The sequence below is a fragment of the Streptomyces sp. NPDC045695 genome (assembly GCF_056432025.1).
Window position 1 is genome coordinate 499,465 of the sequence record NZ_JBWKJU010000003.1, and the last position, 49,451, is coordinate 548,915.

The window sequence follows — 49,451 nt, forward strand, 5'->3', positions numbered from 1 at the left end:
GGCCTTCGGCCTGCACGGCGCCGGGGAGATGGAGCAAGGGGCTGCTGGTCATGGGACCAAGCGTACGACTCGGCTACGCCGTGCCGTCACGGTGCTTCGCGGAGCACCCGGCGCACCGGCCGAAGATCGCGAAGTGCTTCATGTCGGTCTCGAAGCCGAAGGTGGCCCGCAGTTTCGCCGTGAACTCGGCGGCGATGTCCACGTCCGCCTCGATGACGTCCTCGCAGTCGCGGCACACCAGGTGGATGTGGTGGTGGCGGTCGGCGAGGTGGTACGTGGGGGCCCCGTGCCCGAGGTGGGCGTGCGAGACCAGCTTGAGCTCCTCCAGGAGCTCCAGGGTGCGGTAGACCGTGGAGATGTTGACCCCGGAGGCCGTCTTGCGCACCTGCGCGAGGATCTCGTCCGGGGTGGCGTGCTCCAGTGCGTCGACCGCCTCCAGCACAAGCTGGCGCTGCGGTGTCAGCCGGTAGCCGCGCTGCCGCAGGTCGGTCTTCCAGTCGGTGCCTTCGGTGCTCTCGGTGCTCACCACCCGGCCAGTCTAAGCGCGGGAAGGGGACCTCGGGCGGCTCGCCCGTGATCCCCTCCGTGCACAGCCTGTGGACGGCTCAGCCCATGGACGGCTCAGCGGAAGAAGGCGATGCCGTCGTCCGGCATGTCCGGGAGGTTGCGCGCCATCTCGGCGACCTCCTCGGGCGTGACGACCTTCTTGAGCTGCGCCGACATGTACGGACGGAGCTCGACGTCCGGGGTGGCCTTCTCGCCGACCCACATGAGGTCGCTCTTCACGTAGCCGTAGAGCCGCTTGCCGCCGCTGTACGGGCCGGAGGCCGCGGTACGGGCGACCGCGTCCGTGACCAGGTCGATCTGCGGCTTCTGGTCGGCGAGCTCGCCGTACCAGACCTCGACGACGCCCTGGTCGCGGACCATGACGATCTCGACCTTGCGGTCCTTGTCGATGCGCCAGTAACCCGACTCGGACTCCAGCGGCCGCACCTTCTTGCCCTCGGCGTCGAGGACCCAGGTGTGGGAGGTGTACTGCAGGAAGTCCCGGCCGTCGTGGCTGAAGACGACCTCCTGGCCGAAGTTGCACTTCTCCTCGCCCGGGAAGTCGAAGACGCCCGCACCCTCCCAGTTGCCGAGGAGGAAGGCGAGGGGGACGAGGCCCGGGTTCAGGTCGGACGGGATCTGGATCATGAATGGCTGCTCAGGCTCTGTGGGAGGGGTTCCGGGGCGGTCTGCTGGGCCGAGGCTCAGCGCTGACCCTGGTACAGCTTCTTGACGGCCAGGCCGGTGAAGGCCATCACGCCGACGCAGACCAGGACCAGCAGGGAGGTGAAGACTGCCTCAAGCACGGGGTGCTCCTCGGAATTCGTTCGGGGGTACGGGCCGGTCCCCAAGCCTACTGGCCCGGGGACCGGAGCACTGTGTGAGGTGGGCCGTACCACCCCCGGACCGGGCCGGAGCCCGTCCGGTGGTCAGCTCAGCAGCTGGCTCTGCAGGATCACCGTCTGGTGGAAGGGGACGGGCGCCACCTCGCCCTTGCGGGTCTGGAGGACCACGCCCAGGACGTCACCCGTCCGGAGGCAGCCGACCTTGGTCTGCTCCTCGCCGGTGACGGGCTTCATCTCCTGGTACACGCTGAGGTCGGTGCCGTCGAAGTTGGCGGCCCCGGCGAAGTCCAGCGTGGTGCTGTTCATCTGGGTGTTCTTGGCCTTGCTCCAGACGTCGTCGAGGTCCAGGGCCGAGACGCCGTTCAGCTGGGCGTTGGTGTCGCAGCCCTTGAAGGCGTCCACGAAGCCCGACGAGTGGAAGCGAAGCAGGTAGACGTGCGTACGCGTGCCGTCCGGCGTCGTCCAGCCCCGGCCGACGATCTGCCGCAGCCCGTCCCATTCGAGGGAGGTCTTGAGCTTCTCGCGGGCTTCGGGCGCGTACTCGTCCAGGAAGGAGTCGACCGGCACCGTCCCGTCCTTGTCGGCCTTGACCGCCTCGTCGGCCTTGGCGCCCTGGGGAGCGGGCAGGAGCAGGCCGGTGAGCTGCGCGTAGTGCGTGCCGTCCTTGTTGTCCGGGCCCTGGGGCAGAGGGGCGCCGGCGGGCAGCGCGGGCCGGGAGAGCTCCGGGAACGTCCAGCGGCCGTCGCCCTCGGTGGACAGGCCGGGGAGGTCGGTGCGCTCCGGCACCGTGATCCCGTACGCGACCCCGGCGCCGACCGCGGCGAAGACGGCGACGGCGGCGGTCCAGCGCAGGGCGGCGCGCAGTGCCCGCCGGTCCTTGGGCGGGGCCGCCGCCTCGACGACGGGCGCGGGGGCGGCTGCGGCCTCGGGCGCCGCTTCGGGCACGGGCTCCGCTTCGGGCACGGGTGCCGCTGCGGCCTCGGGCGCCGCTTCGGGCACGGGTGCCGCTGCGGCCTCGGGCGCCGCCTCGGGCACGGGTGCCGCTGCGGCCTCGGGCGCCGCCTCGGGCACGGGTGCCGCTGCGGCCTCGGCCTGCGGCGCGGGCGCGGTCACCGCCTCGGGCTCGGCCTCGGGGGCGGTGGTGTTCTGCTCGCTCACGCGGACTCCCCGGGGGACTTGAGGTGGTCGAGTTGCTGCTTGAACAGGCTCGCGGCGTCCTTCACCGCGAATCCCTTGCTCCCGTACATGCGGAAGGTCACGAGGACGTCCCCCTCGACGGCCACGCAGTCGAGGGCGTCGATCTTCTCCTTGCCGTCCTTCCCGCCCTTGAGCGAGTCGTCCAGCCCGCACTTGGCCTGCGGGTGGCCCTCCACCTGGGGGGCCTCGCCGCCGGCGGCGGTGAGCTCGATGAGCTTCTTGGCGAACTCGGCGAACGTGGCCAGCTGCTTCGGATCGGCCTGGATGAGCCGGATCTCGGCGACCGCTCCGCCGGAGCCCTCGCCGCGGGCGTAGCTGCGCCCGGCCATGCCCTTGAGCTTCAGGTCCGCCAGCGACTTGTCCCGTTCGGCACGCTCGCTGCTGGAGAGGCCCGTACGGGCGCCCGTGAAGCTCTGCAGCGCCTTGTCGCTCGGGAGGTAGTAGTGGTTGCCCTCGGGGTCGAGGTCGGGACCGGGCCAGTAGCCGACCGGCATCGGCATCAGCTTGCCCGTCAGCTCGTTGGGCGGCACGGACGGGACCGGGGCCGGCGTGCCGCCGGTCGTGTGGTCCTCGGCCACCCAGTACCGCGTCGGCGCACTCCGGTCGGCGTCCGCCAGCGCGGCCGCGCCGGCGACACCGCCGCCCACGAGGACGACGACGCCCACGGCCGCCGAGACCAGCGCGAGCGTCCTGCGGTTCCTCTTGCGCACGGGCTCGACCGCGGGCTCGGCCGCCACTGCGGGTGCGGGCGCCACTGCGGGTGCGGGCGCCACTGCGGGCTCGGCCGCCACTGCGGGGGCGGGCGCCGCCTCGGGCCCGGTTGCGTTCTGCTGCTCGCTCACAGCCGCTCCATCTGTCGCTGGGCCAGCTCGGTCAGGGCCTTCTCGTCGACTTCGCCGCGGTTGTTCGTGTACTCGATGCTCATGACGATGTCGCCGCGCCGCACCACGGCGCGACCCTGCCGCACCGGGTGGTAACCGGCCTCCTCATGCGCCTTGGAGTCGATCCACAGGTGCCCGAAGTCCGCCGGAGCGCCCGGGAGGTCCTTGCCCGTGTTGCCCGCGTGGTCCTTCTCGGGCATGTACTCGACGATCTCCGTGTAGAAGTCGTCGGCACCCCCGCGGTCGCGGAACTGGAGCAGGTTGATCTCGATGTAGTTCCGGTCGTTCTCGGACCACCGGGCGGTGGCGAGGCACTTGGCCTGCCTGATGAGCGAGCCGACCGCCTGGGAGGGCTTGAGGAAGTAGTCCGCCGAGAACGTGTCCGTGGACACGGGGCCCGAGAAGCTGTCCTGCGCACCGCCGGGGAGGTCCAGCAGCTTCTTGGCCAGGTCCTCGTCCGCCTTGTGCCAGCGGGCGGCGTTGATCGAGCGCCGGCTCGTCGCGTCGTTCACGGCAGCCGGCTTCGGCCCGGCCATCTTCTGCTGGGCCAGCGGCGGCAGCGCGGTCGGCTCGCGGTGGTACTGGACCGCGTAGCCGGTGACGGTCCCGGCGAGCACGCCGAGCACGGCCATGCCCGCGATCAGGAGCGTCGTACGTCCCCGGCGGCGGCGCGGCGCTTCGGCAGGTGAGGTCTCCTCCTCTTTCCGCTGTTCGGAGATGGTCTGTTCGTGTTCCAAAGGAGAGTCCCCCCGCAGGACTGGAGAGCGCAGATCGTGTACCCGCGCGTACCCATGACCCGCCTCGGGGGGCAGCAGTTGTATGAATGCTTATTACATTCTTATCTCGCGGGGTCATCGCTGGACCGGGGCGGGGCTTCAGTCCTCGCGCCGCCGCTTTCCGTCCAGTTCGTCCCACCACTCGTCGGACTTCGGATCGCCCGAGGGGTCGTCCCACCAGCGGTCGTCCGGCCCGCGCCGGTTGGCGACGATCGCGGCGACCGGCGGGATGACCATGGCGACCACGCACAGGGCCACCGCCGCCTCCACCGACAGCAGGCGCACGAAGGACCAGGCGGAGACGAAGAGGAAGAGGCATCCGCCCATGAGGAGGAAGTAGACGCGTCGACGCCGGGCGTACATACCTCCAGCGTAGAACCGCGGGCGGACGGCGCGAAGGGCCGCACCCCGATCCAGTGGCGTCCAACCCCCGGGGGTGCGGCCCTTCGGCCGATCAATCAGGCGATCACGCGGGCAGCGCCGCGTGCGGTGTCGCGTGCGGTGTCGCGTGCGGTGTTCAGACCGCGATCGCCACGTCCGTCACGCCGCCGGCCTCGGCGACCACGACGGCACGGTCCGCCTGGGCGCCCGGGACCAGCGCCCGCAGCGTCCAGGAGCCGGTGGCGGCGTAGAAGCGGAACTGGCCGGTCGCCGAGGTCGGGACCTCGGCCGTGAACTCGCCGGTCGAGTCCAGCAGCCGCACGTAACCGCTGACGGGCTCGCCGTCCTTGGTCACCTGGCCCTGGATCGCGGTCTCACCGGGCTTGAGCGTCGCGAGGTCGGGCCCGCCGATCTGTGCTCCACACATGTTCTCTGTCCTGTCCTAGAGAGGTCGTCCTACGGGGCGTCGCGTGCCCGGAGTTACTTGTTGGGGCCGAGCTCGATCGGCACGCCGACGAGCGAGCCGTACTCGGTCCACGAGCCGTCGTAGTTCTTGACGTTCTCCTGGCCCAGGAGCTCGTGCAGCACGAACCACGTGAGCGCGGAGCGCTCACCGATGCGGCAGTAGGCGATGGTGTCCTTCGCCAGGTCCACCTGCTCGGCCTGGTAGAGGGCGGTCAGCTCCTCGTCCGACTTGAAGGTGCCGTCGTCGTTGGCGTTCTTCGACCACGGGATGTTGCGGGCGCTCGGCACGTGGCCGGGGCGCTGCGACTGCTCCTGCGGGAGGTGCGCCGGGGCGAGCAGCTTGCCGGAGAACTCGTCGGGCGAACGCACGTCGACCAGGTTCAGGGAGCCGATCGCGGCCACGACGTCGTCGCGGAAGGCGCGGATGGAGGTGTCCTGCGGCTTGGCCTTGTACTGGGTGGCCGGGCGGTTGGGGACCTCGGTGCCGTCGACCAGGTCGCGGGAGTCGAGCTCCCACTTCTTGCGGCCGCCGTCGAGGAGCTTGACGTCCTGGTGGCCGTAGAGCTTGAAGTACCAGTAGGCGTAGGACGCGAACCAGTTGTTGTTGCCTCCGTAGAGGACGACGGTGTCGTCGTTGGAGATGCCCTTGGCGGAGAGGAGCTTCTCGAAGCCCTCCTGGTCCACGAAGTCGCGGCGGACCGGGTCCTGGAGGTCGCTCTTCCAGTCGATCCGGACGGCGTTGGTGATGTGGTTCTTGTCGTAGGCGGACGTGTCCTCGTCCACCTCGACGATGACGACGTTCGCGTCGTTCAGGTGGGCCTCGACCCAGTCGGCGTCTACGAGGACGTCGCTGCGGCTCATGGTGTCTCCTCCGGGGCAGTGTGCGGCGGGGCGGTGCTGGTGGTGCTGCGGTGCTGCGTGCCCGTGGGCGCGGCTCAAGATCCTGAACGGGGAGGCGTCAGGGAGTCAGGAGGCGGATGGGATCACGCGGGAAGGGCCGTGGGGCCGTCGTCCGGGCTGATGGAGCGGATGCGCTCGCAGGTCACATGGATCGACAGAGCATGGCGGCGACGCGACACAGGTCTACTGCCCGTCGCTTCGTGAGGTCCGCCTGCTGATGCTTCATAGCCATGGATCGTAGGGACGAATCAGCCGCCCTGTCACCGGTGTGTCATATTCCGAGACAGGATCGTCCGAATACTGGGATACGAGTGCCCCGGGCGGCCGCCGCGCCGCCCCCGGGACCCGTGCTGCGGCCCGCCCATCTGCGGATCGGACCGCGCCGTCTCACGATCCGGCCACCGCCACGTTCGAGCCGCCCAGAGTGAGGTGCACGCCGGTCTCGTCCGAGGTCAGGGAGGAGAGCTGGAGCCCGGCCGGCATGCCGCCGTCGAGACTGCGGTCGAAGTCGGTCTTCTTGCGGATCAGCTTCTCGACCCCGGGGATGCCCTCGCCCGGCACCTCGTCGGCACGCACCCGGACGAGCTTGCCGCCCTTTCCGTCCTGCGCGTCCACGAGGGTGATGGTGGACACCACGTGGCGCGTCAGGGTCTTGCCGAGGACGTCCACCGCCGCGGTGACCCGCACCTTGCCCGGCGCCCCGCCGTAGGACAGGGTCGCGCCGGTCTGCGAGGCCGCGGTGAGGTCCGCGTACGTGATGAGGCCGGTGCCCTCGGCCCGCCGTGCGGTGCCGCCGCCGTAGTCCCCGTTCAGCTTCACGTCGTGGAAGCTCGCGTCGAGCTCCGAGAGCCGCGTCTTGCGGCCGTCCGCCATGACGTCGACGCCGCGGAGCTTCAGGTCGACGCGTTCCAGGTCGTGGCTGAGCGCCTGCGTCAGGAAGGGGAACCCGCGGATCTCCACCTCGGAGCTGCCGCCCAGGCCCTGCCGGGCCTGGATCCGGTCGGCCAGCCGGCCCTCGACGTAGGTGACCGCCAGGCGGTCCAGGCCGACGAATACGGCCCCCAGCACCACTCCGATGATCACAACGATGCGCAGAGCACGCACGTGTCCTCCCCCAGCTAGTCGGTACGTGCGTTCTAGTTGACCATGCTCCTCGTCGGGCAGGGATCAGCCCACCACCCGGCCGATCAGGTACACGGCGGGAGCGGCGGCCGCGAGCGGCAGGGCGACACCGGCCGTCATGTGCACGAACTTTGACGGGTAGTCGTACGCCGCCACCCGCAGCCCGATCAGCGCGCACACCCCGGCCACCAGGCCGAGCAGGGCCCCGCCCACGCCGACGGACGTCAGCCCGCCGACCGCGATGCCCGCGCCGGCGGCCGCGGCCAGCGAGACGCCGACCGAGGGGACGGTGGGCAGCGGCAGCGCGCGGGCGAAGACGGCGACCGCGACGGCGGCCGCGCCGACCGTGACGGCGGCCAGGTCCGCCGCCAGGTAGCCCGCGCAGACGATCGCGAGGGCGGCCGAGGCCACCGAGGCCATCAGGCCGTACATCCGCTCGTCGGGGTCCGCGTGGCTGCGCAGCTGGAGGACGAGGGTGAGCGGCACCCAGGCGCCGAGGGTGCCGACGATCGCGCCGGGGCCGTACGCACCGTCCACGGCGAGCACGGCCGCGTCGGCGGCCAGCGCCCCGGCGAAGGCGAGGGCGATGCCCTGGCGGGCCGGCCACATGCCGTTGAGGCGGAACCAGCCGGCCGCGGTGAGCGCCTGGAGGACGATCAGCGGGACGAGCAGGGCGAACGGCCCGAGCGCGGCGGCCACGGCGAGCAGCAGCCCGAGGCCGGCGGTCAGTATGGCCGCCTGCGGTCCGGGGTCGATGATCGGCGACCGGCCCTCGGCGCGGGCCTGGGCCGGGTCGACGGCGCGCAGGGTGTTGCCGGCGAGGGTGGGCGGGGACCACTCGGCCGCCGCCGCGCCCGGCGCGGCTCCCGGCGCTCCGGCCGTGCTCGCTGCGACGGCGGTGGCTTCCGGGGCTTCGTGGGCTTCCGGGGCGGGGCCGGCCGACTGGGGCGGGAGGTACGCGGTCTGTTCGGCCGCCGCCTCCGGCCGGTAGGGCGGCAGGTAGGCGGTCTCCTCGGCGGGGGCGGGCGCCGGGGCCGCGGCCGGGACCTCGTCCCGGAGCCAGCCTTCGGGCACGGCGCTCTGCTGCTGCGCGGAGCCGGGGTACGGCGGCAGGTACGCGGTCTCCTCCGCGGAGGCGGCACCGGGGGCCGGAGCCTCGGCCGGGGACGGGGCGGCCGAGTGGCGGCCGCGCGACGGCGCCGGGGCCTGCTGCTCGAAGCCGGGCACCGGCGGCAGGTAGGCGGTCTCCTCGGCCGGGGCCGAGTGCTGCGCGGGACCGGGGTAGGGGGGCAGGTACGCCGTCTCGGCGGCCGCGGCGGGCATTCCCGCACCCTGCGACCAGTCCTGGGCCGCGGCGGGAGCGGAGACCTCGTCGCGGAACCAGCCCTCGGGCACGGCAGCCTCCCGGCCCTCGGCCGGGGCCGCCGCGTGGCGGCCGGAGGACGGCGCCGCGGCCTGCTGCTGATGATCAGGGCCGGGGTACGGGGCCAGGTAGGCCGTCTCGGCGGCCGCGGCGGGCATCCCGGCACCCTGCGACCAGCCTTGGGCGGGACCCGGCGCCGGGGCGGGAGCCGGGGCCTGCTGCTCGTTCTCGTCGCGGAACCAGCCCTCCGGGGCCAATGCCTGCGGCTGCGCCGGAGCCGGGCCGCCCGGCCAGGGGGCACCCGCGCCGCCGTCCGCAGCCGCGGGCACGGAGGCCTCGTCGCGGAACCAGCCCTCCGGCGCCGCCGGCTGGCCCGGCACCGCGCCCAGCGGCGGGTGCACCGGCTGGTGGCTGGTGTCCCAGGTGTCGGACTGCCAGGTCTGGGTCCCGTACGGATCCTGCTGCTGGTACTGCTGTGGCTGCTGCTGGGGGTGCTGGTACTGGTGCTGCTCTTGGTGCTGGTCCTGCTGCTGCGCGTACCGCTGCTGTTCCTCAGGCGTGCTCATCGGCTCCCGCTCACCCGCCCGCGAACGGCGGGAGCACCTCGACGGTGCCCCCTTCGTTCAGCAGGACGGAATCATGCGGGCGCTTGCCCACAGGCTCGTCATTGACCAGGAAGGAGCAGCGCAGCAGCACCCGGGTCAGCTCCCCGGGGTGACGCTCGCGCACGGCGTCGAGCGCCTCGGCCAGCGTGTGCGCCGAGTACGGCTCCTCCGCCGTCTTGGCCGCGGCCTTGGCCGCCGCCCAGTAGCGGATGGTTCCCGTTGCCACTGCTGCTCCCCTCGTCGGCTCTCTACCGTCGGCCTCCATGATGGCCCCTCCCGGCGCCCGTCCGGGCGGGTGATCCGGTGAAACCGGGGCATACGCGGGTTGCGGGCGTGGCACGAACCACAGAAGTGGAAGCCGTAGAAGCCTCGGCCCGGAAAGGGCGGGTGGGCTATTCTGCTGGCGAGAGGATCCGGGCAACGTTGCCCCCGGGTCCTTTTGTGCTTTCAGCACGTTGAACGAACCGAGAACAGTGGTATCCATGCGGACCCCAGGGCGCGGGGACCGCACAGGCGCCAGAGAATCGTACGAAGCAGTACCACGCACGTCCTCGACGGGACCGAGGAGGAACCGACGTGATGGACCAGCGAACCGTGCACCACCGTCCGACCCGGGCAGGTGGTCGGTCGTGAGCTCTCTCCTGCTGCTCACCAACGCGCTGCAGCCCTCGACCGAGGTGCTGCCCGCACTCGGTCTGCTGCTGCACAACGTCCGGGTGGCCCCGGCCGAGGGCCCGGCCCTCGTGGACACCCCGGGCGCCGACGTCATCCTCGTCGACGGCCGCCGCGACCTGCCGCAGGTGCGCTCGCTGTGCCAGCTCCTGCGCTCCACCGGGCCCGGCTGCCCCCTGATCCTGGTCGTCACCGAGGGCGGCCTCGCGGCCGTCACCGCCGACTGGGGCATCGACGACGTACTCCTGGACACCGCCGGTCCGGCCGAGGTGGAGGCGCGGCTGCGCCTGGCCACCGGCCGCCAGCAGCTCGGCTCGGACGACTCCCCGATGGAGATCCGCAACGGCGACCTGTCGGTGGACGAGGCGACGTACTCCGCCAAGCTCAAGGGGCGGGTGCTCGACCTCACCTTCAAGGAGTTCGAGCTGCTCAAGTACCTCGCGCAGCACCCGGGCCGGGTCTTCACCCGCGCGCAGCTCCTCCAGGAGGTCTGGGGCTACGACTACTTCGGCGGCACCCGGACGGTCGACGTCCACGTACGGCGGCTGCGCGCCAAGCTCGGCCCCGAGCACGAGTCGCTGATCGGCACGGTCCGCAACGTCGGCTACCGCTTCGTGACCCCGGAGAAGGTCGAGCGGGCGGCGGCGGAGGCCGCGGCCCAGGCGGCCCAGAAGGCCGCCGCCCAGGCGGCCGCCCAGGCCGCTGCCGTCGTCACCCGGTCGGCCGAAGATCCTGTGAGCATCCACTCCCCCGTACGCCCTGCCCAGAGGTAGGTCACCCCGCGTAGACTCCCGCGTGTGGCCAAGGTGACGCGGGATGACGTAGCGCGACTTGCGGGTACTTCTACCGCCGTCGTGAGCTACGTCATCAACAACGGACCCAGGCCGGTCGCCCCGGCCACGCGCGAGCGTGTCCTCGCCGCGATCAAGGATCTGGGCTACCGCCCGGACCGGGTCGCCCAGGCGATGGCCTCACGGCGCACCGACCTCATAGGCATGATCGTCCCCGATGCCCGGCAGCCGTTCTTCGCGGAGATGGCGCACGCGGTCGAACAGGCCGCGGCCGAGCGCGGGAAGATGGTGCTGGTCGGCAACTCCGACTACCGCGACGAGCGCGAGGTCCACTACCTGCGGGCCTTCCTCGGCATGCGGGTCTCGGGGCTGATCCTGGTCAGCCAGGGCATGAGCGAGCGCGCCGCCACGGAGATCGAGGCCTGGGACGCGCGCGTCGTGCTGCTGCACGAGCGCCCCGAGGCCATCGACGACGTCGCCGTCATCACGGACGACATCGGCGGCGCCCAGCTCGCGACCCGGCACCTGCTCGAACACGGTCACGAGTACGTCGCCTGCATCGGCGGCGTGGAGAACACCCCGTCGGTCGGCGACCCGGTGGCCGACCACGTCGAGGGCTGGCGCCGGGCCATGCAGGAGTCCGGCCGCTCGGTGGAGGGCCGGCTCTTCGAGGCCCCGTACAACCGCTACGACGCGTACCGCGTGGCCCTGGAGGTCCTGTCCGGCCCGGACCGTCCCCCGGCGATCTTCTGTGCCACGGACGACCAGGCCATCGGCGTCCTGCGCGCCGCGCGGGAGCTCCGCATCGACGTGCCCGGGGAACTGGCCGTGGCGGGCTTCGACGACGTCAAGGAGGCGGCCCTCACGGACCCGCCCCTGACCACGATCGCCTCGGACCGCCCGGCGATGGCCCGCGCGGCGGTGGACCTCGTCCTGGACGACTCCCTGCGCGTGGCCGGCTCCCGCCGCGAACGGCTCAAGCAGTTCCCGTCGGCCCTGGTGATCCGCCGCTCCTGCGGCTGCCGCTAGGCGAATCCAGCCTCGCCGGCGTTTGAGGCGCGGGGGTCCGGGGGCAGCGCCCCCGGCCACGGCGCCGCACCGGCACACGTACACGCACGCACCGGCACCGGCACCGGCCGCCCTTATATCGGGCATACGCGGTTCTGTCGGGCTTCTCAGGCCGGATTCAGGAAGCTCTCATACTCGGCGCCCAGAGTCGTCGTCATGACCGAGAGCTTCCGCCGCGAAGGCGAGTACCCCCAGAACCGCCCGACCCAGGACGCCGCGGCATCCCCGTACCCGCCGCCGCCCGCGTACCCGCCCGTCGGCGGCGGGGGCGACGGCTCGCACGGCCGGGGGCCCGCCCATGCCGCCGCCCCCGCCCCCCGCGCCAAGCGGCCCGTCGCGCTGCTGACGGCCGTCGCGCTCGCCGCGGCCGTGATCGGCGGCGGCACCGCGGCCGGCGTCCAGCAGCTGATGGGCCACCAGAGCGGCACGGTCGGCGGCGGCTTCAACGGCACCAACGTCTCGCAGTCCAGCACCGGCACCGTCTCCGGCGTCGCCGAGCAGGCCGGCCCCTCCGTCGTCCGCATCGACACCCGCACCGGCTCCGGCCAGGGCACCGGCTCCGGCATCGTCGTCACCGCCGACGGCGAGATCGTCACCAACAACCACGTCGTGAACGGCGCCTCCGAGATCGAGGTGACGATGAGCGACGGCAAGAAGTACCGGGCCGGGATCGTCGGCACCGACCCCGACAAGGACCTCGCCCTGATCAAGCTCCAGGGTGCGAGCGGCCTGACCCCCGCCCGGCTCGGCGACTCCGACAAGGTCAAGGTCGGCGACCAGGTCGTCGCCATCGGCTCCCCCGACCGCCTCACCGGCACGGTCACCAGCGGCATCGTGTCCGCGCTGGACCGCGAGGTGAACGTGCCGAAGTCGGAGCAGCAGGCCCCGCAGCGCCGCCAGCAGGACGGCGGCGGCTGGCCGTTCTCCTTCGACGGCCGGCAGTTCAACGGGAACCCCGGCTCGGACACCACCTCGTACAAGGCCATCCAGACGGACGCCTCCCTGAACCCCGGCAACTCCGGCGGCGCCCTCTTCAACATGAACGGCGAGGTCGTGGGCATGCCCTCCGCGATCTACTCCCCCTCCAAGGACAGCTCCAGCGCGGGCAGCGTCGGCCTCGGCTTCGCCATCCCGGTCAACACGGTCAAGGCCGACCTGCCCTCCCTGCGCAAGGGCGGCCCCGGCGGCGCCGGCTCCGACACCGTCAACTCCACGGCGGGCGGCTTCGGCGCCCCGTCCTAGTCCGCCGTGCGAGGCTGGGAGACGCCCGCCCGCACCGAAGACCACCACCCAGGGGGACCAGCCATGTCCGCAACCACCGGCATGGGCGCCGAAGGCGAAGCCCGGATCCTCGTCGTCGACGACGAGCCGGCCGTGCGCGAGGCCCTGCGCCGCAGCCTCGCCTTCGAGGGGTACGCCGTACAGACCGCCGTCGACGGGCTCGACGCCCTCGACAAGGCGGCCTCCTACGCCCCCGACCTGATCGTCCTGGACATCCAGATGCCGCGCATGGACGGGCTGACGGCCGCCCGCAGGCTGCGCGCCGCCGGCAGCGTCACGCCCGTCCTGATGCTCACCGCCCGCGACACCGTCGGCGACCGCGTCACCGGTCTCGACGCGGGCGCCGACGACTACCTCGTCAAGCCGTTCGAGCTCGACGAACTCTTCGCCCGGGTCCGCGCCCTCCTGCGCCGCAGCTCCTACGCGGCCGGCGGCGAGGGCGGCCACGAGGACGCCCTGACCTTCGGCGACCTGCGCATGGACCTCGCGACGCGCGAGGTCACGCGGGCCGGGCGCCAGGTGGAGCTGACCCGTACCGAGTTCACGCTGCTGGAGATGTTCCTCGCGCACCCGCGCCAGGTCCTGACCCGCGAGCAGATCCTGAAGACCGTCTGGGGCTTCGACTTCGAGCCCAGCTCCAACTCCCTGGACGTGTACGTGATGTACCTGCGCCGCAAGACCGAGGCGGGCGGCGAGCCGCGCGTGGTCCACACCGTGCGCGGGGTGGGCTACGTCCTGCGCGCCGGCGAGAGCGGGCCCGAGTGAGCCGCACGGGCCCGGCCGCCCGGTTCCGCGCACTGCCGCTGCGCTCCCGCCTGGCGCTGCTGGTCACGGTGGCGGTGGCGCTCGCCGTGGCCGCCGTCGCCGCCGTGTCCTGGGTGATGGTGCGCACCCAGCTCCGCGACCAGCTGGACAGCACGCTGCGCGCCACCAACGCGGAGGGGCAGGCCAACCAGGTGTACGGGGCGATCGGCTGCGTCAGCGGCGGCGCCCTGCCGGACCGGCCCGCGAACAACCTCAGCGCGCAGGTGCAGATCGTGCTGGCGGACGGCCGGCACTGCTGGGTCGACGGCAAGAACACCCTGGAGGTCACCAAGCTCGACCTGGAGGTCGCCCAGCGCCGGCGCGGGGCCGTCCTCTACGACGCGACCACCTCCGACGGCACCGCGGTGCGGGTCTACACCCAGCCCGCCCTGGTGGACCGGCAACCCGCCGCGCTGACCGTGGCCAAGCCGCTCGCGGACATCGACAAGCCCCTGTCCACCCTGGCCTGGGTGCTGCTCCTGGTCTGCGGGATCGGCGTCGTCGGCGCGGGCGCGGCCGGCCTGTGGGTGGCCCGTACGGGACTGCGGCCCGTCGACGAACTCACCGACGCCGTCGAGCACATCGCGCGCACCGAGGACCTCACCGTCCGCATCCCCGACGAGGGCGACGACGAGATCGCCCGCCTGTCGCGGTCCTTCAACTCGATGACGGCGGCCCTCGCCTCCTCCCAGGAGCGCCAGGCCCAGCTGATCGCGGACGCCGGGCACGAGCTGCGCACCCCGCTCACCTCCCTGCGCACCAACATCGAGCTGCTGGCGCGCAGTGAGGAGACCGGCCGGGCCATCCCGCCCGACGACCGGCGGGAGCTGCTGGCCTCGGTCAAGGCGCAGATGAAGGAGCTCGCCGCGCTCATCGGGGACCTCCAGGAGCTGTCCCGGCCGGACGCCGGGGCCGGGAGCCCGCTCCAGGTGGTGGCCCTGCACGAGATCGCGGGGGCGGCGCTGTCCCGGGCCCGGCTGCGCGGTCCGGAGCTGTCCTTCAGCTCCGACCTGTCGCCCTGGTACGTACGGGGCGAGGCGGCCGCCCTGGAACGGGCCGTGGTCAACGTCCTGGACAACGCGGTGAAGTTCAGCCCGCCGGGCGGCGCGGTCGAGGTGACGCTGCGGGCGGGCGAGCTGACCGTACGGGACCACGGGCCCGGCATCCCGCCCGAGGACCTGCCGCACGTCTTCGAGCGGTTCTGGCGCTCCCCGTCGGCCCGCGCCCTGCCCGGCAGCGGCCTGGGGCTGTCCATCGTGGCCCGTACGGCGGCCCGCGCGGGCGGCAGCGCCGAGCTGCGGGCGGCGGCCGACGGCGGCCCGGGCACGGAGGCGGTGCTCCGCATCCCGGGGGCGCCGGCCCCGCCGCCGCGGCTGCCGTCAGACGGGGTTGTGCCGCAGCAGTGAGGCGACCAGGCCGGAGCGGGTGTTGGGGAAGTCCATCGGGACGATCCCCAGCCCGGTCCGGCCGGCCATCTCCGCGCCGTCGACGAAGGCGTGCACCTGGGGGCCCAGCCGGTCGGAGTTCCAGCGGGGCGGCATGTACGCCGAGGTGCTCGTGTAGTTCACGAAGAGCTTGCCGGGCTGCTGGACGGCCTTGCGGAAGTGGTTCTCGATCTTGCCGCGCTTCGCGAAGGGCTCGGCGTTGTAGTCGTCCTGGATGTCGAAGACGTTGCCGTCGCCGTAGCGCAGGCCAGGCAGGCCGCCGTTGTCGGCGAGCAGGACCACCTTCCCGCGGGCCTGCCCCAGCGAGGGCAGGGTGTCGGATATCCGGAAGAGCGGGCGCCAGCCGCGGCGGTCGAGGTAGTCGTCGAAGACGGCGCGGAAGGTGGCGTCGCCGTCCGTGGAGTACTCCTGCTTGAGCCGCATCAGGACGGTCTCGGAGGGGTGCGCCGCCAGGAAGTCCGCGCAGGCGACGAGGACGTCGCCGAACATCAGGTTCTGGTAGAAGGACCCGTGGTGGATGGCGAAGGAGCCACCCGTCACCCGGCAGCGGACGTCGAGGAAGCGGACGCCCGAGTCGAGCTGTTCGGTGATCGAGGTGTTCTGGCAGGCGACGTAGAGGCCGCCCTGGCGGGCGCCGGAGTCGTGGGTGCCGGGGATGGTCATCCGTTGCAGGGCGGTGGAGTCCCCGAGGCCGGCCATCCAGTCCTGGGTTCCGAGTGCCGTGGCCGTGGCCGTGGCCGTAGCCGCGGCCGCTGCGGATGGTGTGCCGAGCCCGACGGCGACGCCCGTGGCCAGTGCTCCGACCAGAAACGCCCGCCGGTCCATTCCCGCGACCGTACCCGTGCCCATGCCCATGCCCGCCCCTTTTGCCGACCCAGTGGTGGGACCGGATTATGGCGTGCCGGACCGGCCTTTACTACCTGTCGGTAGGAGTCGGCTTTTCGAGCAACTCCACCATGGTGCGCAGCCCTTGGAGGAGTTCCGCCCCGCTCGGCGCCTGCTCCGGGTCGGTCAGGGACTGCACCATCACCCCGGTCAACAGCGCGATGTGCAGGGACCCGAGGGCCCGTACGTCCTCCTCGGCGACCGCGTCCTCGGGCACCCCGCGCAGCTGCGCGGCCACCATGCGCCGGGACCTGCGCTGGCCCTCGGCCAGGGTCGCGAGCAGCTCGGGCGAGGACTGGGCGTGCACGAAGGCCTCGACGTTGGCGAGCCACAGCCAGCGCATGTCGCCGAAGTCCCGGATCTTGCGGTCCCAGGTGTCGGCGTACCGCGCTTCGGCGCTCTCCCCCTGCCCCGTGAGCCGGCCGGATCCCGCGGCCCACTCGTCCATGGCCGCGAAGAGCGCCTGGTTGAGCAGCGCCTCCCGGGACCCGAAGTGATAGCCGATCGCGGCCATGCTCACCTGCGAGGCCGTGGCGATGTCGCGCACCGTCGTGCGCAGGTAGCCCTTCTCCTCCAGGCAGCGGCGCGCTCCGGCCAGCAGGTCCTCGCGATTTCCCATGCCGGGATCGTATCCGCGCGCTCGGATTTGGGCGTGCGCCCTAGACGCACGTCTTGCACACTTGCCCAAATCCTGGCAGGCTGCACCCATCCGAAGATCCACGGACCACCGGAGGCCCGGCCATGCGCCACGAGCTGAAGATCGACGACCGCACCCTCTCCTACCGGGACTTCGGGGGCCCCGGCCGCCCGCTGCTCGCCCTGCACGGCGGCATGTCCGAAGGAGCCGCCTTCACCGGCCTCGCGCAGGCGCTCGGCGACGCATGGCGGGTCATCGCCCCTGACCAGCGCGGCCACGGCGACTCCGACCGGGCCCCCGACTACCGGCGCGAGGGATACGTCGCCGACGCCGTCGCCCTGCTCGACCACCTCGGCGTCGCGGCTCCCGCGGCCGTGCTCGGACACAGCCTCGGCGGGCTCAACGCCCAGTACCTGGCCGCCGGCCACCCCGACCGGGTCGGCGCGCTGATCGTCGTCGACACCACCGTGGAGATCCACCCGGCCGCATCCGAGTGGTTCGACTTCCTGCGCGGCGCGCGCTACACCGCGCCCACCCAGGAGGAACTGCTCGCCGCGGCCGGACCCCTGGGCGCCCAGATGGTCGCGCAAGCGCTGCGCCCCCTGCCCGACGGGACGGGCTGGCGGCTGCCGTTCCACCCGCAGGACCAGCTCGACTCGATCGAAGCCTGCCGCGGCGACCACTGGGACGCCTGGCTGGCGAGCGACTGCCCGGCGCTGCTCGTCCACGGCACCCGCAGCCAGGCCCTGACGCGGGAGGTGGCCGACGCGATGGTCTCCCGGCGGCCCGGGACTTCGTACGCGCCCCTGGACGGCGACCACTTCGTGCCGTTCCAGGACCCCCAGGGCTTCCACGGGGCCGTCGCGACGTTCCTCGCCGGCCTCTGAGAACGCCGAAGGGGCGGCGGGCCGACCGGCCCGCCGCCCCTCACCGGGGTGGTTCCAGGTCCTACTTGACGACCGTGATCCGGTCCGCCGCCGGCGGGGCGATCGGGGTCGCCGCCGTCGACTTCATCAGGTAGGCGTTGAAGCAGTCCAGGTCGGACGCGCCCACCAGCTTGTTCTTGTGCTCCTTCAGGACGGTGAAACCGTCACCGCCGCCCGCGAGGAACTCGTTCATCGCGACGCGGTAGGTCTTGGCGGGGTCGATGGCCGCACCGTTCAGCTTCACCGAGTCGACGACGACGCGGTCGGCGCCCGTCTTCGTCATGTCCAGGGTGTACGTGAAGCCCTTCGAGACCTGCAGGATCTTCGGGCTCACCCCGTTGACCGGGCCGCTGACCTGCTGCTGGAGCGCGGTGATCAGCTGCGCGCCGGTCAGGTCGACGATGTTCATCATGTTGTTGAACGGCTGGACCGTGTAGGACTCGCCGTACGTCACGACACCGTCGCCCTCCTCACCCGCGGCCTTGTAGGCCAGGTCGGCGCGGATGCCGCCCGGGTTCATGAGGGCCAGCTGCGCGCCGCCCTTGTCGGCCGGGGCCAGCGCGTCCAACTGCGCGTCGGCGATCAGGTCGCCGAGCGGCTTCTCGGGCGCCTCCGAGCCGCGGCCCGGGATGTCGGCCGCGATGAAGCCCTGCGGGCGGTTCGCGATCGGGGCGGCGAGCGCCTTCCAGCGGTCGATCAGCTCGGTCATGTCCGGGGCCTTGGGCTGGTCCCGGGTGACGACCTTGTTGACCGGCTTGGGCGAGGCGACCGGCGTACGGACGATGTCCTTGGTCTGCCGGTCGTAGGTGAGGGTGGTGTCCGTGAACAGCCGGCCGTAGGAGGCGGCCGAGGTGACCGTACGCGGATTGCCCGCCGGGTCGGGGATGTTGCACGAGTACGCCTGGTGCGTGTGGCCGGTGACCAGCGCGTCGACCTTCGGGTCCACGTTCTTCGCGATGTCCACGATCGCGCCCGAGATGCCGGCGCCGGCGCCCGGGACGTCGCAGTCGTAGTTGTACGCGCCGCTCGCGGGCAGACCGCCCTCGTGGATCAGCGCGACGATCGACTTCACGCCCTGCTTGTTCAGCTCGGCGGCGTACTTGTTGATCGTCTCGACCTCGTCGCCGAACTTCAGGCCCTTGACGCCCTCGGCGGTCACGACGTCCGGAGTGCCCTCCAGGGTGACGCCGATGAAGCCGATCTTCACGTCGCCCTTCTTCCACACGAAGGTGGGCGACATCATCGGACGCTGGGTCTTCTCGTCCGTGACGTTCGCTGCGAGGTACTTGAACTCGGAGCCCGTGAACTCCTTGCCGTACTCGAAGCAGCCCTCGACCGGGTGGCAGCCGCCGTACACCATGCGGCGCAGCTCGGCCTTGCCCTCGTCGAACTCGTGGTTGCCGACGCTGGACACGTCCAGCTTGAGCTTGTTCAGCGCCTCGACGGTCGGCTCGTCGTGGAAGATGCCGGACAGCATCGGGCTGCCGCCGATCATGTCACCGGCCGCGGCGGTGACCGAGTACTCGTGGCCCTTGCGGGCCTCGCGCAGGCTGGTCGCGAGGTACTCGACCCCGCCAGCGGGTATGGCTTTGGTGGTGCCGTCGGCCTGACGTTCGCTCACGTTGCCGGAGGAGCCCTGCGGGGGCTCCAGCGTGCCGTGGAAGTCGTTGAACGACAGCATCTGCACATCGACGGTCCGACCCTTGGCCGCACCGCCACCACTCGCGGCTCCAGCCGGCAGTGCGGCGGCGACCATCGCCCCGGCCCCGGCCGTGACGGCGAGGGCGGCGAAGGTCAACCGGCGGGTTCGGCGGTGCCGTTGTGGCGTCGCTGACATTTAGTCCCCTTTGTGGACAGCGATACTGCTTGGGAGGTCCGGGGAAGCCTATGGTCAACGCGCGTAGCACGACAGGGGGTAGCGGGTATCGAGCTGGTTACGCGTGGGAGACATTCCCCCCGGGCCGGACTCCTCCCGCGGCCCCTCGCGGTCGTAGGCTCGTGCCATGACTGACGCAGCAGCGGCCCTGGAGCCAGGACGGCAGATTCAGACCCTCGACGAGCTGACAGAGGAACAGGCCGACGCGATCGTCGACCTCATCGAGGACGGGGCCCGTACGGACGGCACCACCGCCGTGTCCGAGCAGGGACGGCTCCAGCTGCGCGGCGGACCGCGCGAGGGAATCCGGCACTTCCTGCTCACCGAGGGCGGCCGGCTCGCCGCGTACGGGCAACTGGAGGACACCGACCCGGTGGAGGCCCCGGCCGCCGAGCTCATCGTGCACCCGTCCCTGCGGGGGCGCGGCCACGGCCGGGCGATGGGGATGGCCCTGCTGGCCGCCTCCGGCAAGCGGCTGCGGGTCTGGGCCCACGGCGGCAAGCCGGCCGCCCGGCACCTGGCGCAGGTCCTCGGCCTGACCCTCTTCCGCGAGCTCCGCCAGCTCCGCCGGCCGCTGGCCGAGGGCGACCCGCTGCCGGAGCCGGTGCTCCCGGCGGGCGTGAGCGTACGGACCTTCGTGCCCGGCGACGACGACGCGGCATGGCTCGCGGCGAACGCGGCCGCCTTCGCCCACCACCCCGAGCAGGGCTCGCTGACCCAGCGGGACCTGGACGACCGGATCGCGCAGCCCTGGTTCGACGCCAAGGGCTTCTTCCTCGCGGAGCGCGACGGAGAGCTCATCGGCTACCACTGGACCAAGGTCCACGCGGCGGAGCAGCTGGGCGAGGTGTACGTGCTCGGGGTCCGCCCCGGCGCCCAGGGCGGTGGCCTCGGCAAGGCCCTCACCGCGATCGGCCTGCGCCACCTGGCGGCCCAGGGCCTGCCGACGGCGATGCTCTACGTGGACGCCGACAACCCGGCGGCCCTCTCCGTGTACGAGGGCCTCGGCTTCACCACCCACGAGGTCGACCTGATGTACCGCACGGAGAGCTGAGCGGGCGGGCAGGCAGGCGGGCGGGCAGGCGGCCCGCCTGCCGCCGCCCCACCCCCACGACTCGTGCCCCAGCCAGAGCCGGGAAGCCACATGCCATTCACCGGGCATTCAGACGGCCTTGCGACTGTCGCTGAATGCAGCCCCGACTCCGACTGACGGCCGACGCTTCCGACGCGCCCGTCCTCCCGCGTGCGCGGAACAATGGAGTCATGAGCCACCAGCCCAGCACGGGCCCCACCGAGGTCCCGGCCCAGCACCCGTCGCACCTGTCCGCCGCCGCCCGGGCGAAGGCGGAGGAACACTCCGAGGCCAAGGCCGACGCGAAGGCCCGCGCCAAGGCCCACGCGCGGGCGAACGGCCAGGCGGCCGCACCGGCGCCCGCGGCGCCCCGCATAGGCTCCATCGCCGCCCACCGCCCCCACCTGGACCTCGACCCGGACCTCGACGCCGACCCGGACACCTATGAGGACAAGGACGGCGGCGAGCTCCCCCCGGACCGCTTCCTCGACCGGGAACGCAGCTGGCTGGCCTTCAACGAGCGGGTGCTGGAGCTGGCCGAGGACCCGACGACCCCGCTCCTGGAGCGCGCCAACTTCCTGGCGATCTTCGCGAGCAACCTCGACGAGTTCTTCATGGTCCGCGTGGCCGGACTCAAACGGCGCATCGCGACCGGTGTCGCCACCCGGTCGGCCTCCGGCCTCCAGCCCCGCGAGGTGCTGGACCTGATCTGGACCCGCTCGCGCGAGCTCATGGCCCGGCACGCCGCCTGCTTCCAGCAGGACATCGCCCCGGCCCTCGCCGAGGAGGGCGTCCACCTGATCCGCTGGCCCGACCTCACCGAGAAGGAGCAGGCCCGCCTCTTCACGCTGTTCCGCAACCAGATCTTCCCGGTGCTGACCCCGCTGGCCGTGGACCCCGCGCACCCGTTCCCGTACATCTCCGGCCTCTCGCTCAACCTGGCCGTCGTCGTACGCAACCCGGCCAGCGGCCACCGCCACTTCGCCCGGGTCAAGGTCCCGCCGATCCTCTCCCGCTTCCTGGAGGCCTCACCGCAGCGCTACGTCCCGTTGGAGGACGTCATCGCCGCGCACCTGGAAGAGCTCTTCCCGGGCATGGAGGTGCTCGCCCACCACATGTTCCGCGTGACCCGCAACGAGGACCTGGAGGTGGAGGAGGACGACGCCGAGAACCTCCTCCAGGCGCTGGAGAAGGAGCTCATGCGGCGCCGCTTCGGGCCGCCCGTGCGCCTCGAGGTCGAGGAGTCCATCGACCCGGGCGTGCTGGACCTCCTCGTGCAGGAGCTGAACGTCAACGCCTCCGAGGTGTACCCGCTGCCCGGGCCGCTCGACCTGACCGCCCTGTTCGGCATCGCCTCCCTGGACCGGCCTGAGCTGAAGTACCCGAAGTTCATCGCCGGCACCCACCGGGACCTCGCCGAGGTGGAGTCCGCGCACGCGCCCGACATCTTCGCCGCCCTGCGCGAGCGGGACGTGCTGCTGCACCACCCGTACGACTCCTTCTCCACCTCGGTGCAGCGGTTCCTGGAGCAGGCCGCGGCCGACCCGGACGTCCTCGCCATCAAGCAGACGCTCTACCGCACCTCCGGCGACTCCCCGATCGTGGACGCCCTGATCGACGCCGCCGAGTCCGGCAAGCAGGTCCTCGTGCTCGTCGAGATCAAGGCCCGCTTCGACGAGCAGGCCAACATCAAATGGGCGCGCAAGCTGGAGGAGTCCGGCTGCCACGTCGTCTACGGGCTCGTCGGCCTCAAGACCCACTGCAAGCTCTCCCTCGTCGTCCGCCAGGAGGGCGACCAGCTGCGCCGCTACGCGCACGTCGGCACCGGCAACTACCACCCCAAGACCGCCCGGCTCTACGAGGACCTCGGCCTGCTCACCGCGGACCCGCAGGTGGGCGCGGACCTCTCCGACCTCTTCAACCGGCTCTCCGGATACTCCCGCCGCGAGACCTACCGCCGGCTGATCGTCGCCCCGCGCTCGCTGCGCGACGGCCTGATCGCGCGCATCGACAAGGAGGCCGACCACCACCGGGCCGGCCGCCCCGCGTACGTGCGCCTGAAGATGAACTCGATCGTCGACGAAGCCCTCATCGACTCGCTCTACCGGGCCGCGCAGGCGGGCGTGCCCGTCGACATCTGGGTGCGCGGCATCTGCGCCGTGCGCCCCGGGGTCCCCGGGCTCTCGGAGAACATCCGGGTCCGCTCGATCCTCGGCCGCTTCCTCGAACACTCCCGGGTCTTCGCCTTCGGCAACGGCGGCGAGCCCGAGGTGTGGATCGGCAGCGCCGACATGATGCACCGCAACCTCGACCGCCGTATCGAGGCACTGGTCAGGGTCGCCGACCCGGCCCACCGCGCGGCCCTGGACCGGATGCTGGAAACCGGCATGTCCGACCTCACGTCCTCCTGGCACCTGGGCCCGGACGGCGAGTGGACCCGGCACAGCACGGACGCGGAGGGCCAGCCGCTGCGGCACGTACAGGAGATGCTCATAGACGCGCGGAGGCGCCGGCGTGGCTCAGCCAAACCATGACCCGATGACGGCGACGACGGACGCAGGTGACGTGCTCGGCGCGTACCTGCGTTCCCAGGCCACCGCCTTCCTGCGCGGGCTGCGCCTGCACGAGGAGGGCGGCTCCCCCCGGACGGAGTCCGGGGCGGGGGCCGACGGGGCCGACGGAAGCGATGCGGCGCGCAGCCTGCGGGGGGCTGCGCGCCGGATCAGCGGATCCCTGGCCACCTTCCGGGGGGTGACCGAGCCCTCCTGGGCCGACGGGCTGCGCACCGAGCTGGTGTGGCTGTCCTCGACGCTGGCCGACGAGCACGCGTACGCCGCCCGGCTGACCCGGCTGCTGGACGCGCTGCACCGCCTGTCGGGCTCCCCCCGGGTCCCGGCGGCACGCGGCACGGCCGGCGCGCTCACGGTGGGCTCGGCGCGGGCCGGCGCCCTGCTGGAGCGGCAGCTGACCCTGGCCCGTACGCGCGCCCACTCGGCCACCCTGCACGCGCTCGGCTCCGCCCGCTTCCACGCGGTGGCGGACGCGGTGGCGGTGCTGGCGTCGGAGGTCCCGCTGGACCCGGTCGCGGCCCGGGGGCGCGTCTCGCAGGTCCTGGTCCCGCTGGCCGCGGTGGCCGAAACCCGGCTGTCGGCGGCGGTCTCCGCGCTGCCGCCGGCCGGCGGCCCCGGGGTGGCGCCGAGCCCGTACGACGCGGACCACGACGGGCTCTGGCACGAGGTGCGCCGTCTCCTGCGGGTCCACCGCTACGCCCAGGAGGCGCTCGGCGGGGACGTGACCCGTCCGGCGGCCGCCGGGGCGGCCCTGGACCGCCACCGCGACGCGGCCGAGGCGGCCGCCGCCTCCGCGACGGCGGCCCGCACCCCGCGCATCGCCCCGGCGACGGCGTACGCCCTCGGCGTGCTGCACGCCGACCAGCGCCACGAGGTGGAGGCGGCCCGCCGCGCCTTTCAGGACATCTGGCTCCCGCAGCCCGCGGTCGCCGAGGTAACGGCCGGATAACGGATGATGGCCCCGGGGGGCGCACCGGCCGGAACGCACCGGGTCGTCCGCCACGGTTCACCGTCCGTTCACTCTCCCCGGTCGGCGCCTTCACCTGTTCTGCCTAGTTTCGGTGGTGCACGGAGCGCGTCGCCGGACACAGCGAGCGGCCTCCCGGGCAAACCGACGTAGTCCTCTTCGCACGCCGCCCCGATACAGAAAGCGGCCGGCGGCATCTGGAAGGAACACCCGAAAGTGAAGCTTCAGCGCAAGAACGTGCTTCGTGCCTCCGCCCTCGGGGCGCTCGTCGTGTCCGGCGCCCTGGTCCTCACGGCGTGCGGCTCGGACGACAACACCAAGACCGCCGACGGCACGTCGAAGCCCTCCGCGGCCGCCGCCGGCGACGTCAAGTGCGACGACGCCAAGGGCAAGCTGCTGGCCTCCGGCTCCTCCGCGCAGAAGAACGCGGTCGAGCTGTGGATCAAGAACTACATGGCCGCCTGCTCCGGCGTCGAGGTGAACTACAAGTCCTCCTCCTCCGGTGAGGGCATCGTCGCCTTCAACCAGGGCACCGTCGGTTTCGCCGGCTCCGACTCGGCGCTGAAGCCGGAGCAGGTCGAGGAGTCGAAGAAGATCTGCACCGGTGGCCAGGCCATCGACCTGCCGATGGTCGGCGGCCCGATCGCCCTCGGCTTCAACGTCGCCGGCGTGGACAAGCTGAACCTGGACGCCGCCACGGTCGCCAACATCTTCAACGACAAGATCAAGAAGTGGGACGACGAGGCGATCAAGAAGCTCAACCCGGGCGTCACGCTTCCCTCCACCCCCATCCAGGCCTTCCACCGCTCCGACGACTCGGGCACCACCGAGAACATCACCAAGTACCTCAAGGCCACCGCGCCCGACGCCTGGCCGTACGAGGCCGCGAAGAAGTGGGCCGCCCCGGGCGGCCAGTCCGCCTCCGGCTCCTCCCAGGTCGCCGCGCAGGTCAAACAGGTCGACGGCGCGATCGGCTACTTCGAGCTCTCCTTCGCCAGCTCGCAGAGCATCAGGACGGTCGACCTGAACACCGGTGCCGCCGCGCCGGTCAAGGCCACCGGTGAGAACGCCTCCAGGGCAATCGCCGCCGCCAAGATCTCCGGCATCGGCTCCGACCTGGCCCTCAAGCTCGACTACGCCACCAAGGCCGAGGGCGCCTACCCGCTCGTCCTGGTGACGTACGAGGTCGTCTGCGACAAGGGCAACAAGGCCGAGACGCTCCCGACCGTGAAGTCCTTCCTGAACTACGCCGCCTCCGACGCGGGACAGAAGATCCTCGGCGAGAACGGCTACGCGCCGATCCCGGCCGAGATCAACACCAAGGTCCGTGAAGTCATCAAGAACCTCGGCTAGTCCTGAGCCCCGAGGTGCCGGCCACCCCCGTCCGGGCAGCCGGCATCTCGGAAACCCCCCTTCACCCGGGGGAATCCGGTGCACCGCCGCCAGGGGGCCTGCCCCCCACACAGACCGGAAAGACCATGGCTTCCACCACACCCGCCCAGACAGACACGGCTCCGCCGGTCACCAGGAGCACGAGGTCCACCGGCCGCGCCGGTGACAAGATCTTCGCCGGGCTCTCCCAGGGCTCCGGCATCCTGCTCCTGGTGATCATGGCGTCGATCGCCGCCTTCCTCACCTACCGCGCCTCGATCGCCCTGTCGAAGAACGAGGGGAACTTCCTCACCACCTTCGACTGGAACGCGTCGGCCAACCCGCCCGTCTTCGGCATCGCCGTCCTGCTCTTCGGCACCGTCGTCAGCTCGATCATCGCGATGGCCATCGCGGTTCCGATCGCCGTCGGCATCGCCCTGTTCATCTCGCACTACGCGCCGCGCAAGCTGGCCGCGCCCCTCGCGTACGTCGTCGACCTGCTGGCCGCCGTGCCGTCGATCATCTACGGCATCTGGGGAGCGCTCTTCCTCGTCCCGCAGCTGAACGGCCTGAACCTCTGGCTCGACGAGTACCTGGGCTGGACCTACGTCTTCGACAAGACCCAGGTCGGCGTCGCCCGCTCGCTCTTCACCGTCGGCATCCTGCTCGCGATCATGATCCTGCCGATCGTGACCAGCGTCAGCCGCGAGGTCTTCCTCCAGGTCCCGCGCATGAACGAGGAGGCCGCCCTGGCCCTCGGCGCGACCCGCTGGGAGGTCATCCGGATGGCGGTGCTGCCCTTCGGCCGCTCCGGGGTCATCTCCGCCTCGATGCTCGGCCTCGGCCGCGCGCTGGGCGAGACCATGGCCGTAGCGACCGTGCTCTCCCCGAGCTTCCTGATCTCGTTCCACGTCCTGAACCCGGGCGGCGGCACCTTCGCGCAGAACATCGCCGCGAAGTTCGACGAGGCCAACGAGTTCGGCCGGGACGCGCTGATCGCCTCGGGTCTGGTCCTCTTCCTGCTCACCCTGCTGGTCAACGGTGCAGCCCGCCTGATCATCGCTCGCCGCAAGGACTTCTCGGGGGCGAACGCCTGATGAGCCACACACTCCAGGACCAGCGGCCCACGCGGGCCACCAAGTCCGCCGCCCCCTCCAGCCTCACCCGAGGCGGCCTGCCCCGCTGGGCCCCGGCCGGCATCGCGGTCCTCTCGATCGTCCTCGGCAGCGGCACCGGCCTCGTCTTCGGCCTGCACAGCAAGGTCCAGTGGGGCCTGATCGCGGCCCTGCTGTTCGTCGCCGTCACGTACACCGCCAGCGCGGTGATCGAGAACCGCCGCCAGGCCAAGGACCGCGTCGCGACCTCCGTCGTGTGGGTCTGCTTCGTCCTCGCGATCGTCCCGCTGTTCTCGCTGATGTGGACCACGGTCAGCCGCGGCGCCAAGCTCCTCGACGGGAACTTCCTCGGCCACTCCATGAACGGCGTGACCAGCTTCGACCAGGGCGGCGGCGTCTACCACGCCCTGCTCGGCACCATCGAACAGGTCGGCCTGGCCACCCTGATCGCGGCCCCCGTCGGCCTGCTGACCGCCGTCTACCTCGTGGAGTACGGCCGCGGCCCGCTCGCCAAGGCCGTGACCTTCTTCGTCGACGTCATGACCGGCATCCCCTCCATCGTCGCGGGCCTGTTCATCCTGACGACCTGGAACCTGATGCTCGGCTTCGGCCCCTCCGGCTTCGCCGGTGCCATGGCCCTGTCGATCCTGATGATGCCCGTCGTGGTCCGCTCCACCGAGGAGATGCTCAAGCTCGTCCCGAACGAGCTGCGCGAGGCCGCCCTGGCCCTCGGCGTGCCGAAGTGGCGCATGATCCTCAAGGTCGTGCTCCCCACCGCCATCGGCGGCATCTCCACCGGCGTGATGCTGGCCGTCGCCCGCATCACCGGCGAGACCGCGCCGATCATGCTGCTCGTCTTCGGCTCCCAGCTGATCAACGGCAACCCCTTCGAAGGCGCCCAGTCCTCGCTCCCGCTCTACATCTGGGAGCAGTACAAGGTCGGCAGTGAAGCCTCCTACGACCGGGCATGGGCCGCAGCGCTCGTACTGATCGCCTTCGTCATGATCCTCAACCTGGTGGCCCGCGGCATCGCCCGCTGGAAGGCCCCGAAGACCGGTCGCTGACGCGACCTATGAAAGCGAAGTGACCCTCATGGCGAAGCGAATCGACGTCAGCGGACTGTCCGCCTTCTACGGCGCCCACAAGGCCATCGACGACATCTCGATGACCGTGGAACCCCGCTCCGTGACCGCCTTCATCGGCCCCTCCGGCTGCGGCAAGTCCACCTTCCTGCGCACCTTGAACCGCATGCACGAGGTCACCCCCGGCGGCCGCGTCGAGGGCAAGGTGCTCCTGGACGACGAGAACCTGTACGGCCCCGGCGTGGACCCCGTCGCCGTCCGCCGCACGGTCGGCATGGTCTTCCAGCGCCCCAACCCCTTCCCCACCATGTCGATCTTCGACAACGTGGCGGCCGGCCTGCGGCTGAACGGCTCCTTCAAGAAGTCCGAGCTCCAGGACATCGTCGAGAAGTCCCTCCAGGGCGCCAACCTCTGGAACGAGGTCAAGGACCGCCTCAACAAGCCGGGCTCCGGCCTCTCCGGCGGCCAGCAGCAGCGCCTGTGCATCGCCCGCGCCATCGCGGTCGAGCCCCAGGTCCTGCTGATGGACGAGCCCTGCTCGGCGCTCGACCCGATCTCCACCCTCGCGATCGAGGACCTGATCGGCGAGCTCAAGGAGCGCTTCACGATCGTCATCGTGACGCACAACATGCAGCAGGCGGCCCGCGTCTCGGACCGCACCGCCTTCTTCAACCTCTCGGCGGTCGGCCAGCCGGGCAAGCTCGTCGAGATCGACGACACGGACCGGATCTTCTCGAACCCGTCCGTGCAGGCGACCGAGGACTACATCTCCGGCCGCTTCGGCTAGAGCGGCCGGACGAGACCTCACGCGGCTGCGCCGCGTGACCCCCGCGTCCTGCGGTGCTGCATGGCGGTGCCACCGCACGGCGAGAGAAAGAAAAGGGCCGGCTCCCCCTGGGTGGGGGGAGCCGGCCCGTTCTCGTACCTGCCCAGACGGTTCTCGTCCTGCCTAGACGAACGCCAGGTTCACGATCCAGAAGCTCACCGCGGCGACCAGGGCCGCGGCCGGCATCGTGATGAACCATCCGAGGATGATGTTCTTGGCCACGCCCCAGCGGACCGCGTTCACCCGCTTCGTCGCGCCCACACCCATGATCGCCGAGGTGATCACGTGGGTGGTGGAGATCGGCGCGTGGAAGAGGAACGCCGAGCCGAACATGATCGAGGCGCCGGTGGTCTCGGCCGCGAAGCCCTGCGGCGGGTCCAGCTCGATGATCTTGCGGCCGAGCGTCCGCATGATCCGCCAGCCACCCGCGTACGTACCCAGCGACAGCATCACGGCGCACACGATCTTGACCCAGATCGGGATCGCGGCATCCGCGGCCTGCACGTCGGCGATGACCAGCGCCATCACCACGATGCCCATCGTCTTCTGGGCGTCCTGGAGGCCGTGACCCAGCGCCATCGCGGCCGCCGACACCGTCTGCGCGATACGGAAGCCGCGCTTCGCCTTGTGCGGGTTGGCCCGGCGGAAGAGCCACAGGATGACCACCATCACCAGGTAGCCGACGACCAGGCCGACGACCGGGGAGACGAACATCGGGATGACGACCTTCTCGACCACGCCGTCCCACAGGACGTCGATGCCGCCGGCCAGCGCCGCGCCCACCATGCCGCCGAACAGCGCGTGCGAGGAGGACGAGGGCAGGCCGAAGTACCAGGTGATCAGGTTCCACACGATCGCGCCGACCAGCGCCGCGAAGAGGATCCACATGCCCCGGTTGCCGTGCGGCGTCTCGATCAGGCCCTTGCTGACCGTCTTGGCCACCCCGCTGCCCAGGAAGGCACCGGCGAGGTTCATGACGGCGGCCATCGCCAGCGCCGCGCGCGGGGTCAGCGCCCGCGTCGAGACGGAGGTCGCGATCGCGTTCGCGGAGTCGTGAAAACCATTCGTATACGTAAAGCCGAGCGCGACGCCGATGGTCACGACCAGAGCGAAGGTGTCCACGAGGTTCAGGACTCCTTGACCGCGATGGTCTCCACCGTGTTCGCAACATGCTCGAACGCGTCGGCCGCCTCTTCGAGCACGTCGACGATCTGCTTGAGCTTCAGCACCTCGATGGCGTCGTACTTGCCGTTGAAGAGCTGCGCGAGCAGCTTGCGGTGGATCTGGTCCGCCTGGTTCTCCAGCCGGTTGACCTCGATCCAGTACTCGGTGAGGTTGTCCATCGTCCGCAGGTGCGGCATGGCCTCGGCGGTCAGCTCGGCCGCGCGCGCCAGCACCTCGATCTGCTGCTCGACTCCCTTGGGGAGCTCCTCCACGTTGTAGAGGACGACGAGATCGACGGCCTCCTCCATGAAGTCCATGATGTCGTCGAGCGACGAGGCGAGCTTGTAGATGTCCTCGCGGTCGAACGGCGTGATGAAGGAGGAGTTCAGCTGGTGGAAGATCGCGTGGGTCGCGTCGTCTCCCGCGTGCTCCGCAGCCCGCATCCGCTCCGCGATCTCGGCCCGGGCGGAGGAGTCCGCTCCGAGCAGTTCCATGAGGAGCTTGGAGCCTGTGACGATGTTGTCCGCGGATGCGGCGAACATGTCGTAGAAGCTCGTCTCCCTGGGGGTCAGACGAAATCGCACGTGAGGTCCTCGGGGTGCATTGGATTCGGTCAGGCTGATGCTAGGCGCATCCCCCGGCCACGGCTAACCGGCGGTTCCCCAGTGTCCTCCATCAGGCAGAGTGAGACCACGGGACCCCTGCCCCTTCGGCCGGGGCCCAGTACCCTATACCCATGAGGGGTATGCGCCCATGCACCCCTCATTCCGCAGCACGGGAGGACGTATGACGACCATCGAGGCGGCGGGGAACCCCCACGACGGCGGAGCGGTCCACGGCTACCACCACCAGAAGGAGGAGCACCTCAAGCGGCTGCGCCGGATCGAGGGCCAGATCCGGGGCCTCCAGCGGCTCGTCGACGAGGACGTCTACTGCATCGACATACTCACCCAGGTCTCGGCGAGCACGAAGGCGCTCCAGTCCTTCGCCCTCCAGCTCCTGGAGGAACACCTGCGCCACTGCGTCGCCGACGCGGCGGTCAAGGGCGGCACCGAGATCGACACCAAGGTCGAAGAGGCCACGAAGGCCATCGCCCGCCTCCTGCGCACATGACCATTTCCGCCCCGCGCACCACTCCAGTAGGGCCGCACCAGCCCCGCCGGCGTTTGAGGCGCTCTTTCAGCCCCGCCGGCGTTTGAGGCGCGGGGTCTGGGGCAGAGCCCGAGGACAGGGCGCGTCAGCCGGCCCAGATCCCCATCAGGACCTCGTCGATCCGGTCCTGGCTGAGCCGCTCCTCGGCCGCCGCGGACGCCGCGATGATCAGCTCACCGCAGAGCTCGATCTCGGCGAGAGCCACGTGGTCCTGCACCGTCGTACCGCCTGCGGGAGTCACGCGTGTCACCTCAATCTGCCACCGTCCACCACCGGCATTCGCCGGCGCCCGACTCCTCAGCGTAGGGAGGCGACGCCTCCCCCCGCATGACACGGATGGACCATTTCCGGATACCGGCCCATGGCCCGATCGCCCCAGCCGCCGCCCTATTCGGCGATCTTCCCCGCGTAAATGTCCCCGCTTGCGGGCAATACGACGGTCACCGGCGTCCCGAACCCGTACAGCAGCGTGGTCGACGAGACATCGATCACGCCATTGTTGACGTAGGTGAAGCGGTGCCGGACCTTCCGCAGCCGCCCCTCCTCGTCCAGGTAGGCGTCGAACGGAACCGAGTCCGTGCTGAACCCTTTCGCCGCCGCCTCCAGTGCTCCCCTCAGCTCCGGCACGGCACTGCGCGCGGCCCGCCCGATGTCGGTCGTCCCCCGGTAGTGCCGCACCTTGGTGCCCGCCACCTCGGTCTCCCCGACGTACGTCACCTCCTGCGCCCCGCGCAGCAGCTCGGCCGCGACCAGCGGATCGGTGGCCCCGCCCGTGACCAGGTTCCCGTCGGCGAGGGCCGTCGTGTCGATCCGGACCCACTTGTCGACGGGCACGCCCGCGCCCCGGTTCTTCATGTAGAGCGCGCCCGGCACGAGCAGTTCGGTGATGGGCCGGTGCTCCGCCTTGCCCTTCACGTCGGCCGGGAGCATCACCAGGAGCTGGCCCATCCGGTTCTTGAAGTCGACGCCGCCCTCACCGCGGATCGTGACCCGGGTGCCGCCCGTGGCCATCTCCATGGCCGTACGGGCCCGCGCGCTCCCCGTCTTCGCCAAGGCGTCGGCGGCCCCGCGGACCACCGCCGCCGGGTCCGCCGGAGGCCGGTCGTCGCTGCCAGCGCCGCCCGCGCACCCGCTCATCGCGGCGACCGCCAGGGTGACGCCGGCGGCGAGCAACGCCTCACCCGCACGTTCGCGCCGACGCTTGTGCCGGTGAACTACCATCGCCTGCCAACCCCCAACGCATGACCGCTGTTTGCCCGAGGCCCCACCCGCTCCGGTTAACGAGGTCCGGGGTTTCCCGTCACGGGCCGCAGGGCTCCCCGGCCGCCGTCCCCCCAGGTACCGTGGAGCCGTGGAACCGCAGACCGACGCGCCCCCGCTCCCTCCGCTCGCCTCCGTGCCGCTCCCTCGGCCGGACGCCGCGGTCCAGCCACCCGCCGCCGGCCACGCCACGTCCACCGCCGAACGCGGCTCGTTCTGCCTGGCCGTCTGCACCTGCGGATGGACCGGCCCGGCCCGCCGCTCCCGCGATCTGGCCCGCAAGGACGCCGCCAGCCACCCGGCGGGGTAGCCCGACGACCCCAGGGTGTATCGGCGCCCGGCCGCGTCAGGGCCCGGCCGTGTCAGGGCCCGGCCGTGTCAGGGCCCGGCCGTGTCAGGGCCCGGCCGTGTCAGGGCCCGGCCGCGTCAGGGTGGCTCGTCTCCGCTCTCGCCCGTCTCCGCTCTCGCCCGTCTCCGCCCTCGCCCGTTCGGACGGCCCGGCTGGCCGGGGCGCGCCGCAGCGGATGCCCTTGACTCATGCCAGGATCCGCACCCCGCGTCGCAGCCCTCTTCTGGGCCCTGCTCATCGTGTCCGCCCCGGCCGCCGCGGCCCGGGCGCGACCCGTGGGCTCGGCGGACAGACCGGCCGACGTGGCCCTGGCCGTCGGGGTCACCTCCGCCGCGGCCGTCACCACCGGCCTGTGGCTGCGCTCCCAGTACCGCCGCGAGGGTGACACTGACGGCGGCGATCCGTGACGCCCCGCCCCCGCCCGCCAGCGGTCCGCGTCTGCTTCGGCGCGGCGGGGCTGTGCCTCCTGGTGGCCGTCCTGCTCGCCGTATGGGACTCGTACGCGCAGACCTGACGGGCCCGCCCGTACGGGTCAGGCGGCGAGGTCGCTCTCGTGCGTACGCTGCCCCGCGGGCGGGGTCTGCGCCTGCGACAGGCCGACCGGCCGCGGAAGGGACCGGCCCTTGGACCGTACGAGCCGCCCGAGGCGCCGGGAGCGCGCCACCGCCCGCACCGCGGGGGCCAGCACCGCCATGGCGAGCGGCGCGAGCACCAGCACGACGGCGGTGCCGAGCGCGAGCCCACCGATCACGTCGGTCGGGTAGTTGACGCCCATGTACACGCGGCAGAAGCCCTCGGCGAGCGCGAGCCCGATGCCCAGCACCCCGTACTTCCGCTTGGCGACGAACAGGCCCACGCCCAGGGCCATCGCGAGGGTGGTGTGGCCGCTGACGAAGGAGAAGCCGGTGTTCCCGATCTCCGCGCCGAAGCCGGGATCGAGCACCTGTAGGCCCTCGTGCTGGCGGAACGGCCGCGGGCGGCCGACGAACTGACGCAGCGGCACGTTCACGAGGAGGGCCAGCGCGGCGGCCAGCGGGGCCCACACCAGCGCGGCGAAGGACTCGACGGCCGCGGCCTCGTCCTGGCGGCGGGCGGCGCGCCAGCACCAGAGGACCAGGAGCACCAGGGCCAGCAGGATTCCGTACTCACCGGCCAGGCTCACGGCCCGGTCCAGCCAGCCCGGGGCCTGCCGGGCCTGTCCGTTGACCTCGTACAGCAGGCTGACATCCACGTTCGGCCCACCTGTTGTGAGTCCAGCCATGGTGATGCGGCCCCTTGCCCTTGCCGTGGTTCCCCTGCGGGCGCACGCCTGTGTGCGCCCCTTCGCCCCCCACTTGATCAACCCCCGCGTTCATGGAACGCCCGTTCTGGCGACTGCGTTCCACTCTCCACCGAATGATCACTCCAACGTTATCGAAGAGTGACACGTCGTCGCAGCTCAGGGCCTTTGCCTTACGGAGAGTTGCTAGGGCGTCCGACCAGGAGCGGAACGCTCCGGAAGGGCCTCCGCGCCGTCCTTGGTCACGCGTGTCGCACCGAAGTAGTCCGGTGTGTCGATCTTGTCGAAGCGGATCACGGCACCCGTGTAGGGGGCGTTGATCATGTAGCCGCCGCCCACGTAGAGCCCGACGTGCCGGATCGTCCGGGAGTTCGTCAGATCATCGGAAAAGAACACGAGGTCACCGGGCAGCAGTTGATCGCGAGAAGGGTGCGGCCCGGCGTTGTACTGGTCGTTCGCGACCCGCGGGAGCTGGATCCCCACCGTCTCGTACGCCGCCTTGGTCAGCCCCGAGCAGTCGAACCGCCCGTCCTGGTCGGGCGTTCCGTTACCGCCCCACAGGTACGGCGTGCCCAGCTGCTTCTGCGCGAAGTAGATGGCCCCGGCGGCCTGTTGCGAGGGCGCCACCCGGCCCACCGGCCGCTCGAAGCTCTTCGCCAGGGTCGTGATGGCCTTCACGTAGCCCTGGGTCTCCTTGTACGGCGGCACGCCCCCGTACTTGATGACCGCGTAGGCACCCGCGTTGTACGCCGCCAGCATGTTCGACGTCGCGTCGCCGCGCACGCTCGCCACGTCCTTGGCCAGCTCGCAGTCGTAGGAAGCGGCGGAGGGGATCGCGTCATTGGGGTCCCAGATGTCCCGGTCCCCGTCGCCGTCCCCGTCGATGCCGTGCCCCGCCCAGGTGCCCGGGATGAACTGCGCGATACCGCGCGCGTCCGCCGGGCTGACGGCGCTCGGGTTCCAGCCGCTCTCGGAGTACAGCTGAGCGGCCAGCAGCGGCGGGCTGATGGCGGGGCACAGAGCGCCCCACTTCTCCACCAGTGTCTGGTACTTGGCGGGCACCGCCCCCTTGGTCAGGCCCACGGCGCGGCCGCCCGCGCCCGCCGCCCCCGCCAGGCCCGCCGCGGCCGAGTACGTCCCCACGACGAGCAGCGCCACGAAGGTCAGACACAGCCCGATCCCGATCCCACCGGCCATCCAGAATCTGCGCACCCGTCAACCCTCCCCCATCCCCGTCACTTCAACGTGCGATTCGGCCGTGTCGCATGTTTACTACCCCACTTGGAAGCCGGTGCAGGCGATGCTGTCGTACTTCGTAGGGTCATCCTCGACGTGGTAGAAGACCACCGTCCAGTCCCCCGGGTCGTTGCCGACGGGCACGGCGGGCCACGTCTTGCCCGCGGCGTGCAGCGCGAAGTCGTCCGGGTACGTCAGCGTCAGGTCGCCGCCCGACTTCCAGTGGGTGTAGACGTCGGCGGGCTTGCTGGTGTAGCCGACGGCCCTGTTGTCCATGGGGAAGGGCTTGCCGGTGTCCGGTGAGATGTCGTGCGGGGACTTGACCGCCACGGCCACGTAGTACGGATCGGGTGCCGTCTGCGCCATCTCCGCGTACTTGACGCGCATGCTGATGCGGACGGAGGTGCCCGGCGCCGCCCCGGGGCCGGGGTCGGAGCGGGTGGTCGAGACCGAGTACTGGAAGTCGGCGCCCGGCGCCTTCGCCTCGGGGACCTGGTTGCACTGGCCGACCCCGTGCGCGGCCTTGTCCGGGTCGGAGGACGGCGTCCACAGGTAGCGCGAGATCCGGTTGTTCTCGATGTAGGGGGCCGGGGGCTTGGCACCGCCCTTGGAGGCGGCGGCCCCGGGCGCCTGCCCACCGGACGCCGGACTGCCGGATGCCGGGCCGCCGGACGCCGGGCCGCCGGATGCCGCTGCGGGCGGCATGGCCGTGGAACCGGCGGCTCCGGCTTCGTCCCGGCTGCCGTCGAACGGCATCAGCTTCCACGCCGCCAGCGCGAGCGCCACCGCCACGGCCACCCCCGCACCGGCCAGGGCCCCGCGCCGCCGACCGGCCGGGCGCTCCGGCCCCGCGGGCTGCGCCTCGTACGCCGGGTGCGCCTGCTGCGTGGGCACGTACGGATACCCGGGCCCCTGCGTGTGCATCTCGTGCACCGGCACCGGCTCCCCGAGCGCGCCCAGCCCCACGTACACCGGGTCGTCCACCAGCGCGTCCCGCACGCCGCAGCGGCTGATGACCTCGGCCGGACCGGGGCGGGCCGCCGGGTCCTTCGCCACGCAGGCCCCGATCAGCGCCGCCAGTTCCGGCTCCACCCCCGCCACGTCGACCGGCTCGTGCACCGCGCGGTAGCTCACCGTCGCCGCCACGCCCGTACCGAACGGGGGCCGCCCGGTCGCCGCGTACGCGAGCGTCGCCCCGAGCGCGAACACGTCCGCGGCCGGCCCCGCCTCGCCGCCCAGCAGCACCTCGGGCGCGGTGTACCCCGGAGTCCCCGGCGCCTGGCCGTCCTGGGTCAGGGCCGTGTCCTCCACCCCGCGCGCGATGCCGAAGTCGATGAGCTGCGGGCCCTGCGCGCCCAGGATCACGTTCTGCGGCTTGAGGTCCCGGTGCGTGACCCCGTACGCGTGGACGCTCGCGAGGCCCTCCGCGAGCGACGCGAACAGCCGGCGGCAGGTCTCGGCGGGCAAGGGCCCGCCCGCCCCGACGGCGTGCGCGAGCGTCGGGCCGGCCACGTACTCGGTGGCGATCCAGAACGGGGGCGCCGCCAGCGAGGCGTCGATCAGGTTCGCCGTGTACGCCGACCGCACCGCGCGCACCGTCCCGGCCTCCCGGCGGAAGCGCGCCAGCGCCTCCGGATGGCCGGTGATCTCGTCCCGGATGACCTTGACGGCCACCAGGTGCCCACCCGGGGAACGCCCGAGGTACACCTGCCCCATGCCACCGGCGCCGAGCCGGGCGAGCAGTGCGTGGGCCCCTATACGGGCCGGATCGGTCGAGCTGAGCGCCTCCACCCGGCCGAGCCTGCCACACCGACTGCCTTACGGCGCAGCCGGGTTAGGGGTGTCTGGTGGGTCGGGCCGGGCTCGCGGGGCCTGACCCACCAGCCACCCCCCAACCACCACACCCCGGCCCGGCCGCGTCCTAGCGGGGAGCGATGAAGAGGCTCTGCGCGCTGCGGCCGATGGGCCCCTTCTCGTCGTGCAGCTGGGCGTCGGCCAGCCCGATCCCGGCCGCGTCCACGCTCGTACGGGCCTCCACGCAGGCCCACTCGCCCACCGGATGGCGGTGCAGGTGGACGCTCAGGTCGCTGTTGATGAACACGTAGCGCCCGAAGTCCATCACCGAGCTGATGCCGTTGCCCGAGTCGGCGGCGATCAGCACCCGGTCCAGCGGCCTGGTCTCCTCCCCCGCGACGAGCGGCACCTTCATCCGCATCCAGCAGGTCCCGGGGCCCAGCTCGACGAACGCGCCATGCGTGAACCGGGTCTCCATGGCCGAGTGGTAGCCCCGCTCCCACGGCACCGGGAAGAACGGCGTCACCTCCACCTCCCCCGGCGGCGGCAGCTGCGGCCCTGCCGCCACGGCCGGCACCGCCTCCGGCGCGACCCTGATCCGCAGGGCCCGCGCCAGCATCACGGGCGCCGCCCCCACCGGGCCGAGGGCGGCCTCGACCACCTCGGTGCTGCGCCCGGCCCGGACCACGCTGGTGGTGATCTCCAGGTCGCCGATCGGCACCGGGCGCAGGATCTCGTAGGTGATCCGGGCGATCCGCATGTCCGCCCGCGCGCCCGGCCGCTCCTCGACCGCCCGCCCGAGCAGGGCGGCCGGCGGCCCGGCGTGCTGCGAGCCCGGGTCCCAGGGGCCGCGCGTGTACTCGGTGGCGGTGAACCGCCCGGCATCAACTCGTTCGAAGAACCCCTCGACAGCGCCCATACCCTGCACGCTACCGACAGGTAACCGGTGGCACCAGCCCCGGGCCGACCGCTCAGCGGGCGAACCCCAGCCCCACCCCCAGCCCCACCAGCACCGACCCGATGGCCCGGTTCAGCGTCTTCTGCGCCTTCAGCATCCGGTCGCGCAGCCGGGAGTCGGAGAAGAACAGCGCCACCGCCCCGAACCAGCCCAGGTGCGCCGCCGACATGAACACCCCGTAGCCCGCCTGCTGCCACACCGGCGTGTCCGGGTTGACGACCTGCGTGAAGGTCGAGACGACGAACAGCGTCGTCTTGGGATTCAGCACGTTGGTCAAGAACCCCGACCGCATCGCCGCCGCCCCGGTCAGCCCCGGCTTCGCCTCCAGGTCCACGGTCACCTCGGCCCGCGCCCGGAAGGTCCGGATCCCGATCCACACCAGGTAGGCCGCGCCCGCCAGCTTGATCGCGGTGAACAGCGCGGTGGAGGAGGCGATCAGCAGACCGACCCCGAGCATCGTGTACGAGACGTGGACCAGCACGCCCGCCGCGACCCCGGCGGCGGCGAACAGGCCGGTGGGCCGCCCGTAGAGGTAGCTGTTGCGGACCACCATGGCGAAGTCGGCGCCCGGGCTGATCACGGCGAGGAGAGTAATAACGGCGACTGCGATCACTTCTGTCATGCGGCGATACTCACCTCGCCCCCTCCCCGGATCAACCCCCGCCGCCGGCGACGGGTGACAATAAACGAGTGCCCACCACTCTCCCAGTCCTCCAGGCGGACTGCGCGAACTGCTTCGCGCTCTGCTGCGTAGCCCTCCCCTTCGCCAAGTCCAACGACTTCGCCGTGAACAAGCCCGCCGGGACCCCCTGCAAGAACCTTCAGCAGGACTTCCGCTGCACGATCCACACCCGGCTGCGCGACCAGGGCTTCCAGGGCTGCACCGTCTTCGACTGCTTCGGCGCGGGCCAGCAGATCTCCCAGGTCACCTTCGGCGGCCGCGACTGGCGCACCCACCCCGGCACGGCCCGCCCGATGTTCGAGGCCTTCCCGGTGATGCGACAGCTGCACGAGCTGCTCTTCTACATCAACGAGGCCCTGACCCTCCCGGACGCCGCCCCGGTCCACGCGCAGCTCCGCCGCGCCCTGGCCGACACGGAGCAATGGACGCGCGCCGACGCGGCCGCCCTGGCGGACCTGGACGTCGCCGCCCTGCGCCAGGACGCCAACACCCTGCTCCTGAAGACCAGCGAGCTCGTACGGGCCAAGGTCCCGGGCCGCAAGAAGAACCACCGCGGCGCCGACCTGATGGGCGCCCGCCTCTGCGCCGCCAACCTCCGCGGCGCGAACCTCCGCGGCGCCTACCTGATCGCCGCCGACCTCAGCCACGCCGACCTCCGCACGGCCGACCTGATCGGCGCAGACCTCCGCGACGCCAACCTCCGCGGCGCGGACCTCCGAGGCGCCATCTTCCTCACCCAACCCCAACTCAACGCAGCCCAAGGCACCCCCACCACCCAAATCCCCCCGACCCTCACCCACCCCACCCACTGGACCTAGCCCGCCCTTGCAGACCCCGCCGGCCACTTCCAGCCTCGCCGGCGTTTGAGGCGCGGGGCCCGGGGCGGAGCCCCGGCAACGGCCCCGCCCCGACCCCCCACCCACGGGGACCGGCGTCACACCCGCGCCAAAAACCCCCGCACGGCGGCGAAAAACCCCTCCGGATCCCCCATCCGCACCGCATGCCCCGCCGGCAACTCAACCAACCGCACCCCCGCCCTCCGCACGGTCATCTCCCGCGCATGCTCCGCCGACAACACCCGGCTCCGATCCCCCCGCACCAGCAGCGTCGGCCTCCGCACCTCCAGCCAGTCCCCCCAGTGGTCCCCGTTCAGCCCCCGCTGGGACTCCACCATGTCCTCCACCTCGAACGCCGTCCCCCACCCGTCCGCATGCTCCCGCAGGGACCCCGCCAGGTGCGGCGCCGCACTCCCCACCCCCGCCAGGAACCCGGCCCGGGTCGCGGCCCGCCGAGGCCACTGCCTCGCGAAGGACAGGTCGTCCTCGACCACCGCCCCGATGTCCTCGACCACCACCGCCCGCACCAGATCCGGCCGCCGCGCCGCGAGCTGGTACGCGTTGACCCCGCCCAGCGAATGCCCCAGCACCACCGCCGGACCGAGCCCGAGGTGCTCCAGTACGGCCGCCGCGTCCGCGACGTACCCCTCCCGCGTGTACTCCCCCGCACGGTCGGAATCCCCGTGCCCCCGCTGGTCCAGGGCGATCACCCGCCACGCCGGACCGACCTCCCCCGCCAGGTCCGCGAAGACCGACCCCTCCCCGAAGTGCCCGTGCAGCGCGAGCAGCGGCGCCCCCGGCCCCCCGAAGTCCGTGTAAGCCAGCTTCCGCGCGCCGGGCACCCGCCCGCCCGGCCCGCTGCCGCCCGGCACCCACACCACCCCCGGCAACGGCCCCAACTTGTCGATGACCCGCTGCCGCAGCAGCTGGTACTCCTCCCAGCGCCTCGACAGCCGCCCCGGCGGCCGCGTCACGACCCTGCCCGGCGTCACCACCTCGCCCCGCCGGAACTGCTCCCGCGTCAGGTCGATCCGTATCCCCCCGGGCAGCAGGTTCCACCAGTGGTAGCCCTCCTGCCGGCCGTCGAGGAACACCTCTCCGACCACCAGCTCCCCGCCCACGATGTCCTGCACCACGACGGCGGTGATGTCGCACTGCCCCCAGGCCGGATTCTCGGCCGTCCAGGAGATCCCCGAAATGCCCGCGGGCTCGGAGGTCTCGGCCGACCATCCCGCCCGGATGGCCGCCTCGATATCGGCAAGGGTCCACGGAGTCGTCGTCATGCCATCAGCCTGCCGGGCACCACTGACAACGCCCCGTGCGGACCAACGAAGACACCAACCGACATGTCGTACAAATATCGGCGAGTCGGACCAAGCCCACGCACCCGTTACTCCGAACGGCGGCCCCTCGCCCCACCCCCCGTACGCCGAGACGACAATCATTGCCCGGCGTCACCCTCCGTGATACACAGAGTGACCGCACATTCTCGCTGGTCAGAGCGCGCAGGCAGGGTGCGGGCCGCGAGATCGGGTAAAGAGACCCGTCAAGTCGACGACGACGGCGGTTTCATCAGCGAAGATAGTGCGTAACCCCTGCCGTCGGGCCGGGGCCTTCCGGAACTACCCATACAGGGGCGGTGAGTTACATGATCCTGGCAGCCGAAAAGGGCGACATCACCACCATCATCGGCGGAATCGCCCCGAACTGGGGGCCGTTCGGCAGTCTCGGCAACGAAGCGAAGGTCATGATCGAGGTGGTCATGGCCGTGGCGATCCTCCTCTGCCTCGGGATCGCCATCTGGGGCGCGGCCAAACAGCGCATCGGCGCGACGGCCCTGCGCGACACGTTCAGCGCGGAACAGGGCAAGGGCCTGATCGTGGCCGGCCTGACCGGAGTCTTCATCATCGGCTCCCTCGGCACCCTCTTCACCATCGTCTACGGAATGGCCGTCTAGCCGGGCCACCGCGGCCGTACCTGATGAGGACTCACCACACCGCGCCTACGCGGGAACCAGCGCTACCGTCGTACGACGCGGAGGGGGCCGAAACGCAATGAGCAACGACGACCAGTACGGCGGCGGCCACGGCGAGGTCGGCGGCACGGGCCAGACCCGCACCCGCCTCCCGGACTCCCCCGCCGACCCGTACGGCCCCACCCGCCGCGCCCCCCGCCCCACCCGCAGCCTGGTCACGGTGGTCGGCGTGGTGGTCCTCCTCATCGCCGCCATCGCGTTCGCGAACCAAACCCCCGACACCCCGGAAAACAAACCCGCGGACAACGCCCCGGCCGCCTCCTCGACGACGGCCACGGGCACCCTCCCCGTCACCGGCAAAGCCTCCGGCATCCCCAGAGGCTTCGCCCACGACGAACAGGGCGCGCAGTCGGCCGCCGCCAACTATGCGGTGGTGCTCGGCTCCGACGGCATGTTCAAGAAGGACAGCCGCAAGGCCATCGTGGACGGGATCTACACGCCCGAGGCCGGAGGGCAGCTTAAGGGCCCGCTGGACCAGGCCTATTCGGCCGCATTCCTCAGCCAGATGGGCCTCGACGCCAACGGCAATGCTCCGCAGGGCAGCACGTTCGTCTCTCGGACAGTTCCCGTCGGCACGAGAATCGAAAATTACAGCCCCGCTGCCGCCAAGGTATCCGTCTGGTACATGGGCCTCATCGGCATGTCGGGGCCCCAGTCCACCGACCCGGTGCGAACCGTGTGGAAGACCTGGACGTTCTCGCTTACTTGGTCCGGAGACGACTGGCGGGTCGTCTCCGACGATCAGACGGATGGCCCCGCTCCAGTACCGGGTGATACGCAAGCCTCCACGTCTGACGACATCAGCAAGGCCATCAAGGACTTCGGAGGGTTCACCTATGCCCGGTAGCCTCCGGCTCAAGGCAGGCGTCGTCGCCTCCGTACACTTGGCCGTCATGGCGCTGGCTTCTACTGCCTACGCCGCTCCCACGCCTACGCCTACGCCTACGCCTACGCCTACGCCGCAGGCGAGCAACAACCCGTGCGATCTCCTCATCGGCCCGGCCAAGCAATACTGCGAGCGCGGCCAAGGCAGCACCGGCGGAGCCCCCCGCACGGGCCTCGGCCCCACCGACCCCGCCGACGCCCTCAACCCCCTCGCCTCCCTGGCAAGGGGCTGCGCCGACGCCGCCGCCTGGATCGTCACCAAGCTCAGCGAAGCGGTCAAGGGCTCCGCCGACGTCGACTTCACCAACCCCGCCTTCCTCAAGCAGTACTCCGTCGTCTTCGCCGCCTCCACCATCCTCACCCTCGTCCTGTGGCTCTTCGCCGTCGCCAAGCGAGCCGTCCGCGGCGTCCCCTTCACCACCGCCATGTCCGAAGCCATCGGCTTCCTCTGGCTCACCGTCCTCGCCTCCGCCTTCACCCCCCTCGTCCTCTACACCGTCGTCTCCGCCACCGACGGCGTCACCGAGGTCATCGCCTCCGCCACCGGCAGCCAGACCGACGTCTTCTTCGGCTCCTTCTCCGAAGCCCTCAAGAAGGGCGACGACATCGGCGGCGGCCCGATCATGCTGATCGTCGTCGCCCTCGTCACCGTCCTCGCCGCCGGCATCCTCTTCCTGGAGCTGTTCATCCGGGCCGCCCTCCTCTACGTCGGCGCCCTCCTCGGCGTCGTCGTGTACTCCGGGCTCGTCGACCGCAACCTCTGGGGCCACGTCCGCCGCTGGGCCGGCATCATGATCGCCGTCATCCTCGTGAAGCCGGTCATCGTCATCGTCCTCGGCCTCGCCGGAGCCCTGACCGGCGAGAAGGGCCCGGGCGCGTTCTCCGCCGTCGTCACCGGCCTCGCCATCATCCTCCTGGCGATCTTCGCCTCCGCGATGATCTACCGCTTCGTCCCCGGCTTCGGCGACGAGATCGCCTCCGCCCGCTCCAACCGCAGCAAGGCCACCGACGGCGCCCAGGCAGCCGCCGTCATCAGCTCCCCGGCCTCCCTCGTCTCGCAGGGCATCAAGACCCACAGCAGCCGCGGAGCCCACCGCGGCGGCGACGGCGGCGGCAGCGCACCCCGCCCCGCCAACCCCCTCTCCGGAGGCGTGGCCGCCCACAGCAGCCGCCCCTCCGGCGGCGGGCCCGGCGGCGGATCTGTCCCCTCCGCCGCACCCCCGCCCCGCACGAGCACGAGTACGAGTTCTGGTACGAGGAACACAGGAGGTGACGGGCGTTGACGACCCAGTCCCATCAGATGCACCCGGTCGCACCCCGCCGCACGTATCTCATCGGCCGGGCCCGGCCGAACGCGATCGTCGGCAAGAACCGCGAGACCGGCGAGATCGCCCTGATCATCGCCGGGGCGTTCTTCGGCATGATGAGCGGACTGCTCGTCCCCGACCTCACCCTGCGCATCGTCAGCCTCGCCGGTTTCCCGATGCTCGCGCTCGCCGCCGTGTACGTCCCGTACAAGGGGCGCACCTTCTACCGCTGGTTCGAGATCAGCCGCAGCTACAAGCGGACCCTGCGCCGCGGTACCACGTACCGCTCGGGCGCCATGGAAGCCGGCATCCGCGGCTCCGACGGCCGCGAGGTCGAGGTCGGCCCGCCCCCCGGCATCGGCCGCATCAGCTGGCTCGCCGCCCCCTTCGGCCCCGACGAGATCGCCGTCCTGCTCCACGCGGACCGCCGCACCGTCACCGCCGCCATCGAGATCGAGGGCCCCGGCGTCGGCCTGCGCGACAGCGAGGACCAAGAGGCCCTCGTCGACCGCTTCGGCACCCTCCTCAAGCACGTGGCCAACGGCGACGGCTTCGTCACCCGCCTCCAGATGCTCGCCCGCACCCTGCCCGCCGACCCCGACGCGCACGCCAAGGACGTGGCCCAGCGCGGGGACACCCGGGCCCCCGGCTGGCTGCGCGACTCCTACGACCAGCTCCAGTCGATGGTGTCCACCTCCTCCGAGCAGCACCGCGCCTACCTCGTCGCCTGCATGCACTACACCCGCGAGCTGGCCGCCGAAGCCGTCACCATCGCCCGCGCCTCCACCCCCCACAAGGGCCGCAAGCTCGACCGCGACGCCGGCCTCGCCATCGTCATGGCCCGCGAGCTCACCGACATCTGCGCCCGCCTCGCCGAGGCCGACATCCGCGTCCGCCAGCCGCTGGGCCAGGGCCGCCTCGCCTCCCTCGTGCACTCCATGTACGACCCCGACCACCCCATCGACCACATCCAGGCCATGACCAAGCGCAACGCCTGGCCGGCCGAGCTCGACGCCGTCGAACCGACCTACCTCCAGGCCAAGACCCGCGAGTCCTCCACCCGCGCCCCCTGGTGCCACGCCACCGCCTGGGTCAAGGAGTGGCCGATGACCCCCGTCGGCGTCAACTTCCTCGCCCCCCTCCTCGTCCACACCCCGGACGTGATCCGCACCGTCGCCGTCACCATGGACCTGGAGCCCACCGAGGTGGCCATCGAGCGCATGCTCACCGAGAAGACCAACGACGAGGCCGACGCCAGCCGCGCCGCCAAGATGAACCGCACCGTCGACCCCCGCGACATCGCCGCCCACGGCCGGCTCGACCAAAGAGGTGAAGATCTCGCCAGCGGTGCGGCAGGAGTCAACCTGGTCGGGTACATCACCGTGTCCTCGCGTTCACCGGAAGCCCTCGCCCGCGACAAGCGCACCATCCGCGCCTCCGCCGGCAAGTCCTACCTGAAGCTGGAATGGTGCGACCGCGAGCACCACCGCGCCTTCGTCAATACCTTGCCGTTCGCCACCGGCATCCGACGCTAGCTGGAGGGAAGTGCCGCCCATGCGAGATCCCATGTCCGCCCTGACGGACGCCTTCACCAGCTTCCTCTTCGGCAAAGTCGAGACCACGCGCCTGCCCGTACGCACCTCCACCGGGCAGGCGCAAGCCGTCTACCTGCCCACCGCGGCCCCCGGACTGGGCGACTCCGGCGTCATCATCGGCCGCGAGGTCTACAGCGGCAAGGGCTACATCTACGACCCCTTCCAGCTCTACGGCCAACAGCTCCCGGCCCCCCACTGGCTGGTCCTCGGCGAATCCGGCAACGGCAAGTCCGCCCTGGAGAAGACGTACGTCCTGCGCCAGCTCCGCTTCAAGGACCGCCAGGTCGTCGTCCTCGACGCCCAGGGTGAGGACGGCGTCGGCGAGTGGAACCTGATCGCCCAGCAGCTGGGAATAACCCCCATCCGCCTGGATCCGATCGCCGCCAACGACGACGGGATCCGCCTCAACCCCCTCGACCCGGCGATCACCGCGACCGGACAGCTCGCGTTGCTGCGGACCATCATCGAGGTCGCCATGGGCCACGGCCTCGACGAGCGCGCCGGCTTCGCCCTCAAGGTCGCCCACGCCTACGTCGTCGACACCATCCGCGACCGCCAGCCGGTCCTGACCGACATCGTGGAACAGCTACGTCACCCCGAGGCCGAATCCGCCGAAGCGATGAACGTCGACATAGACGATGTCCGGGCCTGGGGCCTCGACGTCGCCCTCGTCATCGACCGCCTCGTCGACGGCGACCTCCGCGGCATGTTCGACGGCCCCACCACCGTCGGCATCGACCTCGACGCGCCCCTCATCGTCTTCGACCTGTCTCACATCGACCGCAACTCCATCGCCATGCCCATCCTCATGGCGATCGTCGGCGTGTGGCTGGAACACACCTGGATCCGCCCCGACCGCAAGAAGCGGATCTTCCTCGTCGAAGAGGCCTGGCACATCATCAACAGCCCCTTCGTGGCCCAGCTGTTCCAGCGCCTGCTCAAGTTCGGCCGCCGCCTCGGCCTGTCCTTCGTCGCCGTCGTCCACCACCTCTCCGACGTCGTCGACGGCGCCGCCGCACGCGAGGCCGCAGCCATCCTCAAAATGGCCTCCACCCGCACCATCTACGCCCAGAAGGCCGACGAGGCACGCGCCACGGGTCGGGTCCTCGGCCTGCCCCGCTGGGCGGTCGAGATCATCCCGACGCTCACCCCCGGCATCGCGGTCTGGGACGTCAACGGCAACGTCCAAGTGGTCAAACACCTCATCACCGAAGCCGAACGCCCCCTGGTCTTCACCGACCGCGCCATGACCGAGTCCTCCGCCCCCACCCTCCTGCACGACGACATGCTGGCCGCCGAACTGGAGGCGGAGGAACGCGCCCTCGCCATCGAACGCCGCCGCAGCAGCGGCCCCGGCTCCGCGACCACGGTGGCCTGACCATGCACGACGCACCCCGTACGCAGCCCCCCGCGCGCGGCGGCGGCATCCCCGACGGCCTGCTCGTCGCCCTGCTGGCCTTCCTCCTGGGCCTGGCGGTCCTCGTCTGGTCGGCCACCGGCCTCGGAGCCGTCTTCGCGAAGGGCGCCTGGCCCGACACGGTCACCTTCACCCGGACCCCGGAGGCCGTGCGCGCCCTGATAACGGAGCCGCACGACATCGCCGCCGCCTGGCCGGACACCGACCCCGCCGCCCTCTCGGGCTGGGGCCTGTTCTGGGGCCTGTTCATCAGCCAGCTCCTGGTGATGTTCGTGCTCACCGTCTTCGCGATCGGGGTGGTCGCCCGCACCAAGTCCCGCCGCGCCCTGGCCAAACAGGCCGCGCAGGACCCCGTACGGTACGGACCCCCGCAGCCCGAACCGGCCCGGGCGCCCCTTCCCGCGCAGACGCCGGCACCCACGCCGCCCGTCCCCACGCCGGCGCCCCCGCCCGTCTTCCCCGCGCCAGCGCCCACGTCCGTCCCGGCGCCGGCGCCGGCAGCGCCCCCGGTGGACGAGGCCTACCGCTACGGCTTCGGCTACGCCCCCGCACGCCCGCCCGCCACCAGCCGCATCACGTACGGCGGCCCCGAAGACCGCCTCCGCGCCGCGGTGCAGCGCGTCGGCGAGACCGAGGGGGCCGCGCTGATCGTGACCTCCTCCCCCGCCCTCTGGGCCGAGACCAAGGACGCCCGCGCCAAACTCGGCCCGGTCCTCCTCTACGACCCCTCCCACCGCTGCGACACCCCGGCCCGCCTGCACTGGAACCCGGCCGAGGGCTGCGCCGACCGCGACACCGCCGCCGCCCGCGCCCTCGCCCTGCTCGCCCCCGTACGGCCCCAGGCCCGCCTCGACGCAGCCGTCGCCGACACCGCGGAAACGCTCCTGCGCAGCTGGCTCCAAGCCGCCGCCCTCGACGACCGCCCCTTCAAACAACTCCACCGCTGGGCCCAGGGCAACAGCGCCCAAGACCCGGTCCGCATCCTGCGCACCCACCCCCAGGCCGCCCCCGGCGCGGCCGGCGAGCTGGAGAGCGCCCTCACCGCCCACCCCCAACGGCGCGAGCTCGCCCAGAGCCTGACGGCCCACGCCCTGTCCTGCCTGACCTCGATCCACATCCGCGAGGCCTGCAACCCGAACCGGGCGGATTCCCTCGCGCTCGCATCGTTCGCCGCCGAAGGGGGCACCCTCTACGTGGTGGGTGAACCGCTGGAGGACCCCCGTACCCACCCGGGTGCGATGCCCCTGCTGACCGCACTCGCCTCTCACGTGGTCGAGCACGGCCGCCGCATGGCCGTACGGTCATCCCACGGTCGGCTCGACCCACCACTCGCCCTGATCCTGGAGGACATCGCGGCCGTCGCCCCGATCCCCCAGCTCCCCGAGCTGCTCCAGGACGACTCGCTCCCCCTGCTGGCCCTGTGCCGCAGCCGCGAGCAGGCCCGCACCCGCTGGCCCCAGTCCACCTTCGACCCGGCCCCCCACTAGCCCCTGGCTCCTGGCTCCCTAGGGCCGCGGGAGAACGTACTCCAGCTCCTTCGCGGCCGGGTCCCCCGGCATGGCCACCACCGCACCGCTCGGCACGAACCCGTACCGCCGGTAGAAGGCAGCGGCCCGCGCGTTCTCCTCGTGCACCATCAGCCGCACGCGCTCCAGTACGGGCTCCTCCAGCGACCAGGCCCACTCCAGCGCGGCCCCGAACAGGGCCTCCGTCAGCCCGGTCCCCCGCCGCTCGGGCCGCACGAAGACCCCGACCACGTGCCCCTGCGTCTGCTCGACGTCCTGGTCGAAGAAGTCGGTGGTACCGCCCTCCTCCACGAGCACCGACACCGTCCCGTCCCACTGCCCGTCGGGAGCCACGGCGACGAACTGCCGGGCCGACCGCCCGTGCGACGCACCCAGGCCCCGCTCCTGCCAGAACTCGTCGGGACGGGCCTCGGCCTGCTCGACGGTCTCCAGGAAGGCCACCGGGGCGGCCGGATCCCCGAGCGCGGTGATCCGCAGCGCCTTGACCTGCTCCCACTCGTCAGGACGCACCGGACGTATCACATGCTGGAACTCCTTCATGGACGCGATCCTATGAGCCCAACGGGCAGAATTCACCTGTGAATTCACCGAACCCGCACGTCGAAGCCCTGCGCCACGTCACCGCACGCTCCTACGGCCCGCCCCTGGACCCGTCCCTGGCCGTGACCCTCAACTTCCACCCGGACCGCGACTTCGGCGGCCTGCCCCTGCTCACCGCGCTGGCCGAAGACGGCGTGTACCGCTCCCAGTTCGTCACGGGCACGAGCAACGGCGGCCTCACCGCCCACCCGGGCGGAGCCCGCTGGCAGTGGGAGAGCCGCATCTTCGGCGGCGCGTACGACGAAGCCCCACCCGAAGCCCGCCCCGTATACGGCGCCCTCAACTACCGCCACAACCCGGCCGGCGCGGCCCCCCGCTTCGGCTCGGCCCACTTCCGCCTCACCCCACAGGCCCTCGCCAGGACGACCTTCTGCTACCCGGACAGCTACCTGGAACCCGAATCCTTCGGAGTCGCGGCCCGCATGCCCCTGATAGCCCTGGCGGAGGCCGATAACCAGGACGCCCTGGACGATTACATCGAGGCGCAGGTCCACACCCCGGTCCGGCTCGATCGCGATGTCGCCGCCCTCGTACTGGACCCCAGCTACCAGGACACGGAGGTCGCGGCCGCGGCCGCCAAGCTCCCCTGCCCGACCGAATGGCACGCGGGCTTCCGCCTCACCGTCGCCGAGCTGCTCCGCCACCCCGACTACCGCGGCCAGGAGTACGTGGACCTCGGCACGGAGATAGCCGTCTCAGGCCGGCTGACACCGCGGATCATCGGCGACGCGGCCCGCACCGGCCGCCACGACGAGCAAGCCCTCAAACGGGTCTGGCACCTCCTGGCCCGATTCGGCGGCACCCGATGACCGGCCCGTAAACGCAGAAAAGCCCCGCACCGAACCCGTAAGGGCTGGTGCGGGGCTTCCGCAATGATTGTTCGGCGGCGTCCTACTCTCCCACAGGG

General features: G+C 71.7%; 51 protein-coding genes (1 of these 51 running past the window's edge). 24 read left to right on the forward strand and 27 right to left on the reverse strand.

Going from position 1 to position 49,451, the window contains the following annotated elements; genetic code table 11:
- The 13 genes from ygfZ to AC07DU_RS08735 all read right to left on the reverse strand — a co-directional run.
- Positions 1–52, reverse strand: partial view of a CAF17-like 4Fe-4S cluster assembly/insertion protein YgfZ gene (ygfZ, locus tag AC07DU_RS08675; protein WP_360894270.1) — the 5' end (the start) only. 917 nt of this gene lie to the left of the window's left edge; only the first 52 of its 969 coding nucleotides appear in the window; its start codon is at positions 50–52; its stop codon lies off the left edge, out of view.
- A 21-nt stretch (positions 53–73) separates the two neighbouring features.
- Positions 74–529 carry a Fur family transcriptional regulator gene (locus AC07DU_RS08680; RefSeq protein WP_360894273.1) on the reverse strand — a complete coding sequence of 152 codons (456 nt, stop codon included), beginning with the start codon at positions 527–529 and terminating at the stop codon, positions 74–76.
- 92 nt (positions 530–621) lie between these two features.
- Positions 622–1,194: a heme-binding beta-barrel domain-containing protein gene (locus AC07DU_RS08685; RefSeq protein ID WP_360894276.1), complete on the reverse strand. Its 573-nt coding sequence runs from the start codon at positions 1,192–1,194 to the stop codon at positions 622–624.
- Positions 1,195–1,475: 281 nt separating this feature from the next.
- Positions 1,476–2,549 (reverse strand): hypothetical protein, encoded by a 1,074-nt coding sequence (locus AC07DU_RS08690; RefSeq protein WP_479110380.1) that lies wholly within the window; start codon positions 2,547–2,549, stop codon positions 1,476–1,478.
- Positions 2,546–3,430, reverse strand: coding sequence for a hypothetical protein (locus AC07DU_RS08695; protein ID WP_479110382.1), 885 nt, complete (start codon positions 3,428–3,430; stop codon positions 2,546–2,548). The genes AC07DU_RS08690 and AC07DU_RS08695 overlap by 4 nt, the downstream gene beginning before the upstream one ends.
- Entirely contained in the window at positions 3,427–4,206 is a 780-nt protein-coding gene (locus tag AC07DU_RS08700) for a hypothetical protein (protein WP_479110384.1), read from the reverse strand. Before AC07DU_RS08700 ends, AC07DU_RS08695 begins: the two co-directional genes overlap by 4 nt.
- Positions 4,207–4,344: 138 nt before the next feature.
- Positions 4,345–4,608, reverse strand: coding sequence for a DUF3099 domain-containing protein (locus AC07DU_RS08705; RefSeq protein WP_360894288.1), 264 nt, complete (start codon positions 4,606–4,608; stop codon positions 4,345–4,347).
- A gap of 154 nt (positions 4,609–4,762) precedes the next feature.
- Positions 4,763–5,053: a DUF1416 domain-containing protein gene (locus tag AC07DU_RS08710; protein WP_030030422.1), complete on the reverse strand. Its 291-nt coding sequence runs from the start codon at positions 5,051–5,053 to the stop codon at positions 4,763–4,765.
- Between the two features lie 53 nt (positions 5,054–5,106).
- Positions 5,107–5,952 (reverse strand): sulfurtransferase, encoded by an 846-nt coding sequence (locus AC07DU_RS08715; RefSeq protein WP_360894291.1) that lies wholly within the window; start codon positions 5,950–5,952, stop codon positions 5,107–5,109.
- 181 nt (positions 5,953–6,133) lie between these two features.
- Complete coding sequence (locus AC07DU_RS08720) at positions 6,134–6,223, reverse strand: Ms5788A family Cys-rich leader peptide (RefSeq protein ID WP_350875872.1); 90 nt, start codon at positions 6,221–6,223, stop codon at positions 6,134–6,136.
- 155 nt (positions 6,224–6,378) lie between these two features.
- Positions 6,379–7,095, reverse strand: coding sequence for an LmeA family phospholipid-binding protein (locus AC07DU_RS08725; protein WP_360894294.1), 717 nt, complete (start codon positions 7,093–7,095; stop codon positions 6,379–6,381).
- 63 nt (positions 7,096–7,158) lie between these two features.
- A complete protein-coding gene (locus AC07DU_RS08730) occupies positions 7,159–8,436 on the reverse strand; it encodes a hypothetical protein (protein WP_479110443.1) in 1,278 nt (425 codons plus the stop codon).
- Positions 8,437–9,052: 616 nt separating this feature from the next.
- On the reverse strand, positions 9,053–9,307 hold the full coding sequence (locus AC07DU_RS08735; protein ID WP_479110386.1) for a MoaD/ThiS family protein: 255 nt from the start codon (positions 9,305–9,307) through the stop codon (positions 9,053–9,055).
- A 403-nt stretch (positions 9,308–9,710) separates the two neighbouring features.
- On the opposite strand from AC07DU_RS08735, the gene AC07DU_RS08740 reads away from it, so the two are divergent.
- The 5 genes from AC07DU_RS08740 to AC07DU_RS08760 all read left to right on the forward strand — a co-directional run bounded on the left by AC07DU_RS08740 (position 9,711) and on the right by AC07DU_RS08760 (position 15,103).
- Positions 9,711–10,526 carry a response regulator transcription factor gene (locus AC07DU_RS08740; RefSeq protein WP_360894300.1) on the forward strand — a complete coding sequence of 272 codons (816 nt, stop codon included), beginning with the start codon at positions 9,711–9,713 and terminating at the stop codon, positions 10,524–10,526.
- Between the two features lie 24 nt (positions 10,527–10,550).
- Positions 10,551–11,573, forward strand: coding sequence for a LacI family DNA-binding transcriptional regulator (locus AC07DU_RS08745; protein WP_360894303.1), 1,023 nt, complete (start codon positions 10,551–10,553; stop codon positions 11,571–11,573).
- Between the two features lie 195 nt (positions 11,574–11,768).
- A complete protein-coding gene (locus AC07DU_RS08750) occupies positions 11,769–12,854 on the forward strand; it encodes a S1C family serine protease (protein ID WP_479110389.1) in 1,086 nt (361 codons plus the stop codon).
- A gap of 81 nt (positions 12,855–12,935) precedes the next feature.
- Positions 12,936–13,658 (forward strand): response regulator transcription factor, encoded by a 723-nt coding sequence (locus AC07DU_RS08755; RefSeq protein ID WP_479110445.1) that lies wholly within the window; start codon positions 12,936–12,938, stop codon positions 13,656–13,658.
- Positions 13,655–15,103: a HAMP domain-containing sensor histidine kinase gene (locus AC07DU_RS08760; RefSeq protein ID WP_453374400.1), complete on the forward strand. Its 1,449-nt coding sequence runs from the start codon at positions 13,655–13,657 to the stop codon at positions 15,101–15,103. The genes AC07DU_RS08755 and AC07DU_RS08760 overlap by 4 nt, the downstream gene beginning before the upstream one ends.
- On the opposite strand, the gene AC07DU_RS08765 is transcribed toward AC07DU_RS08760, so the two are convergent.
- A complete protein-coding gene (locus tag AC07DU_RS08765) occupies positions 15,077–15,997 on the reverse strand; it encodes a phosphatidylinositol-specific phospholipase C (RefSeq protein ID WP_479110391.1) in 921 nt (306 codons plus the stop codon). The genes AC07DU_RS08760 and AC07DU_RS08765 overlap by 27 nt on opposite strands.
- A 61-nt stretch (positions 15,998–16,058) precedes the next feature.
- Positions 16,059–16,646 carry a TetR/AcrR family transcriptional regulator gene (locus AC07DU_RS08770; protein ID WP_392064031.1) on the reverse strand — a complete coding sequence of 196 codons (588 nt, stop codon included), beginning with the start codon at positions 16,644–16,646 and terminating at the stop codon, positions 16,059–16,061.
- 122 nt (positions 16,647–16,768) lie between these two features.
- On the opposite strand from AC07DU_RS08770, the gene AC07DU_RS08775 reads away from it, so the two are divergent.
- Positions 16,769–17,551, forward strand: a complete 783-nt coding sequence (locus tag AC07DU_RS08775) for an alpha/beta fold hydrolase (protein WP_479110393.1) — start codon at positions 16,769–16,771, stop codon at positions 17,549–17,551.
- 61 nt (positions 17,552–17,612) lie between these two features.
- Here AC07DU_RS08775 and AC07DU_RS08780 read toward each other — a convergent pair whose 3' ends face one another.
- Positions 17,613–19,427, reverse strand: a complete 1,815-nt coding sequence (locus AC07DU_RS08780) for a bifunctional metallophosphatase/5'-nucleotidase (protein WP_468955389.1) — start codon at positions 19,425–19,427, stop codon at positions 17,613–17,615.
- A gap of 166 nt (positions 19,428–19,593) precedes the next feature.
- On the opposite strand from AC07DU_RS08780, the gene mshD reads away from it, so the two are divergent.
- The 7 genes from mshD (at position 19,594) to pstB (ending at position 28,430) form a co-directional block, all read left to right on the forward strand.
- The gene (gene mshD, locus AC07DU_RS08785; protein WP_360894321.1) at positions 19,594–20,520 is read left to right on the forward strand and encodes a mycothiol synthase; all 927 of its coding nucleotides are present in this window, start codon (positions 19,594–19,596) and stop codon (positions 20,518–20,520) included.
- Positions 20,521–20,729: 209 nt separating this feature from the next.
- Positions 20,730–23,072: an RNA degradosome polyphosphate kinase gene (locus tag AC07DU_RS08790; protein ID WP_479038189.1), complete on the forward strand. Its 2,343-nt coding sequence runs from the start codon at positions 20,730–20,732 to the stop codon at positions 23,070–23,072.
- Complete coding sequence (locus tag AC07DU_RS08795) at positions 23,053–24,057, forward strand: CHAD domain-containing protein (protein WP_479110395.1); 1,005 nt, start codon at positions 23,053–23,055, stop codon at positions 24,055–24,057. The genes AC07DU_RS08790 and AC07DU_RS08795 overlap by 20 nt, the downstream gene beginning before the upstream one ends.
- Before the next feature lie 234 nt (positions 24,058–24,291).
- Positions 24,292–25,428, forward strand: a complete 1,137-nt coding sequence (gene pstS, locus AC07DU_RS08800; protein ID WP_479110397.1) for a phosphate ABC transporter substrate-binding protein PstS — start codon at positions 24,292–24,294, stop codon at positions 25,426–25,428.
- A 125-nt stretch (positions 25,429–25,553) separates the two neighbouring features.
- Positions 25,554–26,543, forward strand: coding sequence for a phosphate ABC transporter permease subunit PstC (gene pstC, locus AC07DU_RS08805; RefSeq protein ID WP_479038180.1), 990 nt, complete (start codon positions 25,554–25,556; stop codon positions 26,541–26,543).
- On the forward strand, positions 26,543–27,625 hold the full coding sequence (gene pstA, locus AC07DU_RS08810) for a phosphate ABC transporter permease PstA (protein WP_479110399.1): 1,083 nt from the start codon (positions 26,543–26,545) through the stop codon (positions 27,623–27,625). The genes pstC and pstA overlap by 1 nt, the downstream gene beginning before the upstream one ends.
- A 28-nt stretch (positions 27,626–27,653) precedes the next feature.
- Positions 27,654–28,430 carry a phosphate ABC transporter ATP-binding protein PstB gene (gene pstB, locus AC07DU_RS08815; RefSeq protein ID WP_360894338.1) on the forward strand — a complete coding sequence of 259 codons (777 nt, stop codon included), beginning with the start codon at positions 27,654–27,656 and terminating at the stop codon, positions 28,428–28,430.
- Positions 28,431–28,592: 162 nt separating this feature from the next.
- On the opposite strand, the gene AC07DU_RS08820 is transcribed toward pstB, so the two are convergent.
- Both AC07DU_RS08820 and AC07DU_RS08825 read right to left on the reverse strand, forming a co-directional pair.
- A complete protein-coding gene (locus tag AC07DU_RS08820; protein WP_360894342.1) occupies positions 28,593–29,591 on the reverse strand; it encodes an inorganic phosphate transporter in 999 nt (332 codons plus the stop codon).
- 5 nt (positions 29,592–29,596) lie between these two features.
- A complete protein-coding gene (locus AC07DU_RS08825) occupies positions 29,597–30,217 on the reverse strand; it encodes a DUF47 domain-containing protein (RefSeq protein WP_243631357.1) in 621 nt (206 codons plus the stop codon).
- A 202-nt stretch (positions 30,218–30,419) separates the two neighbouring features.
- Between AC07DU_RS08825 and AC07DU_RS08830 the strand changes: the two genes are divergently transcribed.
- On the forward strand, positions 30,420–30,746 hold the full coding sequence (locus tag AC07DU_RS08830; RefSeq protein ID WP_479038172.1) for a metal-sensitive transcriptional regulator: 327 nt from the start codon (positions 30,420–30,422) through the stop codon (positions 30,744–30,746).
- Positions 30,747–30,870: 124 nt separating this feature from the next.
- Here the strand turns inward: AC07DU_RS08830 and AC07DU_RS08835 are convergent, their stop codons facing one another.
- Both AC07DU_RS08835 and AC07DU_RS08840 read right to left on the reverse strand, forming a co-directional pair.
- Positions 30,871–31,026 carry a hypothetical protein gene (locus AC07DU_RS08835; protein ID WP_360894414.1) on the reverse strand — a complete coding sequence of 52 codons (156 nt, stop codon included), beginning with the start codon at positions 31,024–31,026 and terminating at the stop codon, positions 30,871–30,873.
- 146 nt (positions 31,027–31,172) lie between these two features.
- Complete coding sequence (locus tag AC07DU_RS08840) at positions 31,173–32,006, reverse strand: SCO4651 family lipoprotein (RefSeq protein ID WP_360894349.1); 834 nt, start codon at positions 32,004–32,006, stop codon at positions 31,173–31,175.
- A gap of 130 nt (positions 32,007–32,136) precedes the next feature.
- On the opposite strand from AC07DU_RS08840, the gene AC07DU_RS08845 reads away from it, so the two are divergent.
- Both AC07DU_RS08845 and AC07DU_RS08850 read left to right on the forward strand, forming a co-directional pair.
- A complete protein-coding gene (locus tag AC07DU_RS08845) occupies positions 32,137–32,355 on the forward strand; it encodes a hypothetical protein (RefSeq protein ID WP_479038169.1) in 219 nt (72 codons plus the stop codon).
- 227 nt (positions 32,356–32,582) lie between these two features.
- The gene (locus AC07DU_RS08850) at positions 32,583–32,801 is read left to right on the forward strand and encodes a hypothetical protein (RefSeq protein WP_366868435.1); all 219 of its coding nucleotides are present in this window, start codon (positions 32,583–32,585) and stop codon (positions 32,799–32,801) included.
- Between the two features lie 125 nt (positions 32,802–32,926).
- Here AC07DU_RS08850 and AC07DU_RS08855 read toward each other — a convergent pair whose 3' ends face one another.
- From AC07DU_RS08855 to AC07DU_RS08875, 5 genes are all read right to left on the reverse strand, one after another.
- On the reverse strand, positions 32,927–33,655 hold the full coding sequence (locus tag AC07DU_RS08855) for a phosphatase PAP2 family protein (protein WP_479038165.1): 729 nt from the start codon (positions 33,653–33,655) through the stop codon (positions 32,927–32,929).
- Between the two features lie 204 nt (positions 33,656–33,859).
- Entirely contained in the window at positions 33,860–34,870 is a 1,011-nt protein-coding gene (locus tag AC07DU_RS08860; RefSeq protein ID WP_479038252.1) for a C40 family peptidase, read from the reverse strand.
- Between the two features lie 75 nt (positions 34,871–34,945).
- Positions 34,946–36,700: a serine/threonine-protein kinase gene (locus AC07DU_RS08865; RefSeq protein ID WP_479110401.1), complete on the reverse strand. Its 1,755-nt coding sequence runs from the start codon at positions 36,698–36,700 to the stop codon at positions 34,946–34,948.
- A 130-nt stretch (positions 36,701–36,830) separates the two neighbouring features.
- Complete coding sequence (locus AC07DU_RS08870; RefSeq protein WP_479038159.1) at positions 36,831–37,622, reverse strand: thioesterase family protein; 792 nt, start codon at positions 37,620–37,622, stop codon at positions 36,831–36,833.
- Positions 37,623–37,674: 52 nt separating this feature from the next.
- Positions 37,675–38,283, reverse strand: a complete 609-nt coding sequence (locus AC07DU_RS08875) for a LysE family translocator (protein ID WP_360894361.1) — start codon at positions 38,281–38,283, stop codon at positions 37,675–37,677.
- 68 nt (positions 38,284–38,351) lie between these two features.
- Here AC07DU_RS08875 and AC07DU_RS08880 point away from each other — a divergent pair, with 68 nt between their 5' ends.
- Positions 38,352–39,161, forward strand: a complete 810-nt coding sequence (locus AC07DU_RS08880) for a pentapeptide repeat-containing protein (protein WP_479110403.1) — start codon at positions 38,352–38,354, stop codon at positions 39,159–39,161.
- A 116-nt stretch (positions 39,162–39,277) separates the two neighbouring features.
- On the opposite strand, the gene AC07DU_RS08885 is transcribed toward AC07DU_RS08880, so the two are convergent.
- A complete protein-coding gene (locus AC07DU_RS08885) occupies positions 39,278–40,462 on the reverse strand; it encodes an alpha/beta fold hydrolase (RefSeq protein WP_479110405.1) in 1,185 nt (394 codons plus the stop codon).
- Between the two features lie 365 nt (positions 40,463–40,827).
- On the opposite strand from AC07DU_RS08885, the gene AC07DU_RS08890 reads away from it, so the two are divergent.
- The 6 genes from AC07DU_RS08890 (at position 40,828) to AC07DU_RS08915 (ending at position 47,905) form a co-directional block, all read left to right on the forward strand.
- Complete coding sequence (locus AC07DU_RS08890) at positions 40,828–41,136, forward strand: hypothetical protein (protein ID WP_008742356.1); 309 nt, start codon at positions 40,828–40,830, stop codon at positions 41,134–41,136.
- 97 nt (positions 41,137–41,233) lie between these two features.
- On the forward strand, positions 41,234–42,061 hold the full coding sequence (locus AC07DU_RS08895; RefSeq protein ID WP_479110407.1) for a DUF8175 domain-containg protein: 828 nt from the start codon (positions 41,234–41,236) through the stop codon (positions 42,059–42,061).
- A 46-nt stretch (positions 42,062–42,107) separates the two neighbouring features.
- A complete protein-coding gene (locus AC07DU_RS08900; protein ID WP_479110409.1) occupies positions 42,108–43,382 on the forward strand; it encodes a hypothetical protein in 1,275 nt (424 codons plus the stop codon).
- Entirely contained in the window at positions 43,379–44,941 is a 1,563-nt protein-coding gene (locus AC07DU_RS08905; protein WP_479110411.1) for an SCO6880 family protein, read from the forward strand. Before AC07DU_RS08900 ends, AC07DU_RS08905 begins: the two co-directional genes overlap by 4 nt.
- A 19-nt stretch (positions 44,942–44,960) precedes the next feature.
- The gene (locus AC07DU_RS08910; RefSeq protein WP_360894379.1) at positions 44,961–46,379 is read left to right on the forward strand and encodes an ATP-binding protein; all 1,419 of its coding nucleotides are present in this window, start codon (positions 44,961–44,963) and stop codon (positions 46,377–46,379) included.
- A gap of 2 nt (positions 46,380–46,381) precedes the next feature.
- Positions 46,382–47,905 carry a P-loop NTPase family protein gene (locus tag AC07DU_RS08915; protein ID WP_479110413.1) on the forward strand — a complete coding sequence of 508 codons (1,524 nt, stop codon included), beginning with the start codon at positions 46,382–46,384 and terminating at the stop codon, positions 47,903–47,905.
- An 18-nt stretch (positions 47,906–47,923) separates the two neighbouring features.
- On the opposite strand, the gene AC07DU_RS08920 is transcribed toward AC07DU_RS08915, so the two are convergent.
- Positions 47,924–48,484, reverse strand: coding sequence for a GNAT family N-acetyltransferase (locus tag AC07DU_RS08920; RefSeq protein ID WP_479110415.1), 561 nt, complete (start codon positions 48,482–48,484; stop codon positions 47,924–47,926).
- Positions 48,485–48,522: 38 nt separating this feature from the next.
- Here AC07DU_RS08920 and AC07DU_RS08925 point away from each other — a divergent pair, with 38 nt between their 5' ends.
- Positions 48,523–49,353 carry a DUF3626 domain-containing protein gene (locus AC07DU_RS08925; protein ID WP_479110417.1) on the forward strand — a complete coding sequence of 277 codons (831 nt, stop codon included), beginning with the start codon at positions 48,523–48,525 and terminating at the stop codon, positions 49,351–49,353.
- Positions 49,354–49,451 lie beyond the last annotated feature (98 nt).

Bases quoted from the DNA above. Each gene is read 5' to 3' on its own strand.
- AC07DU_RS08685 (WP_360894276.1), bottom strand. From the start codon at position 1,194: ATGATCCAGATCCCGTCCGACCTGAACCCGGGCCTCGTCCCCCTCGCC.
- AC07DU_RS08705 (WP_360894288.1), bottom strand. From the start codon at position 4,608: ATGTACGCCCGGCGTCGACGCGTCTACTTCCTCCTCATGGGCGGATGC.
- AC07DU_RS08710 (WP_030030422.1), bottom strand. From the start codon at position 5,053: ATGTGTGGAGCACAGATCGGCGGGCCCGACCTCGCGACGCTCAAGCCC.
- AC07DU_RS08715 (WP_360894291.1), bottom strand. From the start codon at position 5,952: ATGAGCCGCAGCGACGTCCTCGTAGACGCCGACTGGGTCGAGGCCCAC.
- AC07DU_RS08720 (WP_350875872.1), bottom strand. From the start codon at position 6,223: ATGGCTATGAAGCATCAGCAGGCGGACCTCACGAAGCGACGGGCAGTA.
- AC07DU_RS08730 (WP_479110443.1), bottom strand. From the start codon at position 8,436: ATGCCCGCCGCGGCCGCCGAGACGGCGTACCTGCCCCCCTACCCCGGT.
- AC07DU_RS08750 (WP_479110389.1), top strand. From the start codon at position 11,769: ATGACCGAGAGCTTCCGCCGCGAAGGCGAGTACCCCCAGAACCGCCCG.
- AC07DU_RS08755 (WP_479110445.1), top strand. From the start codon at position 12,936: ATGGGCGCCGAAGGCGAAGCCCGGATCCTCGTCGTCGACGACGAGCCG.
- AC07DU_RS08765 (WP_479110391.1), bottom strand. From the start codon at position 15,997: ATGGGCATGGGCACGGGTACGGTCGCGGGAATGGACCGGCGGGCGTTT.
- AC07DU_RS08770 (WP_392064031.1), bottom strand. From the start codon at position 16,646: ATGGGAAATCGCGAGGACCTGCTGGCCGGAGCGCGCCGCTGCCTGGAG.
- AC07DU_RS08775 (WP_479110393.1), top strand. From the start codon at position 16,769: ATGCGCCACGAGCTGAAGATCGACGACCGCACCCTCTCCTACCGGGAC.
- AC07DU_RS08780 (WP_468955389.1), bottom strand. From the start codon at position 19,427: ATGTCAGCGACGCCACAACGGCACCGCCGAACCCGCCGGTTGACCTTC.
- mshD (WP_360894321.1), top strand. From the start codon at position 19,594: ATGACTGACGCAGCAGCGGCCCTGGAGCCAGGACGGCAGATTCAGACC.
- AC07DU_RS08790 (WP_479038189.1), top strand. From the start codon at position 20,730: ATGAGCCACCAGCCCAGCACGGGCCCCACCGAGGTCCCGGCCCAGCAC.
- pstC (WP_479038180.1), top strand. From the start codon at position 25,554: ATGGCTTCCACCACACCCGCCCAGACAGACACGGCTCCGCCGGTCACC.
- pstA (WP_479110399.1), top strand. From the start codon at position 26,543: ATGAGCCACACACTCCAGGACCAGCGGCCCACGCGGGCCACCAAGTCC.
- pstB (WP_360894338.1), top strand. From the start codon at position 27,654: ATGGCGAAGCGAATCGACGTCAGCGGACTGTCCGCCTTCTACGGCGCC.
- AC07DU_RS08830 (WP_479038172.1), top strand. From the start codon at position 30,420: ATGACGACCATCGAGGCGGCGGGGAACCCCCACGACGGCGGAGCGGTC.
- AC07DU_RS08840 (WP_360894349.1), bottom strand. From the start codon at position 32,006: ATGGTAGTTCACCGGCACAAGCGTCGGCGCGAACGTGCGGGTGAGGCG.
- AC07DU_RS08850 (WP_366868435.1), top strand. From the start codon at position 32,583: ATGCCAGGATCCGCACCCCGCGTCGCAGCCCTCTTCTGGGCCCTGCTC.
- AC07DU_RS08855 (WP_479038165.1), bottom strand. From the start codon at position 33,655: ATGGCTGGACTCACAACAGGTGGGCCGAACGTGGATGTCAGCCTGCTG.
- AC07DU_RS08860 (WP_479038252.1), bottom strand. From the start codon at position 34,870: ATGGCCGGTGGGATCGGGATCGGGCTGTGTCTGACCTTCGTGGCGCTG.
- AC07DU_RS08870 (WP_479038159.1), bottom strand. From the start codon at position 37,622: ATGGGCGCTGTCGAGGGGTTCTTCGAACGAGTTGATGCCGGGCGGTTC.
- AC07DU_RS08875 (WP_360894361.1), bottom strand. From the start codon at position 38,283: ATGACAGAAGTGATCGCAGTCGCCGTTATTACTCTCCTCGCCGTGATC.
- AC07DU_RS08885 (WP_479110405.1), bottom strand. From the start codon at position 40,462: ATGACGACGACTCCGTGGACCCTTGCCGATATCGAGGCGGCCATCCGG.
- AC07DU_RS08890 (WP_008742356.1), top strand. From the start codon at position 40,828: ATGATCCTGGCAGCCGAAAAGGGCGACATCACCACCATCATCGGCGGA.
- AC07DU_RS08895 (WP_479110407.1), top strand. From the start codon at position 41,234: ATGAGCAACGACGACCAGTACGGCGGCGGCCACGGCGAGGTCGGCGGC.
- AC07DU_RS08900 (WP_479110409.1), top strand. From the start codon at position 42,108: ATGGCGCTGGCTTCTACTGCCTACGCCGCTCCCACGCCTACGCCTACG.
- AC07DU_RS08910 (WP_360894379.1), top strand. From the start codon at position 44,961: ATGCGAGATCCCATGTCCGCCCTGACGGACGCCTTCACCAGCTTCCTC.
- AC07DU_RS08915 (WP_479110413.1), top strand. From the start codon at position 46,382: ATGCACGACGCACCCCGTACGCAGCCCCCCGCGCGCGGCGGCGGCATC.
- AC07DU_RS08920 (WP_479110415.1), bottom strand. From the start codon at position 48,484: ATGAAGGAGTTCCAGCATGTGATACGTCCGGTGCGTCCTGACGAGTGG.